A 57,671-nucleotide genomic window follows, 5' to 3' on the forward strand; every position below is an offset into this window, starting at 1 on the left:
CTCGCATAGCTCGGTATAATAGATTCCAGGTGGTTCAACATGAAGGAGGTCCTCAATTGGTTGCGACAGAAGTGCCCGCATTTTGCCTCATTGCAGACGTCATGTCATCCCGCAAAGACGGCAAAAAAAACGAATTGCGTTACATAACCAAGGAACTCAACGATAAACATCACACGGCATTATTAACTCCGTTCTCCGTGCGCAGCGGGGATGAACTGTTCGGAATCATAAGGGATTTTTCCAAGGCTTATTATGTTCTTAAAGACTTGCTTTTGCTATCCAATGAGTCGGATGTGCCCTTATATGTAGGAGTCGGGATCGGCTCCGTCACCAATGAAGATTTGAACAACCCTCACGAAGTGAACGGCGATGCCATTTGGAGTGCCGCTGACGCCCTTAATGCGCTCAAGAAAGGGAAAAGCGGCGTGACAAAATCAGCTTTTGTGCGGAATAAGTTCCATGTCTATGTGAAATCGCAATCCAGCCCAATGCCGTATGAATTCTTTAATGATGAAATCTTTTTCTTGTTTGAACGATTGCTTAAGCGGACAAAAAAACAACAGGAAATCGTTCGTGCCATTGAAACATTGGATGACAAAATTCAATACGAAGAGTTGGGCGAGCGGTTTGGCTATGATGACAACGTGAGCAGCAACATCAGCAAAATCCTGACACGTGCGGATTATTTTCTGGTATCGGGAGCTGAACAAAATTTGTGCAAGCTTCTTCAATATTTTCAAAAGCAATTCCAAACCGACGTACGAGGTGACAGATGACCCTTAATTACATCGTATTTATTTTGGCTTTCTGGTCGGCGAATGGGCTCATTAAGCTATCCTGGTTGCGGAGTGTCGTCTTTGTATCTATCTCTATCGTTTTATCATACATACTCGGGAGTGGAAGTTTTCAGATTTGTTTGGCCGCCTTGATTCTAGGAATCTTGCAGTATTTCATAAGTTGGGCATCCAATTATCTTAAGGATCATAATCAGCACTTTGCCGCATTTCCTCGTATTAACAAGCTTGTAGACATGCTTAGGACGGAAAATTTAAAACAGCACCTGCTCTGCCAATCGCTCCACCTTATCATTATCTATTCTTTTTTGTGGATTTTCGGACAAGTAGAGGGTTTGAGAGGATTCGGACAGCAGATTTATCTTTTTATGTTTGCCGATGATCTCGTCATTGAGAACCGCCTAGTCGTACCTTCTGTACTGCTGGTCGGCGTATTTCTCACACATACTTCTTCGGAAATGATACGCATGCTGCTCCTGAAATACGGCAATCCGCTTCCCATGCTCCACCAGGAAACGGCCGCAGCGGTCGAGCACTTCAGCGAGGAATTTTTGCGGAAGAGACAAAATATGAAGCATAGCATCGTTTCCGATATGACCGTGGAAGAGCAGGTGGAAGTATCCAATGCCGCTGCACCGATGACAACCAAAGAATCCATTAAGGTCCAATACCATTGGTCCAATGTAGTAGACGACACGTCCAAAGGAAAGTATATCGGTATCCTTGAAAGAATATTGATTTGCATATTTGTCATTTACGATATCTATCAAGGTCTAATGCTGCTGGGTGCCATGAAAACGCTGGCTCGTTTCAAGTTATTTGAGAACAAAGCATTTGCGGAATATTATTTGATCGGCACCCTGGCCAGTTTAATCGCGGCAATTGTGTGCGGTTTTATTCTTAAAAGGATGCTCTTGGACGCTCTCTTGGTATAAACATTACTGGAAAATCCGGTAATATCTCAAAACTACCGGATTTTCCGGAAAAAAAAGGCGATCGGCCCCCATAAGGGAACGATCGCCTTCTTTTACAGGAAGTCTATTGCAAATAATAATCCTCTACAAAAATCTCCGCCTTGCCTCCCGGAGGACCTTCGGCTGCGACTGTCAACAAGAAGGTGTGGTTCGCGAGGCTGGTGTAGTCCGACGGGTTCACATATCGGCTGATATCCACTTCCGTGTCGCGGGTGCCTTTAACGTCCAGCGTGAAGGTGTGACCTGGGTATAACGTTGGAGTGACGGTGATCGTAAGCTTGCCCAGTCCCTCATTTTTAACAAGCAATGACGTTTTACCGTTTCTCACAAAGAACCGGTGGCTGAAGCTTCTCGTCGTCTGATCGATTTCTCCGACTCTGACGGTTAGTGGGTCTCTCATCGAGTACTTTTCCTCGACATTAAATTGACTGTTGGGCAGCGCGGGAACCTTTACTTGTTTGGTCATCACGAGTTGTTTCAGTTGCTGCATGTAATCGTTGACGGTCGGCGCCATCGACTCGGTATCCTGTGCGAACAACACGAAACCGCGTACTTTTTCATTACGGAGAATGTTGATCTGCTGCGCCAATCCTTCCGGGTTGTTTTTGAAATACCATGCACCCAGGCCGACCACTACTTTTCCGGGTGGAGCTACCTGCAGGGCATCCGTTGTATCTTTCCATACCGTCGCGTTGCTCGGACTATAGGACATCGGCATCACGAAATCGAGTATGCCCGTCTCCATCCACTTTCTCCAATCCTGAAATACTCTTCCGAGCCCAAGGTCCCAAGCGGCCAGCACTGAGGCAGACACTTCAACGTCCGCTTTTCGCTCCTTCGTTCCCTTATAGATTCTGGATACGATACTCGTAATTTGATCAGCTCTCCATTGATCCCACGACTTGCTGTACTGCTTCGGTTCCAAACCGGTTTCCTGCCGGAATCTGCTTACCGCTTCCTCTCCGTACCCTACACCTGCCGTGTTCGGGCCCATTCTGGCCGGATATCTGATGAAGTCGAAATGAATGCCGTCCACATCGTATTTTTCTACCACTTCCATATAAACGTTATATAAATAGTCCTGGACCTCCAGGTTGCCCGGCTCCAGGAAGTACGGTCCTTCTACGACGCTGTTTTTCGGGTCGGTTTTGGGATCCGGATACGCTACCTTCCCTGTGCTGTCTTTTAACAGCCATTCTTCTTTGTAAAAAATATGGTTGGGATCTTTCGGCATTTCCGTTGAGCTTCCCCAGGCAATCATGGCATTGAGCCATGCATGGACTTCCAATCCGCGTTCATGGCCTTTTTGAATGGCGTACGCCAGCGGATCGAAGTCATCCGGCTGCCCTTCAAGCAATTCCGATCGTGACACAAAAGAGGAATGGTATAAGGCATCTCCTCTTTGTCTTACCTGCACAAATACGGTGTTAAAGTTCGCGTCCGCAGCTTCCTGAATAAATTGGTCGATCTTCTCGCGCGACGTCATTTGTCTCCAGGAAACGATATATGTACCTCTCATTTCTTGGCCGGGCTCCGGCACTTTGTCCACTTTGTCGACGCGGTTGGAGCTAAATCGTTCCGGCTCATTCGGGTAGTTGCTGCTGTCCGGAGCAGCCCACACTTGTGAAGTCATCATCAGAAAAGATAGAATAACGCAAATAGAGACACTAAACTTTTTCCTCATTATGTAACCCCTTTCAATTCAATGGATTTGGAAACTTTTTGCTAAGCTCTAACCATAATTAAACCGCTTTCATAATAAATAATACATCAATATTATGGGATTATCCTCTTTTTTACGAAAAATAAAGAATAAAAATTTCTAATTGGTTTGATTCGTTTATTCCCAAAAAAGACGCTGAAATAAAAATAAGCTAAGGTCAGGTTTATGGAGCATACCTGACTTAGCTTAATCAACGAACATCCCGTTATCATCACACTCAGGTTTCTGTTAAGAGTTGCCCTTGGGTGCTAATTCAATTGCCTGCCGCAGTGCTTCTTCCAAAGAGCCCGGATCGGCTTTGCCGGTTCCCGCAATATCAAATGCCGTTCCATGATCGACACTGGTGCGGATGATCGGCAAGCCTACCGTTATATTCACGCCCGCTTCGAGCCCCATGACTTTGATGGGACCGTGGCCCTGGTCGTGATACATCGCAACGACAATGTCGAAATCACCCCGGGTTGCTCGGAAAAACAGCGTGTCTGCGGGAAGCGGACCTTCTGCGATGATCCCTTCCGATTGGGCTCGCTCGACGGCAGGAATGATTTTCTCCTCTTCCTCACCATGGCCGAACAGGCCGTGTTCTCCGGCATGGGGATTGATGCCGCATACGCCGATTCTCGGTTTTGGGATACCTGCCCGCTTTAAGGTTTCATCAGCCAAAAGGATGACTGTATGCACTCGTTTAGGATTAATCTTCGCAATGGCATCCACCAATCCGATGTGGGTTGTCACATGGATAACACGCAGTTTAGGAGCGGTCAGCATCATCGCAAACTCAGAAGTACCGGTTAGTTCCGCTAAAATTTCCGTATGTCCGGGAAAAAGGTGTCCTCCTTTATGGAGGGCTTCTTTGTTAAGAGGCGCCGTGCATATGCCCTGAATCTTCCCTTCTTGCGCAAATTCCACAGCGCGTTTAATAAATTGGAAAGCAGCGTCTCCAGCTTTTGCGGAAATTTCGCCGAACGGCAAGTCGGCCGGCAGTAAATCAACATCGATGATATCCAGTTGCTTCGGGTCACCTTCTGTTTCCGAAGGATCCGTAAGCTTGCGAAGCCGCTGCGGGGAGCCAACCAACGACATTGCACGCTCCATAATTTTCGCATCGCCTATAACAACCGGATGGCATCGCTCGTAGAAAGATGCTTGCTGCAGGGTTTTCGCTATAATCTCCGGACCCACCCCGGCCGCATCGCCCATCGTAATCCCAATTGTCGGTTTGGTCAAAGTATTCACTCCTTCGTTAATTGCTCAGCAATGTTTTCGAATGAACGGGCGTTGCCGAAAGCTCCGGCCTTCGTTACCAGGTGAAAATTCTTGCCCGCCACCCTTCCGAGCGGGATTCCCGGTTCCAGTTCCTGCAATATATTCATTCCCGCAATATCCAAATGCTCGCAGATGCTGCGTGCTGTATCGCCGCCGCTTAAAAACAAACATTCGGGAGCCAGCTCCGACACCAATACCTTGGACATTTTCCCTAAGGCTTCCCGAAGCAATTCACTCATTGAAGCCTTCGGCAGCTTGCGTGCCTCCGCAAACGCAGCGGTGCTTTGACGTGCTTGCTCTGTGGAGTCCAGTGCAACAATGCAATGCTTTCCAGCCCTGTACGCGTCGAAAAGGGATGCGGGGAGAAGTTCGGATGCATCTTTTTCTAACAGGAGAACGGGATCCAACCGCAGCGTAAAAAAACGTTCAATGGAGCAGGCTTCCACTTGCATACGTGTAGATTCACTAAGACTCCCGATCAGGAAAAGCAACGGTTTGCGGAGTTTGGGAAGCACTTGATCCGATTCGTTCATCGGCAGCGGGGGATTCAAGTACTCGGCAATACCGGCCGAACCTACCCATACGGCGTCCGGAAATCGAGAATACAGGCGGCCGATCGTCTCTAAATGTTCATTCGATTCCGCGTCGAAAACAATACGCCGATTCCCCGCGCTTATCAACTCACGTATCCGGTTTTCCAAATATAGGAGTCCCTTTTCGGTGGATGCAGTATCGATAACAGCACAGGTATCATCAAATAAATCCGGAATAAAGGAAGAGAACACGGGTGTTTTCGGATCCTGGCCGATCTCCGTCTCATGTACGGGAACTCCTCGAAGCAATTGATTGCCATTCCGAGTCGTACGGCCGTTCTTGGGATAAGCGGGAACGATAAACGCCGTGCTTTGTGGAAGAGTATCCAAAACGGCCTTTACTTCCGCCTGAATATTACCTCTTAAAGTGGAATCCACCTTTTTAAACAACAGCTGAGCTGATGGGGGTCGAAGAACAGAAACAAGTCGCGCTACTCTTTCATAGGCGGCTTCCGGGGGAATCGCCCGGGAATCGGAATCAATCACAATCACCCGGGCATCAATCGACCATATGTAATTTTCCTTGTAATTGAACAAAAGACTGGTCTTGTACCCGCGTTTTGCGAACTGAACTCCTGAATCACTAGCCCCCGTTAAATCGTCCGCGATGATGTAAAATACGTTCATGTCGTATTCCCCACTCTTTTATATACCCAAGCGGTCACAATCGGAGTCAACACGGCTGTGACTATTACGGCCGCAGTGACCTGGAGAGTCGCCAGCGAAGCGATCTCCTGATAAGCGGGATATAAAGCCGCGACCGCAACCGGAACAGCCGCTGCGTTCCCTGCGGTGGAAGATGCCGCAACTCCCGCAACACCTTTTCCTCCCGTAAGACGGTCAAGGAAAAATAATACGACTCCAGTGACAATGACCACTAGTACGCCCAACACAATACCGGACAGTCCGGCCTGCAACACATTCGTGAGGTTGATGCCGGCTCCGATTGCGAGAGCAAAAAAAGGAATTAATACGTCTACTCCCCGACCCAAAAACTCACGCATATCTTCGTCCAAATTACCTAAGATCATGCCGATGATCAGGGGCAGAATCGAAAAAATGAACGCAAGTAACGGAAAACTCGCCAAACCGGCAACGCCAGAATCAGCATAGTAAAGAAGGGGCCGGATTCGACGGACATAATGGAATAAGCTGCAACGTCCTCTCGCCGTTTCGCCAGCTGTCCCATTAAAGCCATATATAAACCGCCATTCGTATCGGAGAAAGCCGCGACAATCGCCAATGCTGACAGCCCCAAAAACAAATCATTCGGGTTGGGAGCGAACCAGCCGATCATTAAGGCGATAATCAGTGCGGTCCCGATTTTGCCCGTCCACAATGCGACTCCTTTTTTCAAGATATAGCCGGTTGCCTTGAATTGAATTGTCGACCCGAGACACACATAGAAAGCCGCGAGAAGCGCGGACGTTCCGGTTAATAAACCTCCGGTGAAGGAGGTCCTGAACTCAGTTAAATTGAACAGGTCGGGTAAAAAGGTGCGGATTAAGGCACCGATGAGCAGGGGAAAAAGCATCATCCCGCCAGGAATTCGTTGCATATTTGCCCGGATTCGCATAACTTTGTGCACACTCCTTATTCATCTATGTCTTCCATTACTTCGACCATTCCTCTGTCTACGTCAGGAGGAGTGTCGACTTCTTCGACCAATTGCATGACCGTTTTACTTTCCGGCTGTTCGTCCTTTTTAGTGGTCATATCACGTTCCATTTGCACCATTACCATCCTTTCTTTCTCAAATACAATTCAGGTGTTACCTCGTAACAACGGCAATGTGCAGCAGCGAAAAGAGCCTCCGGACTTGATGATCTCTGACAAATCGACTTCGATTACGTCATAACCTCTACGGCGGAGTTCCGTGTTTACTTTTACATTACCAGGCAGGCTGAAAACTCTCTTATTCCCGACGGATAACACATTTGTGCCCAGTTTGAATTGTTCCGACCGATCGACCTCAATGAGGTCATAGCGTGAGGCTATTTTAACCAATCCCTGCCGCTCCAATGCAGGAGAGAACACCAGCGCCTCTTCGGGAGACAGCACATTAAACACGCAATCAAGATGCAGGTATGCACGGTCAATGGGAAGCAGCTCCACCTTGTATTCTGGGAGCAGACTTTTCAAATTATGTATCGCATTTTCGGAGGTTCGGCCGCTGACAGCAACGAAGACCGTCTCCCCATCGATCATGACATCTCCGCCTTCAATGCTGTTCCTCGTTAAATTGTGGTATGGGTAATCATGATCTTCAAGCCAATCAATTAATATATTATCTTCACCTTGCCTAATGCCCCTGCCCATGTGCGATACAAACAACCTGTGTCCGATCGTAAATCCGATATCGCGGGTAAACACTTGCTCGGGGTAATCTTCATTATGGGGGAGCAGAACCGCGTCTACACCTTGATTGCGTAAGCTTTGCACGAATGAGTCATGCTGCTCAGCCGCAAGCTCTTGATCGATATTTTCGTCTACATAGTGCCGCTGGGTTTCATTGATGATTTCGGTGATTCTCATATGCTGCGGTTCGCATAACAGAACCTTTTTCAGAGGATCATATTCGTTCGCGCAAAATAGTCGGTTGATTGTTCCCATACTTGTGCTGCGTTCTCCTCCCACCTGCTGTCTCAGTGATTATCAAGCAGCTCTGACACCGTGACCAGCTTGACTCCATCGTTCCGCAGCTGGTTTATAATTGAGGACAAAGCGTTAACGGTTCCGGATAGATCCTCGCCTTTCCCTCCAGCTGCGTGCTGCAATATAATTGAGCCGGGGTGAACATGCGCAAGCACATTTGTTTGTACTTGTTCCGCGCTTAACCCTTTCCAATCCAACGAGTCCACATCCCAGAACACATTGATTTTATGCCGGCTTGCCAGCCAGCGGAGTTGGTCTTCATTCACGTTCCCATAGGGAGCCCGAACATACGTCGGTATGTACCCGGTATATTGACTGATCAAGCTGTCTGTCTTCATAATTTCTCTGCGAAAAGCCTGATCGCTCAGCTTAAGAAGATTGGCGTGATTGTACGTATGATTACCGAGCTGATGCCCCTCGCGAACCATGCGCATTACAACATCAGGATGTGCTTGCACCCGATTGCCCACCACAAAAAAGGTTGCGCTAACTCCTTCTTTCTTTAAGACGTCCAAAATGCGCGGAGTAAAATTGTTGTCGGGGGCATCGTCAAACGTTAAAGCCACCTCGCGTTTTCTTCGCGGGCCTTGAAGCACAAAAGTGCTCGGGTATTTACTGTGCAAATCGGCCAGCGACATGGGGTGGGGTCTGCGTACTGCGCCTTCCGGTCCATCCGCTAAATCGGGGGTTTCATCCTGTCTGGATTTGTTGATTTGCCGGCTATGCTGCCTGTGGTCCTCATGTTTCGATTGATCACCGTCATTTTGGGCACACGCCGAATTTAGACATAAAGCCAGAACGAATACGATCCTGCACCAAGTTTTCATAGTTACCTCCCGCTATCACCTAGTCCAAGATTAGGATGAACTCAGCTACAAAAATTATCCATCACCATAACGAAAAAAAGGCCATCTTCTCCAACTTGGAGAGATGGCCTTTACGAGGCGGCTCTTTAGCGGTTCACTGCACGCTACACACTTTGCAAAACTTTCTGAAGCATCGTTCCGGACTGCGCAAAATTCGTATGCCAGGAGAGCGCCTTCTCCAAGACATGAGGGGTTTGTCCTCCCCTGGTCAGGGCTTCCTTGTAGTAATCCATTAATTGCTCCCGGTACATCGGATGAGCGCAGCGCTCAATAATAAGCTCCGCACGCTCTCTCGGCGCAAGCCCCCGCAAATCGGCGTATCCTTGCTCCGTAACGACCACATCCACATCGTGCTCCGTATGGTCCACGTGAGAAACAAACGGCACAATACTCGAAATATTCCCGTCTTTCGCGGTCGATTTCGTGACAAAAATGGAGATGCGCGAGTTTCGCGCAAAATCACCCGAGCCGCCAATGCCGTTCATCATTTGTGTTCCCAGTACATGCGTAGAGTTCACATTGCCATAGATATCGAATTCCAAAGCCGTATTGATCGCAATCAATCCCATGCGGCGTATGACCTCCGGGTGATTCGAAATTTCTTGAGGTCTTAGCACGAGTTTGTCGCGGTATTGATCCAAATTCGGGAAAACCCTTTCCATCTTCGAACCTGACAGCGTAATGGAGCAGCAGGAGGCAAAGCGCACTTTCCCCGCATCCATTAACTCGAACACGGCGTCTTGCAGCACTTCAGAATACACCTCGAGATCCGTGAATTCCGAATCTATGAGACCGTGCAGCACCGCATTGGAAACCGATCCGATGCCCGACTGCAGCGGTGCAAGACGGTTCGTCAAGCGTCCCTCTTGCACCTCCCCGCGCAGAAAGGCGATTAAATGCTGTGCAATCGTGTTCGTGTCGATGTCGGGAGCGGTGACTGTGGAAGGCGAATCCGTCTGGTTCGTGAACACAATGCCCCGGACTTTCGCCATATCCACCGGAATTCCCAAGGTTCCGATGCGATCATCCACCTTGGTTATCGGAATGGGAGAACGATCGCCCTGTTTTTCCGGCTCGTACAAATCATGAAGCCCTTCCAGCAATTGCGGTTGAGCCAAGTTAATTTCAACAATAATGGACTTGGCATGCGCGGCAAACACCATTGAGTTCCCTACTGAAGTCGACGGGATAATCATGTTGTCTTCCGTAATTGCAATCGCTTCCACGATGGCAAAATCAATAGGCTGTAGCACCTGACCACGCACCATTTCCGACGTCTTGGACAAATGTTGATCTACAAAATAAAAATCACCTTGGTTAATTTTCTTTCGCATCGTCGGATCCGCCTGAAAAGGCAGACGCTTATTCAGCAAGCCGACTTCGGCAAACAATCTGTCAATGTCAGATCCGAGAGAAGCCCCGGTATATACGTTAACTTTCATTTTTTCATTTCTCGCACGCTCAACGAGCGCCATGGGAACCGCTTTCGCATCGCCGGCGCGGGTAAACCCGCTAAGTCCCAGCGTCATTCCGTTGCTAATCCAGGAAGCTGCTTGTTCCGCAGAAACTATCCTATCATGGAGGTGATGGTTTCGAATTCGATTGAAAACGTTTTCCAAAGGGCTTTCCCCCAAACATTTGTCGTTTACACCAATTTAACAAACGACAATGCGGAGGAATGATTTTTCGGATGAAAATGGGGAAAATCGGGACGGAACCGATAAATTTCGGCCTCAACCAAGTAAAATTTTTCAGAAATCAAGTAATTTCCGAAAATAACTGGCGTAGGTTTGGCTCACGGTAATTTTCGCTTCATTTTTCATAATTAAAACCAATGTCGAATGTAAATCCGGGAAAATTTCCCTTATAAAGTTAACGTTAACGATATAAGAACGGTGGCAGCGCACAAAGTACTCTTTCGGCAAAAGAAAATCGAACTCATTTAAAGTATATTTATGCGTACCGGTCAGCTTTTGGGTGACTACATGCGTTTTGCGATCACTAGCTTCCAAATACATGACTTCAGAAAAAGGTACCGGTACCCATCCGTCATCGTGTTTTACGGTCACTACCGATTTCCCGGTCGCCAGTGTCGGGAAAATCGCGGAGACGCATCCCTTGATTTTCCCTTCCTGGATGAGCGGAACCGCCATGCCGTAATAAGGCACACCGAATAAATCACGATCGATAAATTCGGAAATCTTTTGTTTTCCGGTCAGCGCTTTATAAGTAATCGTGCCTTCCTTGACGGGATCGCCCTTTTTAATTCTCAAGTCGATTCTTTTACTTGGCCGGTAATAAATGTATTCCTCCGTATTGGAAACCGCGATCGAGGCCTCGTCTGAAAATAACTCTCCGATCGCATCAAACATAGACTTCGTTATAAATTGTGTCATTCTCCTCACCTCAGGCGTCAAACTAGTGTCCCCCCGCGGATGGGAGGTTTAATGAACAAAGCGATAATAATGGACAAGTTTTTACTGTGATTCTTTGCCATCGTCCCATGATTGAATGACCCCAGCAGCCGCCTCTGTCCGTTCATCCGCAAATAGCGGGCCGCCCAAAGTGTCGGCGTTCCCACATCGCAGGTAAAAATCGCGTCCTCGTGTGCCGCATCGCTCAACACTTTGGTCAAGTATTGGGGATGGATAGGCTTTCGACCGGGTTTGCCGATTGCATGGCTGTCGAGATCGCTGGCGAGTCTCCTACAATGCCGTAAATCCTGGTCACTCCTGCGTTCAACAAAGCTTCAACAACTGAATCCGCGATCGTCTTCTTCATGGTTGTCCTCCTGCATCCTGTCACTTATGCATAGCGTTTCCTGTGACAGACGGACTATGTAAATAGTGGCAGAAACAAAAAAATAAGCCAACCGCATGTGGGAATCCACAAGCAATCGGCTTTCATACAATATGAAAAACTGAAGAGCGCAAGATCACAGTATCAGAATACCTTGTTTCTTGGACTTCATGTCTTTATTCGTATTGACAATAAGAGGCAGCATCTGAGTGCTGCTGACCATCGGGGAATGACACAGATGGCAAACGGGCACGTGAGCGAATGCAAAATTATCCCTGATCCAGCCATTGCAGTCATCGCTATTGCAAGTCCAAATCACGGTTTCTTCATGCGGGAGATCCTCTACCGGTTTGTTTCGATAAGCCATGGTACATTCCTCCTCAGATTAAAAAACTGCCCTTAACTTGGCGTTAAGGGCAGTCTGCTTTACTCTTACAGTTTTACAACATTCTCAGCTTGCGGTCCGCGGTTGCTTGGCCCACATTGAACTGAACACGTTGACCTTCATCAAGCGATTTGAAACCGTCGCCTTCAATAGCAGAGAAGTGAACGAAAACGTCACTTCCACCTTCCACTTCGATAAAGCCGAAGCCTTTGTCCGCGTTAAACCATTTAACTGTTCCTGTTTGCATATTGTATATGCCTCCTAAAGTTTATTAACATGTTATTTCTGTATAAACAAAAAATCACACATTGAAAAAGGTACCATCGCACAATGTGAACCCTTTTCAATAAGTGAATTTAGGTTTTCTATGTGTTTAGATATTGATCATACCACAATGCTGTGCACGAAGCAAACGTTTATGGTACTATGAAGGATATATGTTTGTAGGAGTGATATGTTGAAAAAAAGAAACAAGCCGATTTCCTTTGACGAACTGCTCAAAGAATTGCAAGGTGCGAAGACCAATGAAGGCATGGATGATCATGTTTCCTTGGAGGCTTTATTTAATGAAGCTTTCATGAAACGCTGCTCTTCCTTCAAGAGCTTTGAGGAGTTTCTCCAAAAGGGAAATTTTCAGGCAACGACACAAGAAGACATCAGCAACATTCCCGAAGAACTTTTTGATCGGCATGTTGACCGAGAAACCCATTTTGACAATTGGAAATCCATGCTTGATCAAGCGAACGCAGAACATGCAGCCCGGAAATTGCCATAGAACCGCGGCCCTATGCAAAGAAAATAACCCGTTCCCTGGCGCTGTCCTGGGCGGGTTATTTTTTTATCAAAAAGTAAAAAGACGATCGATGCCTTTGTTAGGGCATGATCGTCTTTTGATTAAGTCTTCAATCCATTATTGATTATAACGTTTAACTAAAATGCGGTCGCTATAGATCTCTTCCAGAGCGATTCCGACTTCTTTTTTCGACTTCAGAGCCATCATGTTGGACTTCTTGCCGCTGCGTAAGTCACGCGCTCTTAAAAAATGTTGCCACGACCAGCGTATATTTACCGTCCACCTTAAGCGCCAATTCATCTATCGAAGGATACAACAAGGTCCTATTCCTCCTTTATTTCCTCGGTTACACGAGGGTTAACAACCTTAACCAGCAGCGTAGAGGAATCCGTCAGGATTTCAACGCCGTCATGCATAGCGAGATCGGAAACGAGCAATTGATCGCCGATCGCAAGCGCACCGATATCGACCGTGAAGCCTGCAAACAATTTGTCCGGCATACAGCGGATGTCCACTTCATGAACTTCCACCTGAAGGACGCCCCCTTGTATCGTACCAACCGGTTCGCCGGAATAGTGAATGATCGCCTTAGTATCGATCATCTCATTCATGTTTATTTGATGAAAATCAATATGAATCCATTTTCCCGTCAGCATGTCTTTTTGAACCGCATGAACCAGAACAGGAAGAGTTCCATGTCCGGCGATTGTTGCTTGCAGAATGGCACGCGGATTGTGCTTCAATACCGACAGCAGATTTTTCTCCTCAACCTCAACCGGGATATTGTCTGATCCGGCACCATATACAATTGCAGGTATATGACCTTTCTTACGGAGTTGGTTTAAATGTGACGTGGAAAGATCAGAACGGTTCGTAAATTGAATGGCCGTGTTCATTGGTGTTAACCCCCATAGACCGATTTGTTTCGCTATAAAAAAATAAAAGACTGATCGGAGCACCTTCCCAATCAGTCTTTCTAACGACGTTTATCACTTGATGTCATACCACCTTAACATGTTTTTTCAGGATTGTAAAATTGTTCAAAGGACCTTTTACGGATTAGCCACGTCCGTATTCTTCATATTCCACAAAAGGGTCTGGTATTAGAATTTGGTAAGCTTCTGCGTCACTGACTCCCACTGACAGTATCGCCCGATTGTCAGCCAGCCGGATCAAACCGCCGCTGAAAACGATGTCCTCTAAGCCCGGCCTCTTTCCTGGTCCCACGGGGAAATCGCTTCTTGCCGCTATAATTTTAAGCGGTGATTTTTCTAACGTCAGCGGATTTAACATAAAAACCATGGAGTAGTAGTGTTTGTTTCCAGACTCGTCCATACTGGCAATATGACCCAGGATGCCCACATTGCCGTTTTTCAACAAGTGCGCCTCGTTGGCTCCCCCCCACTCTTCTTTCACAAATTGATCCCGCAGAATATGGGCCTTTAAAAAAGTTTCATCGTTTAAATCTTCAATAGTCGGTATGGTCGTAAATCCGATTTGGCCTCTGCCCGCCTCATTTCCTTGGGGCCTCGTAAAGACACCGACCCGGCCGTCTTTCAATTCGACCAATCGAATATCTTTCATTGTGCCTGGGCCGGAAGCAAAATAGCGTAAAGAATCAATATACTTCCCCCGGTAAAACTGAGTGACCCAGGAAATGACTTTATCCGGATGATCCGGATCGGTAATGACTTCTATTCCACTGAAAACAAGCTGTTCATTAATGGTGCACATAGCCGGATCTTGCAAATTATAAGTTGGAGTATGTTTCCGTGGCGTCCAGCTTTCATTTTCTCTTGTGAAAAAAAAAGACTTGAGAGAACTCGCTGTGGCGTTCTTCCACTCTGCCTAAGATAACTTCCTCGCCGTCATATATAAAAGGCGCGGTAACATTGTATACATCACGATTGCCGACTCCGGAAAACAATAATTTTATCGTTACCCTCGTTTGGCTTAATGATGTAAATTCCTTCAACAAATCTTCGCAGGTTTTGGCAGACGGCTTCGTTTCATTAATGGTTTTCTCAACCCCTCAGTATGGTTCACTATAAAAATAAAAGACTGACTGGAAAGCTTTCCAATCAGTCTTTCTAACGGCATTATTCGCTTGTGGCCACGTCACCTTAACATGTAATTTCGGCTTTGTAAATGAAATCAGCTCTAATTGACATCCATGGAGGGTGCATGGTATCGTTGAATAACGATGTATTCATAAATTTTTTATAATATCATAATCACCAATACTAAATCAATTATAATTTTTCCCAACTAAAATAGGGGTTTTAAATTCAGAAATAAAGTCACTCTTTATTTCTTTTTTTATTCCTTCTTTATGGAATAATTTATGTAAATTGGAGGTTTTTAGATGAGTAAGGTGTTAGCTAAGAGTAACGTAGCTTTTTTAGGAACCAGCTTGCCACGGGAATGCGGATTAGCAACATTTACGCAGGACTTGTTCAATGAACTGGAACAATTCGATGACATGAATACTCCACGCGTCATTGCCATCGACAATAACAGTACATACACCTACGGCAAACAGGTCATGATGCACTTTAATCAAAATCTAAGGCCGGAATATATCAAGGCTGCATTGGAATTGAACCGTTCCGATACTGATGTCCTCATCATCCAGCATGAATTTGGAATCTATGGCGGGGAAAGCGGGGAGTACGTGCTGGATCTCGCCGAAAGGCTGCAGATTCCTTTTATCGTTATTTTTCATACCGTCTTATCCACTCCAAGTCCCAAGCAGCTATCAATAGTGAAGCGGTTGGCTGAATTGAGCTTCAAAGCGGTTACCATGTCTCAAAGCACGATCCCGGATCTTCTGGGCATCTATGGGGTGGCAGCGGAAAAGGTCTGTATGATCCATCACGGTGTACCTGCGCTTGTGACGGCGTCTAGAGAAGAACTGAAAAAGCAATACGGATGCACCGATCGTAAAATCATCTCCACTTTCGGTTTTTTAAGCCCCGGTAAAGGGATTGAATATGCGATTGAAGCGATGAGCGGGGTTACGGCCAAACATCCTGATGCCATTTATATGATCTGGGGAAAAACGCATCCGAATGTGAAACAGGAATCCGGCGAGGTTTACCGGGAGTCCTTGATTGATCTTGTCGGCAAGCTGAATTTGCAAAATAACGTACGGTTTATCAACAGACTGCTGACACAAGAGGAAATCGTCCAATCTCTCGTTTTATCGGACATCTATGTGACGCCTTATCTGGGCAAGGATCAAGCGGTAAGCGGCACGTTGGCCTACGGTGTCGGCTACGGCAGGGTCATTGTCTCCACCCCATACCGCTACGCCAAGGAAATGTTGGCCGAAGGAAGGGGCTTGATAGCCGATTTCCGTGATGCCGCGTCCCTGGAGACTTGCATATTGGAAATTCTGGATCATCCGGAACGGCAAATCGAAATGGAACAACGGACGCATCTTCTTGGACGAACGATAATGTGGAACCAAATAGCCAAACAGTACGCGGCTCTTATTCGCGAGTCGATCAGCTCCCCTACATGGGTTCATGGGAGTGTGATTTAATGGTGAAGTTGCTGGATAAACCGCTGCAATCGGAGTATCTCCGCCGTCTGACCGACGACACCGGGATATTCCAGCACACCAAGTTCGGCATTCCCGACCGTTCCAAAGGGTATACAACCGACGATAACGCGCGCGCGTTAATTGCCGCAGTCATGCTGTATAAACAAAGCGGTGATCCTGCTTGGCTCGACTGTGTAAGCACCTACTTGTCCTTTGTTCATCATGCACAAAACGGAGATGGAAGCTTTAGAAATTTTATGGATTACAACCGCAACTTCATAGAGGAAAAGGGTTCGGACGATTGTCTGGGCCGTTGCATATGGGCACTCGGTTTTACGCTGTCCGAGCCTTGTATTCCGGACAATATGCACAACGCATGCAGATATATGATCAACCAGGCTCTCCCTCATATTAAAAATCTGCGATCTCCCAGGGCTATGGCATATTCACTAGTGGGCTTATGTTTTCTTTTAGATACACCTTATTCCCTCACCTATCATTTTCCCTATCCTTATGTAGAAACCAGTGAAGCAGCAGCAAATTTCCTGCCGCAGGAAACCATTATTGGGCTGGTCGATGAAATGGCCGACATGCTTCAAGCTCAGTATAATCAATACCAAAAACCGGATTGGTATTGGTTTGAAGACAGCATCACATATGGCAACGCCATGCTTCCCTGGGCTTTATTCAAAACGGCACGGTTAACAAGCAGGGTTGATCTGCAGGCAACGGCGAAAGCGAGCTTGATTTTCTTGCATCACAGACCTTTGCAGGTGACAGATATTTCAAACCTGTCGGCAGCAACGGTTGGCTTGAGCACAAAGGCAAAGCGGCTTTGTATGACGAACAGCCGATCGAAGCCTGCGAAACTTTGTTGGCTTGTCATGAAGCTTATCAAATTGTTGGCGATCCTAACTATTTAAATAAAGCCATATTATGCTTTGAATGGTTTCATGGGCGAAACTCCGGCAATAAATCCTTGATCGATCCGCAAACAGGCGCTTGCTATGACGGCTTACATGCGGATGGGCTGAACCTGAATCAAGGTTCCGAAAATATCGTTTCGTACTGCATTGCGCACACGGTGATCCACCATGCATAAATTTGCGACCGTCCTGGCAGGCGGCGGCGGAACACGATTCTGGCCTTTATCCCGTCAAGAGCTGCCCAAGCAATTAATCAATATCAGCGGTAATGACATCATGCTCAACGATACGATCGGTCGTTTTGACGGGGTCATTCCATTGGAAAATACGATGGTTGTCACCAATGCCTCTCAAGCAGTGCTGATGGAAAGTATCATGCATATCAGCGTGCCGGCAAGTAATATTCTGGTCGAACCCGTTGCCCGCAATACGGCGGCCAGCATTCTCTATGCCGCTTTGTATATAGAGAAACAATACGGGGATTCCTTGATGGTTGTGTCCCCTTCCGACCATCATATTACCGACGAATTGAAGTTCAAGAAGACTCTGAGCGACGCTTGCTCAGTTGCGGAAGAAACCGGAAAGCTCGTAACAATCGGAATCAAGCCGACATTTGCTTCTACCGGTTATGGCTACATCTCTCATAGCAAACAATCGTTCACCGCCGAACCGTGCAATGTGTATGAAGTGACCGACTTTGTGGAAAAACCGAACTTTCCGACTGCGCAAGATTACCTTTCTTCGGGGAATTATTTATGGAACAGCGGGATTTTCATTTGGAAAACGTCCGTGATTATCGAAAATTATAAACGTTTTCTGCCTAGACTCTATCATTCCATGCTCCCTCTCTGCGACGATTTAAATCCCGAGCATCACAAGAAAATCATACAGGAGATTTATCCGACATTGCCGAGCATATCGATCGATTACGGTATTTTGGAACGCAGTGATGAAGTGGCGGTGATTCCCGGCGACTTTGGCTGGAATGACATCGGCAGCTGGGATGCGCTGGGTGCTATCATACCTCAGGATGAATTCGGGAATATTGTGAAGGCAAATCATGTGGGTATTCAAACCGCAAACTCCATCATATACAGCGAAGAAAGGCTCATCTCAACCATTGGCATTGACGGCCTCATCATAGCGGATACGAAAGATGCTCTTCTCATTTGCTCGAAGGAAAAAGCACAAGATGTGAAGGATATCGTCGTTCTTCTGAAGAAAAGAGGCATGAAAGAATTTTTATAAGGAATGAGGTGAAATTCAAATGAATTCTTCGACGACCAGAGCTGTCTGGTTGGAGGTAGATCCATCAAATAAAGAGTCGACCATTGCGGATGCGATTAACAATTGGTGTTCTTCGAATACAAGCGTTCAAATCGAAAGCATTGCGGTTTACCAAGAACACAGCACTAAGTACAAAGCCTTGCTTATTTATACTATGTAAGCACCTTCGGGTGCTTTTTTACTGGTATTTGATCTCGACAATATGTGATACAGAAATGATCAGTACCTTGCTGTCTTTTATTAATTGGAATCTTATATAGCCATCTCCTGTGTGATAATGCGAGACAATCGTTCCTTTCATCAGTCTTGATTGATTCCCGTATCGATAGGTGAGTTCGCAGTCTGTTTCTAGATTTATTATTAATTCGCTGATCCTTTTCACCTTCCCGTTCTATAAGGTGGCCAAACAAAACATTATATGCGCGTTAAAATAAATACATTCGTAAAAACGTTTCTTCCCCTCTGCTGAATTAATGAATCATTGTGATAATTAATGAACCAACAACTGCCACAATTAAGAGATGAACACCATTGGCCCGTAAGCCTGCCTCAAAACCCGAAATGCCAGAAAGCCGGCTTACCAGCAAATTTAACGGATTCATGGGGCTCAATACCGACGAAATAGACCAGGCGAGCAGAAGCAACATCGCAAGAACAGTGTTGGAAGTATCCAATTCCTGGGCATTCATTTGTGTTGCGAGTGCCGTCACTATAACCAATGGAGGAATTCCTGCGAATGTTACAGATACAACAAGGGCAACGACCACAATAGCGAAAAGAAAAAATGAGTAGGTTTCTAAGTTGTTTAGAACTGACTTGATCCCGTTTCCGATGCTTGTGTCCTGTATTGAATTGCCTAAAAGTCCTGCGCTTATAATTAGAACGATTTCATTGTTGAATATGGGTACAGAATGATCCCGATAATTGGCTAAATGCGGGATCATATGATGCCAACCTTTATTAAAGATTGCCCAAAATAAAGGAAACAAAATGGAAACGAGACTCACAATCACAAGCATAGACCAGTGCGTGAGGGCTTCCACCACAAAGGTTGAACACATAACACCTATGATTATCAGACCTAAACCGATAAGCTTTTTTTGATGTGTGCGTAATGGTTCTTCTGTACACAAGTGCTCCGAGGAACAAAGTACACTTAATGATTGATGGCGCAGCAAGCTGCAAAAAGCACATTCCCTATTAACAAAAAAAGAAGACCTATTCCAAAACCATATGCCAGGTATTCAGTCACCGGGACTTTTAAGTAGTAAAGAACGACGGCAACGGCTGCAGAATATGGTGACCACAGCATGGTGGTGGAGAATCCCAGCAAATAACTTTTGGCCAGCATGGCCGGAGGCAGTTTAAGGTCTTTTAGTAACTCATCAACAATACGTATTGAACCGATATTCAAAATCGGACTCAATACAAACAACACGCTCGTTATTCCCGCAAAAAGCTTTTGAGGATGATGTTTCAGACGTTGAAGCAAAGAATTTAGCCCGTCCAAAAAACCCCCAAGCTTTAGGGGAATAGAAAGGAGCGGTACTAAAATCACGAGAGAGAGTAACGGCAGATTCATCCGAATGCCTTGGTTAATACCTTCGATTCCCGTGCCTTTTTCCAACTCAAGAATAAATCCTAATATAAGCATGCCGCAGCCGAGCCATCGTGGAACAGAATTGGCTTTCGTTGCACTTGCAATAAAAGCGATTAGCGTTACTACAATGAGCAGATTTTCTACCATATGAATTTGAATAAAATATTGTAAAAGAAAAATTCCGCACATTGCCAAAACCAAATAACTACGCATCGGATGATCCTCCTCTCTGTGGGGGCATTATAAATAACAGCCAGGCATCGCCTGGCCGTCCATACATACTTAAGATATTAATTCCACGGCGATACTGTTACAAGAAGGGGAGATGGCGCACCTTGTCCGCCTGCGGTTTTCAACGCTTGGTCTGTTTCAAGCAAATTATAGTTATGTGAATTCATTATTTTTAACGGGAACTTACCGGCAGCTATGCATTCAACTGCCATTTCCACGGATTTGTAACTGTGACCACGTACACCCTGCAACCGAAGCGTCTTAGATATGACCATATCAATGTCAAATTGATCAGTCTTCTGATACTTGTAATCACTGAAGATAACTATTGCTCCTGTCGCCGCAACAGCCATGCATGAAAGGATTAGTTCGCCGCCTCCGGAACTGGTGTCAATTACGACATCCGCCATTTTACCCCCGGTAATTTCATTTACCCGTGTCACAAGGTTTTCCGTTTCAATATTGATTGTATAATCCGCGCCCAATTGTTTGGCCAATTCCAACCGTTTAGCGCTGCTGCTTAGCCCAGTTACAATAACAGTATCCGCCCCAGCCGCTTTAGCCGCCAGCGAACATGCAAGTCCCTGCTGGCCCGGGCCTTGGATAACAACTGTTTTTCCAGGACCGACGCCACCCTGAATGCACATCCATTCAAAACCGTTTGCCAAGGGCAGCGTCAATGCTGCTTCTACAGCAGGAACGTGATCGGGCATCCGGTGGAGTACCGTATTTGGGTGAAGATACATATGTTGACTAAACCCGCCCCATAGAGAAGGTTCGACCGAAATAGGAGTTACTCCATAACGAAGTCCGCCGATACGGGGATCGGTCAACGCACATAATCGGAATTCCCCCATCCGACACAGGTGACAGTGACCGCAAGGAATATACTCTTCCAATGCTACGCGATCCCCTTCTTGAACACCCCATCGTGCGGAAGCGACCTCTCCGATCTTTTCAATAAATCCAACAACATGATGACCCAGTACTCGCTGAACCGGCGATTTATTATAGTAGGTGACATCAGTTCCGCAAACGCCCACAATTTCTACCCGCAATAGGGCACTATCAAGGGTGATATTGGGAAACGGAAATTCCCGAATCTCAATTCTTCCCGGTTCTTTTGCCACTGCGCTCAATACACCAGTTGTCATAGATCATCCACTCCATCAACTGAACTAGTTAAAGTACCCGAGATCAGATCAACAAGGTGCAACATCAGCGACATCACTCATGTGCTCCCCCAACCAACCGTCCTACGCCGTGAAGCTTTTCCAAAATGAGAATTAACAAGACCGAAATAATGATGACAACACTTGAAACGGAAGCAACTATGGGACTGTATGCATCCTGCATATTTGAAAAAATTTCCAAAGGAAGTGTTCTCATACCTGACGAGACCATGAAAAGAGAGACGGTTACATTGTCAAAAGAAATCAAAAATGAGAACAACGCGCCGGACAGGATTGCAGGACGAATTAATGGCAATGTAATTCTCCAAAAAACTTTTAGTGGGTTTGCACCCAGAATCATCGCGGCCCTCTCCAGCGTATAATCAAAACCGCTTAATCCCGTAAGCACAAAACGGATTACATAGGGAACACAAATGATGATATGGGCAATCAATAAGCCCGTTTGGGTACCTGCTAACATTAATGGTGTAAAATATATAAGCAAAGCGACACCCAGCACCAGCTGCGGGACTGTCAACGGGGCGGTCAACACCGAAACGAGAAAACTTTTTCCGGGAATCTCGTATTTGGCGATTGCAATGGCACCCAGCGTTCCAAACAAGACGCCAAAGAAAGATGCGAGTAAAGCAAATTTCACACTATTGAAAAATGCCTCAATAAACTCGGGTCTATCTAAAAGCTTGGTATACCATTGAAAAGACAATCCCTCAGGAGGAAAGCTGGGATAACTCGCACTTGTAAAAGACGCTGGAATCGTGACCAGCATGGGAATGAGGATATAGAGCAAGCTTAAGCCCGTCACCAGCAATCGTATGTTCCTGCCTATTCTCATATTAACGGAACACCTCCTTGAACCGGCTTCTTTCCATGCTCCTTGTAAAGACTGTCACTAAGAACAATGTCACACCAAGCAATACATAAGACATCGCCGATCCATACGTCCACTGCATCAAATTAATCATTTGATCGTAAGCAACTACAGGAAGCACCGGTACATTGGCTCCTCCCATAAGCGCAGGTGTTACATAAGAGCTCATGGATAAACTAAAAACAAGTACGCTCCCGGAAACAACACCGGGAAGACTTAGGGGCAGTGTGATGGAAAAGAAAGAACGCAGCGGACTTGCTCCAAGAATGGCGCTTGCTTTCTCTAATGACGGATCAATATTATACAAACTAGTCGCGATAGCGAGAATCATAAACGGGAGAAAAGAATTCGAAAGTCCGATCACCACTCCCGTTTCCGAAAAGAGCAGCCTCAACGAAGAGCTGTCAATACCCAATGAACCGATAGTTCGGTGAATCATCCCGTTCGGCAACAGCAGCAAAAACCATCCGAAATTTCTGACGACAATACTGATCAGCAGCGGAGACGCCACCAGAAGCGCTATATATCCCCGCACCCGAGGCGTACACTTTGACATCGTCAACGCAACGGGATAAGCAAGCAATAACGATACGATGACACAGTATAAACTGATTTTTATAGTCAGCCATAACGAGCTTAAGTAATATGAATCCGTAAAAAACCGGGTATAGTTCATCAAGCTATACGAAGCGTTTGATGTATCCAGACCATCGGTCTGGATAAAGCTCAAATAAAGAATATAAAGCATCGGCACAATGAAGAATCCGATAATAAGCAGCAAAAGAGGCAGCAATAATAATAGTGCGGGAATATACTTATTGTACCTTCGATATTTCTTTTGTGATGTTATATGCGGCTCCATAGAACGGTTCACTTCAGGGCTGCCATTACGTCTGACGGCTTCCATCCGAGCGTCACCTCACTTCCAATCTTCCAGTGCGGTTTGATCACGGGATGAATGGCATGCATGAATTCCCCTAACAATGAAACCTCAATCTCCCAAGTCGATCCAAAATAATTCATTTGAGTGATCCTTGCGGTATGATGATTAAAATAAGGTTCCGTGCTCGAGCCAGGGTCAATAGTCACCTTTTCCGGCCTAATGTAAAGCTTAATCGGATCGCCCGCGGCACAAGATTTATCTGCGCCCATAATATTGTCTGGGTCAACAAACAATTGCTCGCCGTCCTCAAGTACAACAGTTATCATATGGCTGCTTACAGTTTGTATCCGCCCGCTTAATTGATTTGATTTGCCAATGAAATTAAATACAAATTCCGATTGGGGATTAGCATAAATTTCAGTTGGCGTACCGATCTGTTCGATTTGCCCTTGATTCATGACAACAATGCGGTCCGACATCGACAGAGCTTCTTCCTGATCGTGTGTTACAAAAATAGTAGTTACGCCAACCTCTTTTTGCATACGCTTAATTTCGGCCCGTAATTCGTGACGCAGCTTGGCGTCCAAATTGCTCAACGGCTCGTCGAGCAGGAGTAATTTCGGTTGCACAACAAGTGCCCGGGCGATTGCCACACGTTGGCGTTGTCCGCCTGACAGCTCACGAGGGTAACGTCCTTCAAGCCCTGTCATTCTCACCAATTCCAGTGCCTGCCCAATGCGTCGGTTTTTCTCTTCTTTTGCTATTTTGCGTATAGATAGTCCGAAACTAAGATTCTCGTATACTGTCATATGCGGAAACAACGAATAAGTCTGAAAAACCATGCCCAAGTCGCGTTTATAAGCAGGAACATCATTGACTCTTTTTCCTTTGATTAACACTTCGCCTTGTTCGACCTCAAGGAAACCTGCGATCAGATTTAAGGTGGTTGTCTTGCCGCATCCGGAGGGACCAAGCAAGGTGAGTAACTCACCTTGCTTGACTTCAAGATTTATGCCGTTAAGGATGATGTTGGAACCATATTTTTTGAAAGCTCCGCGGATTTCGACATCATTCACTAGTGCCTGCATTTATACTGCTCCCCTGCTATTTTTTAACTTTTTTACCCAGTTCAGGCGTAACCTCTTTTGCATATCTCTCTGTCCATGCTGCTCGGATTTCACCAAGCTTGACCACATCCGGCGAGAACACGGGATCGGTATCTTTCAGACCGATTGACGCTTCATATTTCGGAGCCACTTTCATACCTTTCAAAACCGGATAGAAAGCCTCCTCAGCAAATAGTTTCTGTGATTCTTCCGTAATGAGGAAGTTCAAGAAATCTTGCGCTGCCTTTTTATTAGGAGCGTTTTTGACGATCGTAAAATTCGCTGCTTGCAGAGGTACTCCCTCTTTGGGAAGAGCCATTTTGAGAGGTACTCCGGATTCAATCAATTCGGCAATCGAATAACTCGTCAGTACTGTGATATCTGCCGCACCTTGTTGCATTGCAGGGATCATCTGGGTTGAGTTTTTATAAAATGTATCAGAGTAACCTGCAAGTTCCTTGGCTTTCTCTAAACCTGGCTCCAAATTATCAAGGCTTCCGCCGTTGGCCTTTGCCAAACTGTAAAAGGTTGCGAATCCAAAGTCACTGGTAATATCGGCGTAAGCGGTTTTTCCTTTGTATTCGGCACGAACCAAATCATTCCACGAATTAACGGGTCCGATCCCGTTTTTTTCAAATGTCTCAGTATTGTAAGCCGGAGCGTATACATATCCGAATACCGGCAATCCGACTTTGTCAACGGCGACAAAACGCGGGTCGACCTTAGATAAGTTCGGAATACTCTTCTCATCCAATGGCTCCGTCAAGCCTTTGGTGTATGCCCGTTGTACATCCAGCGGCGCATACATCGCTATATCAATTTGCGGAGCATTCTTTTGCAGTTCCACTTTAGATAGATTTTCCGAGGACAACCCTGCAATATAATTGACCTTAATCCCGTACTTTTCCTTAAACTTCGGGGCTATGACGTCTCGTATCGCTCTCTCGACTTTTCCACCGTTTGAGGCAATCGTTATTTCCGTACTTACCTTCTCTGATTCATTGGTTTGCGCAGCTTCGTCAGACGCTTTCGGATTTGGAACGCCGCACGCGGCGACCGACACCATTCCTAATACAAGCCCGATCGTTAGCAATCGTTTCATATTTGTTTCCTCCCGGTATAGTTCGTGCTATTAGCCAAACTGAAATGATCAATAAGGAAAGCGTTTTCAATGATAGAAACTTGGTAGGGCTCGAATCATTTTTTAAGCGTTTATCTTAGGCTATAAGATGCCGCAAACCCTCCTTATGTTAATTAGTGGTGTTAACTGTTATAATTCTAGCACTGCAATAGCATAGCGGAACAATAGTCGTCCCGAAATACGGAACAAGTGTATTTATTAGTCATTTGCAGCATCACAAAAAAGACCACCAAGCGATTGCACATTTGTAACCGTCCGGTCGAATTGAGAATTCAACCTATAACGACGAGTTTACTTGTGCACGCTGTTGAGCGGTCCGTGGAAGATGATTTGTCACCGGATCAGATTCTCCATCGATTCGTGACTTTAGCGGCAAGGATTTGCCTTCTTTGAGAATTTGACAGCTTTATTCCAACCCGCTCTGTAATCAAGCGGCTGCAATATTTCATCTCTTTTAGAACATTGTCAATCTCTGCAGATGACAATAACTGCGTTGGTCTAGTGACATTAATAGCAGCGATTACCCGGTTCAAATCATCGTATACCGGAACTGCAACTGAAGATACACCGATTTTAAATTCTTCTCTTGATAACGCATATCCTGTTTGTTTAATTTTTTGTAATTCAATACTTAGCTGTTCGCCGGTAGTAATGGTTTTCTTTGTATAAGACTTCATTTTTTCCTTCAACACACGGTTTATTTCAAGCTCATCCTGAAACGCTAATAAGATTTTGCCCGAAGCAGTACAATGACAAGGCACTCTAACACCCATACTATTAAATATTTGCGCTTCATCGTCTTCCGGCAACTTTAAAAGAAATACAATACTGCCTCGATCATAAACAACCAATTGTATGACACCCGGTGTCGATTCCATCATTTTTTTTAGGACAGGAAGTCCTACTCTGCAAACTTCCAGTTCGTGATAAACCACCGATCCGAGTTCAAATGCAGTAAGCCAGAGACGATATTTCCTTGTGTCAATATTCTTCTGTAACACATGCTCTTTACATAATGTTTGAACAATGCGGGATACTGAGCTTTTGGACAAGCCGGTTCGCCTGCTTAGCTCAATGACGCCTAATTCCGGGTCGTCCTGCGAAAATTCTCGTAAGATTTTAAATGCATTGTGAATAGAGGACAACATTTCTCCGTTCATCTGTGATAAACCCTCCAATGATGTTCCCTATTCCGGGACAACGTCTTTCTCTATTGCTAGATACATTATATTCTCAGTATGAAGGCGTTTACAATAATCTTATAGTCAATCGGGAGGAAATCATGAGAAAAAGCTTTTATTTTAAATCATTGTGTTTCATGCTTATATCGTTTCTATTACTTCTGGGATGTTCTAATCAACAGTCATCTTCTGATTCATCCCATCAAAAAATCAACCTGCGTTTCGCTGCCGGATCGCAATCCGGGGATTGGTATCCATTAGCGGTCGGAATTACGGAAATGATGAAAAAGAATATGAACAATCTAGACCAAGTCAGCATTGAACAAGGCGGCGGTGTAGCAAACGTCATGTCTGTCAACAAGAAGCAGACGGAAATCGGGTTTTCTCACGGTATGTCGATCATTGACGGTATCAAGGGCAATCCCCCTTTTAAAGAAAAAAATGAAAATTTAACTTATGTTGTATCCCTGGACCCGTACTATATGCAAATCGCTGTTTTAAAGGGCTCCGGCATCAACAAGATTGAAGATTTAAAAGGGAAGCGAATTAACGTCGGCCCTAAAAGCGCTACCACAGAGGTTGCGGCACGGATGGTATTAGAAGCCTATGGAATGAGCTTTGAAGATATGAAGAGTGTAGAACATCTTTCACATGGTGATTCCGTAGAGCAAATGAAAGACAAAAGACTGGACGCTCTTTTCTGGGTTATGGGTGCGCCATTCGGTGCCATGACGGATTTGACTGAAACGAAGGATATTGAATTCCTGCCTATACCTGAAGATAAAATTCAACTGCTATCTGACAAAAATCCGGCTATTCTTAAAGGCACCATAAAAGCAGGAACCTATCGCGGGCAGGATACCGACGTAACTACTTTAAAAACACCCCTAGCCGTGGTGGCTAACAAAGATGCTCCTGACGATCTAGTCTATGAGGCCACTAAAACGATATTTAACGGCTTGAGCGAACTTGGCAAAATAAGTCCAGCTTTGAAAAATGTAAAACCCGAGGATCTCCCCATTGACATCGGATTATCAATGCATCCGGGAGCCAAAAAATTTTGGGAAGAACAAGGTCTAGTGAAATAATTCAAATAGGAACCTAACTGTTCCGTTAGGTTCCTATTTTTTTAAGGAGAGTGTTCCATTGAGTCCAAACGGAAAGCTGCTGCAACAATTCACTGCGATACTACTCTATGCGATGAGTGCCTTCCAATTGTATACCGGTTTCTTCGGATCGATGGAATCTTATTTGCAGAGAGTGCTCCATTTGTTTTTTGCTCTGCTGTTAATCTTTCTTTTAAATCCTTATTCCTCCAAGAAACGCGGATGGAATATCTTCTTGAGCGGTATATTTCTAATTACCGTAGTATTATCGCTAGGATATATTCTTTTAAACTATGAATATGTAATGACTGAAAGATTTGCTTTTATCACCCCGTTGACAACAACGGAAATGGTCTTAGGAGCAGGGCTAATTTTATTGATACTGGAATCCACAAGAAAAATGGCGGGTATTGCGCTGCCCCTGGTTGCCCTGATTTTTATCCTGTATGGGTTTGCAGGTCCGTATTTGCCGGGAATTTTGAAACATGCCGGATATACTGTCAGCAGTATCATTGATCTAAATTATTTCGGATCGGAAGGCGCCTTTGGTATTCCTTTGGGAGCCAGCGCCTCGTACATCGCACTTTTTATCATCTTTGGCGCTTTTCTAGCCAAATCCGGTTTGGGAGCTTTGTTAATGGACGTGGCCCTGGGACTGGCCGGGCATATGAAAGGCGGGCCGGCGAAAGTTGCCATCTTCGGCAGCGCGCTTCACGGCATGCTTTCAGGCAGCGCCGTTGCCAACGTGTTAACGGTAGGGACATCAACCATCCCATTGATGAAAAAAATAGGTTATAGAGCCCATTTCGCAGGAGGAGTGGAGGCGGCTGCATCTGCAGGAAGTCAGATCATGCCTCCCGTTATGGGAGTCATTGCTTTCGTAATGGCTCAATATACAGGCATTCCTTACATCCAGATTGCAGGATATGCATTATTCCCTGCTCTTCTTTATTACTGGGGGATCTGGGTTATGGTCCATTATGAAGCAGTCAAACTGGGATTGCATGGACTGCCAAAACATGACCTGCCCGATTGGAAAAAAAGTCTTAAACAAAGATGGCACCTTCTATTGCCTATTGCAATCATGGTTATCTTATTGATGCAGGATTTCAGTCCGGGTTATGCCGTATCCTACTCCATATTAAGCATCGTCATCGTATCTGCTTTCCGCAGGGAAACGCGGATGAGTATTGCTCAGATTCTAGATGCCCTGAAGGACGGAGTTAAAGGGATGCTGATGATTGCAGCGGCTACTGCTTGCGCCGGAATGATCAGCGGGATGTTCGGATTGACCGGCTTGGGCATTCGATTCACTTCTTTGATGGATGATATGTCCGGCGGAAGTCTCCTTTGGGCCCTGGTGTTGACAGCCATCGCTGCGTTTATTCTTGGAATGGGTCTTCCTCCATCTGCCTCTTACATTGTACAGGTGGCGATAACGATCCCGGGCATTGTCGGAATTCTTGAAGCGAGCAGCAATGAAATGATCGCCTCCAACGCCCTGTTATTGTCACACATGTTTGTCATGTATTTCGCATCCATAGCGGTCATCACTCCGCCTGACGCTCTCGCCGCTTTCGCCGCAGCGGGCATAGCACAATCCAGGCCGCTTCAGACGGCATTTACAGCAACCAAATTAGCCTTTGTCGCGTATATCGTTCCATTCTTATTTGTCTTAAATCCGGCCTATTTAATGATAGGAAACTTTACAGAAATTTTGCTAGCCGTTGCAACCGGGATTCTAGGAGTTGTTGCCTTCGGTATAGCATCTCAAGGCTACATTGATAGTAAAATCGGATGGACTCAACGCACGTTGGCGATTGTGTCAGTTGTAATGATTCTTATTCCGGCCGATATCACCCGCGTTCTGGGTATTGCGCTAATTATTTTTCTGTTACTTGCAAACCACTTATCAAAAAGAAAACATACCGCGTTAAAAGACATTGCATCCTGACGAGCGTGCATGAGAAGCTAAAGTTCAGAGCAGTTGGGGGAACATACTGAATGACATTTACGAACAAACCTATTATTGCCGTTACCATAGGAGATCCCGCCGGTATTGGGCCGGAAATATCCCTGAAAGCTCTATCAGAAAGCAATATCTATGAAGTTTGCAGACCAATTGTTATCGGGGATGCTAAAGTACTCGAATGGTATATTAATAATTTCGGTCTTTCACTTCGACTAAACATTATAAACGATGTCTGCGATGCTTCCTTTACGAATGGCACCGTTGACGTCATTCATGTGGACAATGTCGACATGAACCTTTTGCGCATTGGGGAGATCGATGCAATGAACGGCCTTGCCATGCTAGAGTATACGGACCGCGCCGTAGCCCTAGCGTTGGAGGACCAAGTCCATGCCGTCATAGGCGGACCACACACCAAAAAGGCGGTGGAGTTGGCTGGTACTCAGTTTGACGGCTATCCCGGATATGTTGCACAATTAACCGGTTTAAATGAGAATGAAACTTTCCTAATGCTAGTCTCCGAGAACTTACGTATTGTCAACGTGACGTTGCACGTATCGTTGCGACAAGCGTTGAATATGATCAATAAAGACCTGGTGCTTAAGGCCATACACGCTACCGACAAAGCACTGCGCAATCTTGGTATTTCCACTCCGAAAATCGCAGTGGCCGGATTGAATCCGCACGCCGGGGAACAAGGGATGTTCGGCACGGAGGAGATTAATGAGATCAATCCCGCGATCGCCGAAGCCCGCGACAAGGGTGTGAATGTACAGGGATCTTTCGGCAGCGACACAATGCTCATTGATTGGCAGCAAAACAACTATGATGCATATGTATGCATGTACCATGACCAAGCCCATCTGCCGGCGAAGCTGCTTGCTTTTGATAAAATCACCGCGTTCACCATTGGTACACCGGTATTCTTCTGTACCGTTGGTCATGGAAGCGCCCCGGACATCGCCGGTAAGGGCATTGCCTCCGCGGGCAGTATGATCGAATCAATACGCCTGATCAGCCATGCCACTGTTACCGTTTAATAGACATCAGTATTGCACTAAAAAGCGATCATTCCTATGAATGATCGGCTTTTAATCAGTTCATTTTTGAAAATTACTCTTTAAATGCGCGTTCTACGGCAGCATAGGCATTCACATAGCCCGCACCGACTTGCCAAGGCTCCATGCCAGGCATTGCGGTAGCCGTATCCTGCAGGATCTGTTTCACTTGTGCAGGAGTCAGAGCCGGATTGGCGTCCAGCATCAACGCTACGATGCCGGCCACGTGAGGAGTTGCCATCGAAGTTCCGCTCATCATCGTGTAATAAGGAAGCTGCAGCGGATCGATGTTTTGCGCATCATCGGCTATCGCTAATGAAGATACAGGCGCGACAACACGAGTGGATATGATATCTACCCCTGGCGCTGTAACGGTAGGGCGATCCTCCCAGGTCCATGATTCTCCGTCAACGGTAAAAGTGCCTCCCCCGTCTTTGACGCCGCGAGAGGAGAAGTCAGCCAATTTCATCTGTTTATCCCCCGCAGCCACCGAGATGACCCATGGTGCTTTGGCGTATGGATTAAGGGTGTTTTCGGCAGGCCCTTCGTTACCGGCCGCGAATGTCACCGTAATACCTCTGTCATAGGCCAGCTTGCTGGCGACGTTCACCGGGTCCTCCGGATCAAAGCCGCCTGAAGATCCCCACGAATTGGTAATCACTTTGATACCGAACCGATCTTGATTACTGAAGGCATAATCAAAGCCGCCCAGAGCATCGAGAATCAATAGTGCCGCGCCGGAACCATAACCTACAAGGTCGGCTCCAGGGGCCACGCCTTCGTATTTCCCTCCCGACATCACTCCGGATCCGCCTACTGTTCCGGCAACGTGCGTTCCATGACCCGAGTTGCTGTCAGTATTCGGCACACCTTCCAGATAGGTGACAGGCAGCATTTCATCTAAGGCATGAAGATTCGTCGCCGCTGTCACATTTTCCACCAAATGCTTTCTGTATTCGAGGTCGCCATGTGTGCCGTCTACCCCGCTGTCATTCACAAGAACGGTCACACCTTGACCTGTTACCGATAATCCGCCGTTCTTGTCCGTCATGCCGGAATCTTCACGAACCCGGTCCACACCGGTCAAAGCAGTGGAATCGCCGTTAAAGTATTCTAAACGTTTGTTCAGATAGATTGAACGTACTTCAGGATACTTCGACAACCGATCAACCTGGGCGGCCGTCACAAGTACACCGGCCATTGGCAGAGACTTTAATGTGACGCCTGAAGTAATTCCAACTTGCTTGAGTAGATCAAGCTCCGGCCGGCCAGGTGCGCCATTGCCCTTGAACGTTACGACCGCTTCAACAGGCAGCAGACTTTTGCCGAGAGCTTCAGTCAATTCGGCATCGATCTTGGCTGTTACATTCGCCGTTGATGCTCCGAATGCGGATAGTGATCCTGAAACGGTGAAAATCAGCAGAATAGCGGACAACAGCAGTGATTTGATCTTCATTCTTTGCCTCCCTATGCAGTATACAAATCTATAAACATGAACAGCAGGATTGCATCAATGCTAAAGTCCTGTTTTATATAGGTCGCTCGAACGTTTGTGCAAATGATTCGTTTTACTCTTGTGCTTTTTTTGTTTTGGCCAGCATACTGAGCACATTTTTCACCTGCTCCGTTCGAATCGGCTTGCTGATGTAGTCGTCAACACCTTCAGCCAGATATTTTTCCTTGTCGCTCTCGAACGCATTTGCAGTTACTGCAACAATGCTTGGACGCAGACCGGGAGGAATCAGACGATGTATTTCTTTTGTGGCAGTAATTCCATCCATTTCAGGCATTTGAATATCCATAAAAATGAGATCGTAGTTTTTCTGTTGCAGGCGTTCCAGAACCTCGATTCCCGTGTTCGCAACATCCGCTCGATGGCCAAAGTTTTCCAGAATTTTTAGAAGCACCTTTTGATTAATTTCATTGTCTTCCGCAATTAAAATATGAAGTTTAGCGGCTTGATCATTTTTGTACTCTTCAGAGGCAATTGTGTTCGTGATCGAGATGTGATCATTCGGCTGTAGCACAACGGTGAACGAGAACGCTGCTCCCGGCAGCGCATTTTCCTCAAGCCAAATATTCCCTCCCATTCGCTGAACCAGCCTTTTGCATATGGCAAGTCCTAGACCGCTGCCGCCGTATTTTCGGGTAATTGAAGAGTCTAATTGATAGAATGGCTCAAAAAGCTTTCCTGCCAGCTCTTTAGGAATTCCAATTCCAGTATCCCGCACTGTAATTTTTAAGTTCAAATGATCTCTATTTTGCTCCAAGAGTTCAGCATGAATATGAATGGCTCCGTCGCTAGTAAACTTTACAGCGTTGCCTACTAAATTGATGAGCACCTGCCTCAGCCGTCCGACGTCACCCATCACTGTTTCTGGAATCTGAGGATCGATTTCATAACTCATTTCCAACTGTTTTTCTCGGGCGGATAATGAAAAAAGCTCTAATGTGCCCTCGATACATGCCTTTAGTATGAAAGGTTCGTCAATAAAGTCGACATTCTCAGCTTCAATTTTGGAATAATCCAATACATCGGTAATAATCGAAAGCAAGGCATTTTCACTTTTTTCAAGATATTCTACAAATTGTTGTTGTTCCTTAGTCAACATCGTTTCTTTTAATAGATGTGTCATCCCTATAATTCCGTTCAACGGAGTTCGGATCTCATGACTCATCATGGCAAGAAATTCGCTTTTGGCCTTAGCCCCTGTCTCTGCCCTCTCTTTTGCTAATATCAGCTCTTTTTCCGCATTCTTTCGGTCCGTAATATTTCTTACAAAAGCACTAAACAGATATGTATTGCCCCAATTAATCGGTGAAACCGTTAATTCAATCGGAAATTCATGGCCGTCACGATGAAGCGCTGTTAACTCAAGTCGTTTATTCAGGATTCGCCCCTCACCGGTATTCAAAAAACGCATCAATCCGCATTTATGCTGTTCACGGTACATCTGCGGGATGATCAGTTCAGAGAGCTGCCGCCCAACTGCTTCAGACTCCCGCCAACCAAATTCAATTTCCGCGCGGGCGTTCCATTCCATTACAAAACCTTCTGAGTTCATGACAACGACCGCATCAAGCGCATTATCCGTCATCGCTCTGTATTTTTGCTCCAAATTTCTAAGCGTTAATCCGTCTATCCCGCTTCCTTCTGCTTCGTTCAGAAGAAGCCATATCCCAATTATGTTATCATTCTTATCTCGAATAGCCGAGGCAGAGACAGCCATTGGAATGACTTCACCGTGTCACCTGAGCAGCGTTGTATCTGTAAACGGCAGATAATGATTTTGCCCAGCGGTCAACGGCTCCAAGTCATATTCCGGCAGGAATCGGCTTCCCAATCAGCTGATCCTCTGTATATTGCAAAAAGTTGAATATTGATTTATTTACATTTTTAATCACCCCATCAGGCGACAGAAAAATGGTGATGTCACGTAAAAAGTTAAATGTGTGCCCCACTCCGCTCAACCTTCCTTATCAAAAACGAAACAATGTGCTTACATACTACCACTAAACGGAAAGCGATAATCCCGGCATTTAAAATGAAAACCGGAATCCCTTTACCTTCAAAGGATTCCGGTGTTCTCATTCAACCTGCAGCGTCTTCCGTCATCCGTTACAATTAATGCTGAACTTGAACGCTCGTATTTCCAACAACAAGAATGCCTTTGACATATGCACGGAATTCAAGTTTGAGCTCCGGACCCGCCAAGTCGAAGTCAGCCAGACTGAATCTGAATTGACCTTTGTCCGCTTGGTTCTGGGAACCGTTGCTGTCCACCGTAGGATGCACTCCGTTAAGGGTTACACTTGCGAGATCGATATCGTCCGTGTTGTAGCCCGAAGGCAGCCCGACGCGTACGGTAATCTCTTTCTTGTTGGCGTTAATAACAGTAGGTGTAACTTTGATGTCGGCTTCCATGAAGACACTGATTTGCTTCTCCTTCACCGTTGTGAGTCCTGCACCATTCCTGGCCGTTACCGTGAGGGTGTAATTTCCCGCTTTATTCAGTTGGACAACGGTACCGTTAGGCACGATCGAAGCGGCAGTATCCCCTGGTGCCTTTAGGGTCATTTGCTCAAAGACGATTCCAGACAGCGAATCAACCGCCTCATAGGAAGCTGTGAAAGCAGTCCCCAACTTGTTTTCTGCTTTAACGTCGATCGACACTTCCGGAGCGCTGCGATCAATCATGACCTGTACGGTGCGGACCGCTTCCTCATTCCCCGCTTTATCGACGGAGTAGTAGGAAACCGTATGCACTCCTTCATCGCTCAGGGTGAAGGATGTCCCGTTAACGAAAGGACCGTTATTAACGGAATAGAACGTATTCGCTACCCCACTGACAGCGTCCGTTGCCGAGAGAGTCACTTGAACAATATCGCTCACCCAACCGGCCGGTGCATTCACAGTCGTGACCGGAGGCTCCCGATCAAGCGGAGTTCCTTTCATATCGATAATCCGGCCTTCCACAGCGGATGTGTCCGCCGTTATCGTTCCTACACTGCGAATATAGTTGGTGAACACTTCGTAATCCGGAAGGAACAGCAGCTTGACGCGGCCTTCATTGTAAGCTTTGGCCATTGAGCCGTAGAAATCTCCGCCCTTCGCGGTGAATACATTCGTGGCGACTTCATACTGCGCATTGAGGTCAAGCGGTGTGTAGCCATTGGCTGTTTTCACTTCCACACGCAGAATACGCTGATTCTCCGGTTTGGTCGAATCGTAAATGAACCTCATGCCCGCTACATGCGGGAAGCGTCCTTCGAGGGCCGGAACCTTGGATACGCCGTTTTCCAGTGCTTCCAACAGTTCCTGTCCGGTCAGGGTCACCGTAACAAGATCGTTATTAAAAGGAAGAACCGTCAGCACTTCGCCTTGCGTGATCAGTCCCTGATTAATGGAGGCGCGAATGCCGCCGCCATTCTGCAGCGCGATCACGGCATTCGTGCCGGCCGCTTTGGCGGCTGCGAGCATGCCGTCGGCAATCAAGTTTCCAAGATTCGTTTCTTTCGCGCGAACATTCGCTCTTTCGCCGTCAAGTACGACATCGCTGTTGCCTACTACAGTTTGACTCAATTCTAGAACGCCCGGTTTGTACTTCGTATCCAAAATCACTTTGGCAGCAGCATCTTCTGCGATGACATAAGGAGCATTAGCTGCTGTGCCGGTTTTGGCATCAATCGAAATCAGATTATTATTCCATCCGGTTAGTACTCCGTTCGCATCGAACTTAACTTGAAGCTTACCGAGGAACAAGCCCTTTTCTCCCGTTTGCACGATGAGCTTCGGCGCGATGTCGCTATTGTCTACGGTAGGCTGATCCAGCTTCGTATGGGTATGCCCGCCTACAATGATGTCAATCCCTTCAACGGCTGCCGCCAGCTTTTTATCCTCGTCGTAGCCAAGATGAGAGAGCACAATAATTTTGTTGATACCTTGCGCTTCCAGTTTTGTTACAGTTGCCTCAGCTTTTGCGAACGGCTCGCTAAAGGTAACATCACCCGGCGAGGAAATGTTGGCCGTGTCCGGTGTCGTCAATCCGATCAGACCGACCTTCTGGCCGCCGATCCGTTTGATCAGCGCAGGATAAATTTTCGCATTGTCGCCCGGCTGCCCGATTGTATCCGAGAATTTCGCGTTCAGTGTCTCATCTGCCGTGAAATTCACGTTGGACGATACGAACGGAAACTGTGCGTTGCCGATGAAGTCGCCGAGCACCTGAGAGTTTTTATCGAACTCATGGTTACCGAACGTCATCGCGTCGTAGCCGGCCATATTCATAAATTCGAGATCCGCTTGACCCAGATACTTATTGAAGTACAACGTACCGGAGAATACGTCTCCCGCGTCGAGCAAGATCGGATTCGGCGAAGTTTGCTTCGCTTCCTTGATTGCCGTTATTCGGCGCAAGATGTTGTTAGGTGAACTTACCGTGTCAAGATTGGCGTGCGTATCATTGGTATGCAGCACGGTCAGCGGGAAGCCGGCAGTGCCCGCAATATCGATTTGCGCGAGTACCGCGTCGTGATCCGACACGCGCCCTTTGGCCGGCGAGAAGTCTGCATTCAAGTGCACCACATCGACGTCGGTGACGGCCGAGAGGTTTTTGCTGACGAGAATATGGTCAAGAACCTGCGAGTTGCCGTCGAATGTGTAAGTGTATTGCTCTTTCAGCGGCAGCTTCTCGATAAGGTCATCCATCTCGTTGCCCTTTAGTATGGAAACCGTCTTGGTAAATTGGAAGTCGTTCAAGTCGCCAAGGGCGACAATGTTGGCCTCCGGATTTGCCGACAGAACGTTTTTCACAAAGCCGTTGACGACCTCGGCTATTTTATGGCGTTGTACTTCACTGGAAAGCACCGGCGGCTGAGTTCCTCCGAATGGACCATTATCGCCGCCCTTCGAGTTGAAATGGTTAGCGATAACAATAACTTTCTCGCCGCCGAATTCAAACTGAGCGGCAAGCGGTTTGCGCGAACTCGTGAATGCCGTGTTCAGAGGATCGATTCGGCCCGGGTTAAAGGTCAGTCTGTCCCCGCCCGCATCGTAAGCAACCGCGGTGGCTGCCCCGCCTTTCGTGCCGTTTGCGCTGGCGCTTAAGGACACACGTGCGGGATTGTACAGGAAGCCCACCCTGATGTTGCCGCCGGGTGCGCCCCCGTCAGCATTGTTAGCAGGTGCGATATCGGTAAAGCTGTATGCCGGTCCGCCGGCTGCCTGGATGGCCTGGATCAAGGCAGCATAGCTCTGATTGGCCTCAACCGTTCCATCATTCGTTTCACCGTTGTTGTCCTGTACTTCCACAAGCCCAATGATATCAGGTGTTTTGAGGTTGGCAACGATTGATTCTGCCAGCTTGGCAATTTTGGCCGCTCCCACACCCGGATTAAAGTTTTCGATATTGTAGCTGGCAATCCTCAGCTGTTCGTTATCGACGGCAATCGTGGAAGTTTCCCGCGCAAAAGTACCGCCCGCGATCTGCGGCAAGCCGTTCAAAGGAGGAATGATCTTGTAATTACCGAAGTTGTACCCGACAACGCCGGTAATATTACCGCCAAACTTATCTCCGGTGTTGACTTCCTGTCCCGGATTGCCATATGCGATGATGAGCCGCTGTGGATTCAGATTGTTTAAGCCTTTCAGTACGAGCCCGCCCGCCGGAGTGATTACATCCGCGGCGTCATTATCGATCCGCGTCGGAATATTATGGATTTGCGAGTTGCCCGTTCCGCTGGTCCAATAAGGGCTCAGTATGGTCGGATTCGGCAGTTCGACCCGCATACCTTCCAGGGACTCATAGAAATCGATGGCATCCTCTGCAGGTTCAAAGCTCGTCATGCCGTCGTTATCTACAACGGAGGATGGGATGACTCTGCCTGCTTTGCCGAGAACGACCGGTGCCGGAAGCGGATTTCCGGAAGAGATGACTCTCTGGTTCGTCAAAGTAATTTGAGTCGACGTAAGATTGCTATTGCTTCCTTCGTTAAATTCCGAAACCGTGCCGTTAACGGAAACAAGGTCTCCAATGGCCGGCTTTAATGAAGTGCTTGTAGAAAATACGAATATTCCTTCAGAAGTATCGGCATTGGCATCGGGAGAGGGATCCTGCATAAAGAAGCCCCTGTAGGCGCCATTCGCGAAGGTATAGCCGTACTGCGTGACAATGCCTTCAACTCCTTGCACAGCTTGACCTGTGAAATCGGAGGTGTGCGTCTCGCCCTGCAGATCGCGTATGCGCGGGATTTGTGAAGCTGTGTACTCGAATGTGTAGACTTCGGATGTAACGCCGTCATTTACCGCAACCGCCTTAATGGTCATATTCTCGTTGACGGTAATCGGCTGCGTATATAACGGACTGTCCGCCGTAGGGGTCGTACCGTCCACCGTGTAGTGGATCGCTGCGCCTGCCGTCGGACTGGTCAGCGTTACTTGACTGCCGATGATAATTCTGCCTGCCGACGGTGTCGCAACAACCGAAAACAGCTTCTCGACGAGCGCGTTTTCATTAAGCGGAACAAATTGGTACACTCCGTCGAATTGCTTGATGACTCCTGTAATTTGTTCGAAGTGCGCACCGACTGCCAGCTTGGAGAGTGGGGAGAAAATCGTGAAATTTACGTTGTTCTGGTCGGCGGTCACCGCGTTGCCATTTTTCGCTGTAATCGTCACGTTCTCCATCGTCACAAGCTCGGCTTCAAGCTGCTCCCCATTCGGAGCGGACAATTGAGCGGCAGTAATGAGCTGAGGCGCGGGAACTCCTGCATTCTCCTCAACAACGCTGTAAGAAAGTCCCGTTACCGGCTTGATCTCCTGCAGGTTGCGGAAGATATCGAGTTCGCCGGAAACCCTGACGCGGTCTCCGATCTCGGCAAACAGCGGGAAATCAAATAAAACGATACCCCCGGTCTCATCCTGAATGTAAGCTTCACGTCCATCAATATGCGTCAAAATGCCTTCCGTCAGCACGTTCCTGCCATCCGGGGCCGTTCTCGCCGCGGCAACATCCGTCTTCTGGAGTACCGGGTAATCAAAGGTTGATACGTCGCTGTTCGCGTAATCCGGCGCGCGGCGTAAGCCCTGATTGTAGACGGAACTTGGATCGTTAAAGGCGAGGAATACTGCGCGTACTCAGCCCCGTTTACCGAAGCATACACGGTAGAGCCCGCAGTTGCAGACTCTAAGGACACAGAAAGTGTTCCTGCCGGCCATGCGTTCGGGGCAGGAGCTGCCGTAACCGCAGCCGCCCTCACGACATAGCTGCTGTTTCTAGGATCCGGTGTGTCCACTCTAAAATCACTATCGCTATTCGAATCAAATCCTCGGCTATCCGGGTGTGCACCGGGCGCTGCTTTACGAATTGCGGCTGTTGTGTTGCTGGTTGCATAGGCCACGAAATCCAGCACTTCCACTGAGCCGCCGGTGCCGCGTACCAGATCCACTTTGCCTCCGGTTCCGCCCATCGCAATCGTTCCGATCTTATCAGGAGCGGGCAAACTCGCCGTACCTCCTGTACCCGCAGCCTCTTGAATAAGATAATAGCCTTTTGCTTTAATCGTTCCAGTTAATGCGGTTGAGCCAGATGTTTCGGAAATTGTACCCGAGGAAGCGGCATACCGAACCCTCCAACCCGTTATGTCAATCGTCGTATCAGTTGGGTTATATAATTCGATAAAATCATTCTTTAAAACCGCATTGAGGTTTCCGCCGCCGCCATACACCTGACTGATGACGACCTGACTACCGTCTGTAGCGGCGTATGTACTATTTACACCATAAGGAAGGACCAGACCGATCATCATGCAAAGGCCAAAATCAGACTGATCCACTTTCTTTTTGCGTGCATTATAACAGTCAAGCTGCACCTCTCCTTTAAAATAGTTCGAAGTATAAGGCAAGTTTCATGCGGATTTGTGAAGCGGTATTGGACGACACACGACTAAACCGACGGCTCACCTCCCTCATCGAATCAAGTTTCATGGCTATCTAGAATATTTACCCAAGTGATGTCACTAAGTCCCACGTCTATACTTGTCTCCAAGCGTTAACTAGAATAACATTAAAGCCTCACAGATTCTGTCGGATGGCGCACCTTCGATGGGCAAGTTTTCTGCGATAAAATGTGAGATCCTCTTAAATTTCGACATTCTTCGTACACGAAACATCGTACAATGTAGAATGCCAAGCGAGTCATCCAGACATTTTGCAGATAAGGGGTATGTTTTGTGTTGGAAAAATTGATGAGAAGAGTTGTAATCCCATTTTTCATCGTATTTATATTCGCCGCGTCATTTTTCCTGGAGAAACAGCCGAGTGCGATATTGCTTCTCGTTTCGGGCTTCTTACTTACATTTGTTGTTAATCTGCATTACAAAATACCGTATGCCGTTTATCTTCAACCTCTGCTGCTTGCGTTGTTTCACTGGTCAAGCCATTTAAACTGGTGCTATATCTTGTATATCATCTTGCTTATTCTATCCGTGCAGAAAAAACTGCGAATAAGCCGGTTGATCCTGCTGGCAGCAGGCTATTCCAGCCTTTATACATTCATACGGCTGACCTATCTCCCTTTGACTAAGTACAACTTGCTGGTCTCGGTTCAGGATTTAATGAGCTTTATTCTGCTCGTGTTTCTGATGCGCTATCTATTAACAACCGAGTTGGAGAAAAGGCAGCTGCTCAAAAGGAACCGTTTCTTGATCACGCACGACCCGCTTACCGGCGTTCTAAACTATGAAGGCTACATACAGGCGATCGAAGGTTTAACACAGAAGAAAAATGCGAATTTTGTTCTGGTGCTGCTGGACTTTCAAGATTTTAAAAGCGTAAACAATCAAAGCATTGCCAGCGGAAATGAAATTCTGATCAATATTTCCCGTCTGCTGCAAACGTATTTTCCCGACGCACTCGCGATATCCAGATACGCCGGCGATCGCTTCGCCTTGATACTGCCCGATCACGATAATGCGATTGATGATTTCCTTTCCTTGCTCGACTCCAAATTACTAGGCTATGAGGTAACGTACTGCCTCACTTTGTTCCCGGCAGAAGTCCGCACCGTTCAAGAGATCATTGCGTTGGCGGAAGACAGGTTATTTCAAAATAAAAGACTGCTGTGGATGAAACGCGAGGAGCAGATGGTTCAATCCGAAAAGATGAAAATCGTCGGTGAACTGGCTGCCGGCATGGCTCATGAAATTCGTAATCCGTTGACCGCCATGCAGGGATTCATGCAGCTTTCGAAGAGCCAATCTTACAACATTCAGCCCTGGTTTGATCTCATCATGAATGAAATCAAGAGGATGAATGAATTGACGGCGGAGTTTTTGCAATTCTCGAAACCGCACATCAGCAATATGAGACCGGAATCCATGGCAAAGTGTATCGACAGGGTTGTATTCCTCACGGAATCTCAAGCGACCTCTCGCGGTCACTATCTGACTGTAAGCAATGTTGAGGAATCTGTACTGGTGAAAATGGATCGCGATAAAGTGGTGCAGGTATTGTTAAATCTGATCCGAAACGCGATGGAAGCGATGATTGAACCGGGTCATATTTACGTGCGGGCAAGGCAAGTGAATAAAGAGGTGGTCGTAGACATACAGGATACGGGCACCGGCATGCCCGACGACATCCTGCAAAATATCTTTAACCCGTTCTATACGACGAAAGAAAACGGAACGGGACTGGGTTTATCGATCTGCTACAAAATCGTTCAAGACCATGGCGGAAGCTTGTCCGTGCAAAGCACGGTCGACGAAGGTTCGGTTTTTACCGTTAAATTACCTGTCATGACAGCATAAGACCGGCTTTATCGCACGGACCTGTATCTTTGGCAGCTTAGTATAAAACTAATGGCTGCGCCCCGCAGCATACAAAAGGAAGCGCCCGGTATCCCCAATGGGTGATGACAAAACCGCCAAGCATGGAGCCCAGCGTTATCCCGATATAAAGAGCGGTATTGTTCCATGCCATGACAGACCCGCGTCCGTTCGGATTTTCCATGGCCAAACGGGCTTGATAGGAGGTAAATCCCGCGTAACCTGCGAATGCCCACATGAACTGGAAGAAGTAAACCCAATCACCGGACGAGAAAAATATTCCGAGCCCCAAAAGCGCTAATGTCAACAAAATGAGCGTGAGCTTTGAAATTCTCCCTTCCCCGAATTTATCCGTCATTTGGCCGCTCGCAATACTTCCTAAAACCGCCCCGATCCCATAGAACGTAACCGCCAAAGCCACTTCAGAGGAAGAGAATCCATTCTCGTAATGAAGAGCAGCGCCCAGATAAACATAAAGTGCATACATAGAGATCCCCCACACTGTAGTCACACTTACTGAGCGAAGGATCCTAAGGAGATTCCCCTTTTGCATTTTCCCTCTTGCAGTGAATGCGACCGTCACCTTCCCCCATGTTCTGAAATTCACGATGGCCAATACGGCGCCTAAGCTTGCCAATACGGCAAAAACCGAACGCCAGCCCCACATGCTTTCTATTAATATGCCGATAGGAGCCCCTGCCCACAGCGCCGTTAAATGCCCGGACACGACAACCGAGAGCCATGAGCCCCGCCGGTTATGGGGTGCGATATCCCCGATAATGGCGTAGATCAGCGGGGTGACGGAAGCTACCGACATACCCGCCAGAATGCGGCTGACTAAGAGCCAAGCAAACGATGGCGCGCCTGCCGTTAACAAATTGGATAATGCGAACATAAGCAGGCCCGAAGCAATAAGATTTCTCCTTCCTTCTTTGTCGGAAATCCAGCCGAAGAACGGGGCGCAATTGCGTAAGTCAAAGCGAAAACACTGACCATCCAGCCGGTCTGGGCTGAGGTCACCTTATATTCCTCTGAAATGAAAGGCAGCAAAGGCGATATGACAAATAATTCGGTCCCCATCAGAAACAAGGTTATCCATCCCACCGTTAAACCCGCCTTTCCGCTTAACAGCATACGATCCCTCATTCGGAATTTTTCATATGTATATTCTTCAGGGGGATCAATCGCACTTGAATGAGGGTAGGCGCATATCATGCAATTATTAAGGGTGGTGAACCACTTGGAGAATGAAAAGAGCGGACTAAGCCCGATAGAACTTGAAAAAAACGAATGGAGGAAACAAGAGAGGAACAGAAAGCAGCAACGCTGGCTCACCCTCGCGTCGCCGTTATTCCTCCTCGGGCTGTGGGAGATTCTGGCGCGCAGCGGGATGATCGATTCACGCTTTTTCCCTCCGCCAACGACCATTGTTCAGACCTTCTGGGATCTGGCGTTAAGCGGCGAGCTGCTTCCGCATGTAGGGATAAGCTTGACACGGATCTTTATGGGCTTTGCGGCGGGAACGATACCGGGTGTTCTCCTTGGACTGCTTATGGGAATGTACCGGCCGTTAAAATCATTTTTTTCTCCCCTGCTGATGGCCTTAATGCCGATCCCGACACTTGCGTTGATGCCGCTGATCCTCATCTTGTTCGGCATCGGCGAGGTATCCAAGGTGGTTACGATCGCGGGCAGCGTTTTTTTTCCTGTTGTGATCAACACCGCTGTCGGCGTGGCAAATATCGACCGTTCTTATGTAGATGTAGCGAAAAACTACGGTGCCGGCCCTGGGCAGTTCTTTTTTCGAATCGCCTTGCCCGGTGCGCTGCCTGTCATGATGGAAGGAATTCAGATGGGTCAGGCCATTGCGCTCTTGACCATCGTGGCGGCGGAAATGATCGGAGCGGATTCGGGAATCGGATATCTCATATGGAGCTCGTACAAAGTATTTAATTTCAAGCCGATGTATGTCGGGTTGATCCTGATCTCCTTTTTCGGCTATTTATTCTCCATTCTGCTTCGCTGGCTTCAGCAGAAACTGGTTCCTTGGCAATAACTGCGCATCGCGCCGACGTCTGGCTTAGGGGGGGACAATGTGACTAGAGAGATCAAGATTTCCATCAACCGTCTCACTAAGGCGTTTTATGCGAAAAATCGTCATGTGACGGCGCTGAAGGATGTTACTCTGCAAGTCGAGGAAGGTGAATTCGTTTGTCTCGTCGGCCCAAGCGGATGCGGCAAAACAACGCTTCTTCGTATTCTCGCCGGCTTGGAACAGCCCAGTGCGGAAGCTTCACCATTGTCAGGAGCGGCGACGATAAACCGCTTCAGTCGATGATCTTCCAACAAAACGGCGTGATTCCCTGGATGACGGTAAAAGACAATGTCGCGTTCGGCTTGAAGATGCGCCGATTGCCGTCGGCCTTAGTGAAGGAACGAGTGGATTATTACCTGCACAAGGTCGGGCTGTCTCAATTCGCCAACCTGTATCCGAAGGAGCTCTCCGGCGGCATGAAGCAAAGAGTGAGCATCGCCCGGGCGTTCGCCAACGATCCGGAAATATTGCTGATGGATGAACCGTTCGCAGCATTGGATGAGCAGAATAAATTCATTTTGCAAGAAGAGCTTCTTAACATATGGGGCGAAACCAAGAAAACCGTTCTGTTTATTACACACAGCATTGATGAAGCGATGATGCTGGGCGACCGCACGATCCTATTTTCAGCGCACCCGGGAACAATCGTCGGCGATAAAAGAATGGAGCTTCCAAGACCGCGCACAACCGCAGGAATACGTTCCGACCGCAGAATGACCGATATGTTCGTCGAAATTTGGAATCACCTGCAAAAAGAAGTACAGCGCTCGAGAGAACTTTCATAAAAGGGATGATTGCGTTGAAAAAGTGGAGCATGTCCTTATTGTCAATTGTTGTTATGACGGCTTTGGTGCTGGCGGGATGCAATCGAGGAGACTCTGCCGAACCGTCCGCTTCCGCCTCCGGTTCCACAGGGCAAGAACAGGCTGCGGGCGAAGATCTTGCTCCGCTCAAGGAGAAGACTAAGGTCATTATCGCCGAGGACGGCGCCGCATCCGGTGCGGGCTTTTATATCGCCGACAAAAAAGGTTACTTCAAAAACTATAATATCGATGTCGAGTTCGCCACATTCTCCAACAGCGATGATATGCTTCCCGCTTTAGCGGCCGGCCAGATTGATATCGCAGGTGGCATATCCACCGCATCGTTCTTCAACTCCATCGCCCAAGGCATCAATGTCAAAATGATCGCGGACAAAGGGCATAACAGGAAAGGCGAATCGTATTTCACCTTTGTCATCGATAAGGATCAGGAAGGTGTCATTAAGGACTACAAGGATTTGAAGGGCAAGCGAATCGCGGTGTCGGGCGAAAATTCCGTAGACGATTATATATTCCAGGAGATGCTGAATCACGCAGGATTTACCCGCGATGACGTGCAGTTTGTTCTCATTCCTGACTTCCCTAACATGCTTGCAGGAATGGAAACCAATTCGCTGGATGCTGCTCTGCAGATAGAACCGCTCATTACGAAAGGCGCGGCAGACGGGATTCACGTCAAGTTCCTGGATGCTACCGATTTCGCCCCTGAAGCCCAGATTGCGATGGTGCTGGCTTCACCGAAATTTGTAGATGAGAAGCGCGATGTCGCCATCCGGTTTATGCTTGCCTACCTGAAGGGACTGCGTGATTATAACGATGTATTCGTAAAAGGAACCGGAGATAAAGAGGGCGTAATTAACATCATGACGGAGTATACGGCTCTCAAGGAACCGAAGTTATGGGAGCAGGTGAACGTCACCGGACTTGACCCTAACGGCAAAATGTTCGTAGATGACATTAAGAAACAGTATGAGTGGTATAAGGAAAGAGGAGCTTTGATCAAAGATATCGATCTGAACCAGGCGATCGATACGTCCCTCGCTGAAGAGGCGGTAAAGATTCTCGGTCAATATTGAGACAGAAGGCCATCCCTCTCTTCGGAAGGGATGGCCTCTTTATCGCTGCAGCTAATCTTTCTGTTGTGACAACCGTTCACGCACCATTGACAGATTTGACTTGAAATCGGATGTAAAATACCAAGCTTGGTAACTCTCAGGAACAGGGATGTCATCAATATTCAGGTCGTTGCGCAGAATGTCAGCGGCCAGCGCAAAAATATGATGGATGTAGCTTCGAACTTGATGGATGGAGTTCCGGGAACAAACATTTCCATGGCCCGGCACGATAATTTCCGGATTCAACGCTTCCACTTTGTCGAGAATTTGCAGCCATTGTTGCGGGTTGCCATGGCTCATGACAGGATGATGATCGGACAGGACGAGGTCCCCCATAATGGCGGCTTTGTCCTCCGGCAAATAGAGAAACGCATCGCTTTCCGTATGTCCTCCGCCGTATGTAATAAGCTCCACAGTGCGCCGGCTGCCGTGTATGGTCAACTGTTGATCGAAAGTCAGATTCGGCAGCGTATTGACCAGGTTAGGGAGCATTTTCATATATTCCCGATCGCTCGCGATCTCCCATTGCATCTCTTGTTTTATTTTCTCATTCTTCTCTTGCTTCATTTTCTCTTCATATTCGTCGATTGCACGGTAAAGAAGTTCCGGTTCGGCACGATGTCTGCTAAGCCTCTGCTCAACAGCAGTAGCCATGACCTCACGTGTTTTACCGGTGGAAATGATCCGTGCGTCAGGTGCAAACACCTGATTGCCGCAAGTGTGATCCCCGTGCCAATGAGTATTAAATACATAAGAGACCGGCCGTCCGGTAAGATGCTCTGCAGCGTCCTTCAAATCCTGCGCTGCCTGAAGAGTCAGCAATGAATCCACGACCAGCGTCTCGTCTCCCAGATCGACAATAGCGGCATTCCCCAAAGAACCTGTGCCCGGGTAAGAGATCGCGGCAAATACGCCCTCTGCAACCTTTTGCAGCCGAAAATGTTTCGATACGGGAATTGTCTCGGAAATAGATGCCATAAACAAACCTCCTCATTTCTCAAGAAAAGAGCTTGAATATTTTGTTCCTCAGCTTCTTGCCCATTAACTCTGCGCGCTGCTGCTTCGTGTCTTCATCGTCGGGGTACAATTCCAGAATTCTGTCCGAAACGATAAGAGCCTCTTTAACGGCATCTCTGTCTTTTAATAGAACCATTTTCAAAAACAACAAACTCAAGTTCTCACCGTCAATTTTTAGTGCGTTTAAGCATTGCTCTTCGGCGACGGCGTTATTATCGAGATAATAGAGTGCCCATGCCCGATTTTGATGTGCGACCATATAAGACGGATCTAGATCCAAAGCCGCTCTGCTTTGCATGACGCACTTTTCATATTCTTGCAGACGCAGATGAGATGTACCTTTTTCTACGTATGCGTGCACCAAGGCGGGATCTAAATCAATAGCGCGGTCCAAATAACCCAATGCTTCCCTGTTGTTGGCCAGTTGATTATAAGCGCATCCGATCGAGTAGAAAGCATAAGCGTGCAATGGATTAAGTTCTATGGTTTTTTCGTATTCGACGGCAGCCTCCTGGAAATTCCCCTGCTCGTATTGAATATCCCCTCTCGTGTAATAGAACTTATCCCGGTTCTCAACCGGCAGAGCGATTGCATGCTCGGCTGTTCTCAGTGCTTCATCAAAATTAGACAGCTGCTTAAAAGCAAGGACTTTATAAAAATAAGCATCGGCATACCCATTATTGTGTTCGATCGCTTGATTAAAGCAGCGGATGGCTTCTTCATAATTGTTCGCCTCATAGTGGCAGAGCCCTTTGCAGAAATAGGCGTCCGCATTGCGCTCATCCAATTCCAGAGCCAAGTCGCAATATTCGATAGCTTCAGCATTCCGGTCCATTAAATAAAGAGCATTCGCTTTCTGATAATACAGCCTGCTGTCCTTAAGCCCGTATTCCGCCGCTTTGTTAAACTTGTTAAGAACATCCTCATATTGCCTTACCTTGGTCAGAAGCTTCATCTGAACCACGATCGCTTCCGTGAAAGCGGGAGACAGACTCAGCGCCTCCTCACAAGCTTCATTGCACTCCCCGTACAATTCCAGGCCCAATAAAGCCTCGGCTTTATTCTTGAAAGCATGCGACATGCCAGGCTCCAGACTGATCGCTTTAGACGCGGCTGCCAGCGCCTCGTTATGCTTCTTCATTTTATTAAGAACGTAGGCTTTATTGTTGTAGATGAAAGCAGCATCCGGCTTAAGCTCCGCCGCTTCATCGTAACAATGGACGGATTCCTCATAATGCCCGAACTCATCGAGAACATGAGCTTTGAACACAATCAGATCGTAATCGTGAGGATAAGCTTCCAGTGCTTCGTTCACCTTGGCGTAAGCCAATTCTTGTTTTCCCTGTTGGTATAACGAGATACAGAGCAATTCATAGATTTTGCCGCTCAGCCGGTTCTGCGCTTCCATCTCAGTGAGAAGATTATAGCTTTCTTCCGATTGGTTCAGTTCAATGTAAGCCTTGGCAAGCTTGAATTTGGTGTCTATATCATCCGGATCCGCAGCTGCTCGTTCAATCAGTGTCGCCAGCTGAAAATGATGCGCCGAATTCAGCAGATTTTGGACTTCATGATCTTGCGGCAGCAATCCTCTCAGCTTGTTCAAATGCTCGATTGCGGCTTCATAATTTCCTAAGCTTACGCCGCATTTTCCTAATGAGAACAGCACATCCACATGGTCATGCTGCACCACTACAGCTTTGCCGAAATCGCGATTCGCCTGATCGAGGTTACCTAGCCTAAAATGCAAATGCCCTCTGTAATAATGGGCAAAAGTATCATTCTCGTCCTGTTCGATCAGCGCTGTGTAAATACGATTCGCTTCTGTTATGTCTCCGTTTGCCGCCGCATATCTCGCCGTTAAGATCAATAAGTCCGGGTGGTCCGGGCAGATCGCCTTGGCAGCGTTAATGGATTGGTGCGCGAGGTAATAATCAAAGCCGTCCAATGCCCTGCTTCCATTATGATACTCCGTAATGAAATCGTCCTGCCGTCCGTTCTCACAGCGAAGCAGCCATTCATAACGAAACAGATCATTCTTGCTCACTCTGCGTACGACAAAATCAACGAAATTCTTATCAAATTGCGAGTATAACCTTGCCGAATCGCGCTCCAGGCGAAGTAGCTGTCGAACAGCACCCAGATTTGATGGGGAAGGTAAAACCGGTCGGTCAGAAAGCCGAGAATCCGACTGCTCACTTCTGTGCTGCTGTCGATCTGGTAGCAAACGTCCTGCTCCAAAATTTCCTTCCAGGCGCCCATGTTCAACCTTTTCCCGTAATCGTTATAAATGGCTTCAAAGCTGTTCATAAATTCGTCTACGGTCGATAGTGACTTGGACGTTGAATTGTTATCGCTATGTATGGATGAGACGGCTTGTTCATAAGCTTCCCTTAACTTTTGAAAGCCTTCAGGGTCTGTTTCCGGAGAGTAAATCTGCAGCATCCGCGAGTACGCCCTCTTAATCAACTTGATATCTGTCGTAGGATCTATGCCAAGTATTTGGAAACTGTCCATTAGAAGCCTCCCTTAGTATCGATAGAATCAAAAATATCTTTCAATTGATTGCGCATCTCTTTAATCTGTCTTGTATCTTGCTTCTCCAGCACCTCTTCAAACGCCCTCAATAACTGTCCGATTTCCAGTCTGACATCCCCGATTTTTTCCTCGAACAATCTTTCGCCGCGTGCCATGATCAATCGGTTCTCCTGATGTTCGCGAGGATGTATTTTCAATTGAGATAAGCTTTCTATGCTTCTGACAATTTCTTCTTTGCTCATATGGCCGGGATCTTTCTCGATGACCATCTCTTTTTTCATACCGGTGGATACGACGGTCACTTCAACTTGCAGTATGCCGTTCACATCATAGGTGAACCTGACGTCGATCGCCTCTTCACCCGCAGGTTTGGCAGGGACGGGTACGTTCAATTCACCCAGATAAATATTGTCTTTGGATAGCCGGGATTCGCCTTGTAAAATGTCTATGTTTATCACTTTCTGATTGTCATGTAACGTATAGAGCCGCTCCACTCTGCTGATCGGGATCGTCGTGTTTCGCTCGATGATCGGCAAGAAATGTCCGGATTCATGATATCCCGCCTTTCTCACGGATACCGTCGTGCCCAGCGTATAGGGGCACACATCCGTCAGAATCACTTCCTTGAGCATAGCATCCTTACCCTTTAATGCAGCTTGAATCCCTGCACCCATAGCAACGACCTCGTCCGGATTGATATTCGCGTAAGCGAGCTGGCCGAACAGCTTGCTCACAAACGAACGAATGATGGGCAGCTTGGTTGCTCCGCCCACCAGCAGAATGGCGTCCAGATCTTTTATTTTCAGTGTGGCGTCATTCAGTGCCCGTTCGATCGGATCCCGAAGTCTATGGAACAGATGTTTCGAAGCCGCTTCGAATTCATCCAATGTAATATCCTGCGAATACACCTCATCCTGAATGGAACAGGTGATGGTCGTTGTCTTGCTCTCGTTAAAAGCCCGCTTGGCGATCTCTGCCTGTTTTCGTAACAGCGTCAGCGTTTTTCTGTCCAGCTGCCCGGCGTTCAGGGAATGCTGCTTCAAGAACAGAGAAGTCAGTACATCGGTAAAATCTTCGCCGCCCAAGTAGTTGTCGCCTGTCACCGCTCTAACTTCCATCACGTTCTCGAACAATTCCAGTATCGAAACGTCGAACGTTCCGCCCCCTAAGTCAAACACAAGAAACTTCGTATCCGCATTCCTCAAATGAAGACCGTAGGAGATGGCGGCAGCGGTGGGCTCCGTAATCAATCGCTCTACTTTTAAGCCTGCCAGTTCACCGGCTCTTTTGGTCGCCCTCTTCTGCGCATCGCTAAAATAGGCAGGAACACTGATAACCGCTTCATGAACGGAATGTCCCAGAAAATGTTCCGCGTCCTGACGCAGGCTTCCGATGATCAATGCCGATAGCTCTTCCGGCAAAAACTCCTTGGTTCCGAGCCGATACTTCTTCTTGGTGCCCATATGGCGCTTGAATACGGATGCGCTCATGTCCGGGTGGGTGATCTGCCTCTCCTTGGCGATCTCTCCGATCAGTACTTCACCATGGTCGTCGATACTGACTACCGAAGGCGTCAGATTATGGCCCAAGGCGTTCGGGATCATCACGGACCCCTGCTCCTTCCAAAATGAAACAGCACTATTCGTCGTCCCCAAATCAATTCCAATGATCGTCATAAATCCCTCCGCGGTGAGTTGCAGTTAAGCCTAATATTCGTCAAATTTTTACATAATCCTTCCTTTTGTTATGGGTACTTCTGCTTGAATCCAAAACAAATAACCCCGAATATATAACCTGAAGGTTACATATTCGGGGTTATAGGAATGTCAGACGAAAATTTCAGCCTACAATAAGCGCATACACGACTCCGGGACCATGAACACCGATCGTTAAGTCGTTCTCTATATCCGCAGATCGGCTGGGACCTGAAATGAAATGAATTCCTGCCGGCAAGTGCGCGCCGCCGGCATCATCGAAGTCCGCCAGGATTTCTCCCAGACGCGTCTTGATTCTCTCCACCGGTAAGATAGCGATTAACACAGTCGGCAGCAGGCTGACCGTTCTTCCTTTGTCTTTCGAGGATAATACCGTTATCGAACCTGTGTATGCGGCCGCATAATCCGCAACCACTACGCCAAAATCCGCCTCTGCCGCGCATGCTTTCCAGTGCTGCTCCGAATTGCTGTTCCAAACCAAAATCTTAACCTCAGGCAAAGCGCTTTCGAGATTCAAAGCGTCCAGCTCCGGTTCATTTTGACGAATTACATATTTAACGCTCATCTCGGCCGATTTATCGGTAATGAACTGTCGTACCTCTGCCATGTCGGCCAGCCGTAATACGTGTCCGCCGGCACTTCTGAAATTGTCCGTAAATTTCTCAATTCTCTCCTGTTCCGTCCACTGAAATGTTTGCCAGAAGTCCGGGGCGCCGCGGAAAGGATGGCTAGGCGGCTCTGTTACACGCGGCCTATTCAGTTTGCGGGCAATGCCGTTCATGAACAGCATTTGTTTATCACGGGACTGTGCATCCATATACGCCAGCCAATCCTTATGCTCATCGTTCATGACTATGACTCGCTCCCTCCGCCCGTTTCTTGATGGCTGCTTCCATCCGGCTCTTAACAGCAGGATCCATATCCTTAAGGCCGTGGCGAATCTCTTCTTCCAGCGTACGCCAGCCGTCGCGGAAAGATTTCTTAGGCAAGCTAGGTGCAATCCGGTAGCTGTTCCAGCCTTTCAGCGGTCCGAGCTTTACCTTGATGCCGCCGTCACGGACAACAAGCTTCTGACCCCACTTCCCGAGCTTTAACATCCCGTTGAATCTGCCGGACTTGGCCATCACCGCAGCGAAACCTTTCATACCCAGCGATTCCAGCTTACTGCCGTGACCGTTCTCCACCTTGCGCCTGCGTAAATAAATGAGCATTTCATGGAGCGGAATCTTCACCGGACAGGCCTCATAGCAAGCTCCACAAAGGCTTGAGGCATTGGCGATATCATCCCATTCCGCAACGTTCTTGTTGAGCGCCGGCGTCAAGACGGCTCCAATCGGCCCGCTGTAGGTACCGCCGTATGCATGACCGCCGATATGACGGTAGACAGGGCAAGCGTTTAAACAAGCGCCGCAGCGGATGCAGTTGAGCAGCTCCTGAAACTCGGGGTCTCCAAGCTGTAAAGATCGTCCGTTATCTACAATAATGATATGCATTTCCTCAGGACCGTCGGCATCTTCTTCACGTCTCGGCCCCGTAATGCCCGACATATATACCGTCAATTTCTGGCCGGTTGCGGAACGGGGCAGCAATGTCGCCATCACTTCGAGATCCGCCCACGTAGGAACAATGCGTTCCATGCCCATCAATGTAATTTGGGTTTTCGGTACGGTCGTAACCATCCGAGCGTTGCCTTCGTTCTCGAAAAGCACCATTGAACCGGTTTCAGCAACAGCGAAATTGCATCCCGTCATGCCGATATCCGCTTCCAGAAATTTTTGGCGCAGCTTCCTGCGGACAAAGCCTGCCAGAATGGCTGTATCCGCAGGCAGTGTTTCACCCGCTTCCACAGAGAGCAGCTCTGCGATCTGATAGCGATTCTTATGAATGGCAGGAATAATAATGTGGGATGGCGTTTCCCCGGCTAACTGAATAATGTACTCACCCAAATCCGTCTCCACCGCTTCAACTCCGATGGATTCCAACGCATGATTCAAGTGCAGCTCTTCCGTGACCATAGATTTGGATTTCACTACGGTGTGCGCTTTTTTGCGTTCAGCGATCTGCAATGAGATATTAACCGCTTCCTGAGCGGTGTCTGCAAAATGGACATGAACGCCATTGGCACGGGCATTGTCTGCGAACAGGTTCAGGTAATAATCGAGATGGGCGATCGTATGCAGGCGAATTTGCCGCCCTCTCTCCCGCCATTCCTCCCAGTTCCCGTGTTGTTCCGCGGCTGTCATTTTACCGCTTCGCAGCCTTTCCGTTGTAAAACGAACGGCTTGGCGTAGAAATTCATTGTTAAGAGCAAGATCCGCCCGTTCCTTTACCGTTGACGATGCCGAAATATCCGTTCCGCTCACGCTTGCTTCACTCCTTCATACAGAAGCTCGGCCAAATGCATGACCCTGACCGGCTCGTTCCGATAACGCAGGTTGCCGGCGATATTCATCAGGCAAGCCATATCAAGCCCGACTAACACTTCCGCTTCCGTTTCTTTCACATGATCGGATTTTTCGCTGACCATCGCCCCGGAGATATCCGCCATTTTTACGGCAAAAGTGCCTCCGAACCCGCAGCAGTCTTCCGCAAACGGAAGCGGCACAAATTCCATACCCTTCACGTTGCGCATGAGCTCCATCGGTTCATCCTTAATGCCAAGCAGGCGGCTGCCGTGACAAGAAGGATGATAAGTCACTCTATGCGGAAAAGCAGCGCCTACGTCGGTAACGCCGAGCACATGGACGAGAAATTGTGAAAATTCGTATGTTTTCTTTTGGAGTTCAATCGCCTTAGAATGCAGCACAGGGTCATGCTCGAACAGCTTCGGATAATGATGGATCATGCCCACGCAAGAACCGGATGGGGAAATAACGAAGTCGCTGCCATCAAAAGCTTCCAAAATGGTCTTGGCCGTTGTCCGGGCTTCCTCCCAATAACCGCTGTTAAAAGCAGGTTGACCGCAGCAGGTTTGCACTTTCGGGAAGTCAAGCTGGACGCCGTACCGTGCAAGCAGGCGCACCATGGCCTCGCCCACACGCGGATAGATCGCGTCGCTCATACAGGTGATGAATAAAGAAACTCTCATAATGCACCTCACCTTCGGCTTAAACGGTTATAACGGTCAACAAAAATGGCAGTAAGACAAAAATGAAAGTCTAAAAATAGCTATTGTCAGAATATTATATATTATATATAATCCATAATACATTATAATTTCAATACTTTCATTAAGTGTAATCTGTTTAAACTAAAGGGGATTTAACATGATAGATAAGCAGTATTTCATTGACAAACAGAGCATCAGCCATGATATCGCCACATATATCAAGCAACAGATTCTAAATGGCGAACTGAACCCCGGCGACCGCATCGTAGAAACCAAAATGGCACGGGACCTTGGGTTGAGCCAAACGCCCGTCAGGGAAGCAATACGTCAGCTGTCAGGGGAAGGCATTATCACAATCGTGCCGAACAAAGGGCCGATTGTTCGAGCGATGGAGAAAGAAGACGTATTAGAAATTTACTCGCTGCGCGCTGTTACTGAAGGTTTCGCTATTCGCCTCGCTACGCAGAAGGCATCTGACGATGACATTGCTGCTCTCGAAGATTTTTACGAGAATATGAAAGCCAAGCTTCATGACGACACCGTTGACTCCTTGCTCGCTGATTCTCTATATATTCATCAGACCATTATGAGGTTGGCCGATCATTCCCGGCTCACCGGCACGTATGAGTCCATCTCCTTTCAAATTTCAATGGTGAACCGCATTCTAGGCAAGGAATCTACGAAAGAAAAAGAAGTAGAGCAGCACATGGAGCTAATTGAAGCATTGAAGGTACGCAATCCGGACGATGCCGAAAAAACGATGCGCAAACACATTTACCGCTCCTACCTGGAATTCATTGAATTAGAAGAGGATGTCCATTCTGAGCACGGTGAGCATCTGTGGTTCTAACCCTACGAGGAGGTTACGACATGACGGATTTCATTCTAGAGATGAAGGATATTTCGAAGTCGTATCATGGTGTAAAAGCGCTGGATCGGGTTACTTTACAGGTTCGGAAAGGTGAAGTTCACGCGTTAATGGGCGAGAATGGTGCTGGAAAATCAACGTTAATGAAGGTACTAACGGGTCTGGTGAAGCCGGATGAAGGAGAGATTCGCTTTTGCGGCTTCCCCGTACGCATCGATACACCGCAAGCGGCCCTCCAGCTCGGTATCGCAATGATTCATCAGGAGCTTAATCCGGTGCCTGAGATGACCGTCGCAGGTAACATTTTCTTAGGGAGAGAGCCGACATATCGGATCACCGGATTCGTCAACACGAAGCTGATGAATCTCCAGGCTGAAGAGCTGCTCCAGCAGTATAAACTGAACGTTCACCCCAATACCAAGGTCTCCCGGCTGAGCTTGGCCCAAAAGCAAATGCTGGAGCTGATTAAAGCTGCTTCTTATCAAGCCAAGCTTCTGATTATGGACGAACCTACCTCAGCTCTATCTGCCGAAGAAGTCGGAACTCTCTTCGAAACGATCGAAAGGCTGCGTAACGATGGGATCCCAATCATCTATATCTCTCACCGTCTGGAAGAGATTTTCAAGATGGCTGACAGGGTCACCATTTTACGCGACGGCCGTTACATAGACAGCCTGCCTATCAAAGACCTGAATAAAGATACATTGATAACCAAAATGGTCGGACGTCCGCTTACCGCCATTTTCCCCAAAGAAGAAGCCGTCATCGGCCCTCCTGTTCTTGAAGTGAAAAACCTTACACGACACGGCTTTTTCGAAGGAATCGACTTTCTTGTGCGCCGCGGTGAGATACTCGGAATCTCCGGCTTGATGGGAGCCGGCCGAACTGAAGTGATGCGCGCGATCTTCGGCTTAGACGGGTTCGACTCAGGCGAGATCCTCCTTGACGGCAAGCCTATTCGTATCCGGAATCCATCCGATGCGATTCGTTCCGGCATCACCATGGTCACCGAAGACCGCAAAGAGCTTGGACTTATTCTCTGTCGTCCAATCCGGGAAAATATGACGCTCCCCAGCATGGACCTCGTTGGCAAAGGATTATTCGTGCGAAGAGGCAGTGAAAGCAGATTGTGCGAGGCTATGACCAGCCAAATTGTAATAAAAATGAGCGATTTCCAACAGCCCGTTCAATCGCTTAGCGGCGGTAACCAACAAAAAGTAGTACTGGCTAAATGGCTCATTCGCAAGCCTAAGGTTCTCATTCTTGATGAACCGACACGGGGTATCGACGTCGGCGCAAAAGCGGAAATTTACCGGCTGATCTCCTCTTTAGCAAAGGAAGGTATGGCAATTATCATGGTGTCATCCGAACTGCCGGAGATCATTGGCATGAGCGACCGCATATTGGTCATGGGTGATGGAAAAATCAAAGGGGAATTTACAGGCAGCGAGGCGACGCAAGAAGACATTTTGGCATGTGCCATCGGAGGTGCGGGAGTTGCTTAAAGAATCCACAATTGTATCCAAATCCGGCGCAATTGCAATCAAGGGACGTTATTCTACGCAGATACTCCACAAGTATGGTCTCATCCTTATCCTGCTTCTTACGGTTCTTATACTCAGCTTCATATCGGAAACTTTCCTTACTTGGACAAACTTGATGAACGTTCTGCGGCAAGTTTCTATTAATGGAATCCTTGCCGTGGGCATGACCTTAGTTATTCTAACCGCTGGGATTGATCTGTCCATCGGCTCACTGATGGCGGTATCCGGTGTCATTGCGGCCAGCATGGTCCAAGGTGATTCTGGCTTTGGCTTGATTTTACTTGCCGTACTTGCAGGCATGGCTGCAGGAGGAGCACTGTCCGGAATCAGCGGTACCATGAGCGCCAAGCTGAATGTCGCCCCTTTCATCGCGACTTTGGCGATGATGACAGTGGCAAGGGGTCTTGCCCTCATCTACACCAACGGCCGCCCAATGGTGGTCGAGTCGAAAACGTTCCTCGCTCTCGGACAAGGGTATATTGGACCCATCCCCACCCCTGTAGTTATTTTTGCCGTCGTCTGCGTTGTCATCGGTGTTTTGCTTAATATGACGAAGTTCGGACGTTATATCTATGCCATT

46 protein-coding genes and 6 pseudogenes (1 of these 52 running past the window's edge) are annotated in these 57,671 nt (G+C 47.4%); 16 read left to right on the plus strand and 36 right to left on the minus strand.

The annotated features are described in order from the left end of the window. Window positions 1–56 precede the first annotated feature (56 nt). Window positions 57–776 (plus strand): SatD family protein, encoded by a 720-nt coding sequence (locus tag SD71_RS22290; protein ID WP_052476230.1) that lies wholly within the window; start codon window positions 57–59, stop codon window positions 774–776. Between the two features lie 353 nt (window positions 777–1,129). Continuing rightward, window positions 1,130–1,729 carry a hypothetical protein gene (locus tag SD71_RS23635; protein WP_161793388.1) on the plus strand — a complete coding sequence of 200 codons (600 nt, stop codon included), beginning with the start codon at window positions 1,130–1,132 and terminating at the stop codon, window positions 1,727–1,729. A 103-nt stretch (window positions 1,730–1,832) separates the two neighbouring features. Here SD71_RS23635 and SD71_RS13085 read toward each other — a convergent pair whose 3' ends face one another. The 13 genes and pseudogenes from SD71_RS13085 to SD71_RS13130 form a co-directional block, all read right to left on the minus strand. Continuing rightward, window positions 1,833–3,452 (minus strand): glycoside hydrolase family 10 protein, encoded by a 1,620-nt coding sequence (locus SD71_RS13085; RefSeq protein WP_041063916.1) that lies wholly within the window; start codon window positions 3,450–3,452, stop codon window positions 1,833–1,835. A gap of 267 nt (window positions 3,453–3,719) precedes the next feature. Then, the gene (pdxA, locus tag SD71_RS13090; RefSeq protein WP_200889602.1) at window positions 3,720–4,691 is read right to left on the minus strand and encodes a 4-hydroxythreonine-4-phosphate dehydrogenase PdxA; all 972 of its coding nucleotides are present in this window, start codon (window positions 4,689–4,691) and stop codon (window positions 3,720–3,722) included. Between the two features lie 32 nt (window positions 4,692–4,723). After that, window positions 4,724–5,977: a four-carbon acid sugar kinase family protein gene (locus tag SD71_RS13095; protein WP_041063920.1), complete on the minus strand. Its 1,254-nt coding sequence runs from the start codon at window positions 5,975–5,977 to the stop codon at window positions 4,724–4,726. Continuing rightward, window positions 5,974–6,926: pseudogene (locus SD71_RS26245) on the minus strand (2-keto-3-deoxygluconate permease). Before SD71_RS26245 ends, SD71_RS13095 begins: the two are co-directional and overlap by 4 nt. Before the next feature lie 17 nt (window positions 6,927–6,943). Next, window positions 6,944–7,078, minus strand: coding sequence for a hypothetical protein (locus SD71_RS25605; RefSeq protein WP_268747741.1), 135 nt, complete (start codon window positions 7,076–7,078; stop codon window positions 6,944–6,946). Window positions 7,079–7,114: 36 nt separating this feature from the next. Then, window positions 7,115–7,963, minus strand: a complete 849-nt coding sequence (locus SD71_RS13105; RefSeq protein WP_041063922.1) for a dimethylarginine dimethylaminohydrolase family protein — start codon at window positions 7,961–7,963, stop codon at window positions 7,115–7,117. Between the two features lie 32 nt (window positions 7,964–7,995). Continuing rightward, window positions 7,996–8,832, minus strand: coding sequence for a polysaccharide deacetylase family protein (locus tag SD71_RS13110; RefSeq protein ID WP_041063924.1), 837 nt, complete (start codon window positions 8,830–8,832; stop codon window positions 7,996–7,998). Window positions 8,833–8,975: 143 nt separating this feature from the next. After that, window positions 8,976–10,490 (minus strand): acetyl-CoA hydrolase/transferase family protein, encoded by a 1,515-nt coding sequence (locus tag SD71_RS13115; RefSeq protein ID WP_041063925.1) that lies wholly within the window; start codon window positions 10,488–10,490, stop codon window positions 8,976–8,978. A 132-nt stretch (window positions 10,491–10,622) separates the two neighbouring features. Continuing rightward, window positions 10,623–11,267 carry a LytTR family DNA-binding domain-containing protein gene (locus SD71_RS13120; protein ID WP_041063926.1) on the minus strand — a complete coding sequence of 215 codons (645 nt, stop codon included), beginning with the start codon at window positions 11,265–11,267 and terminating at the stop codon, window positions 10,623–10,625. 95 nt (window positions 11,268–11,362) lie between these two features. After that, window positions 11,363–11,560: pseudogene (locus SD71_RS24980) on the minus strand (ubiquinone-dependent pyruvate dehydrogenase); the annotation flags it as partial. Beyond that, window positions 11,503–11,652: a hypothetical protein gene (locus SD71_RS26250; RefSeq protein WP_161793389.1), complete on the minus strand. Its 150-nt coding sequence runs from the start codon at window positions 11,650–11,652 to the stop codon at window positions 11,503–11,505. The gene SD71_RS26250 and the pseudogene SD71_RS24980, both read right to left, overlap by 58 nt. Before the next feature lie 154 nt (window positions 11,653–11,806). Continuing rightward, window positions 11,807–12,037 (minus strand): cold-shock protein, encoded by a 231-nt coding sequence (locus SD71_RS13125; RefSeq protein ID WP_041063927.1) that lies wholly within the window; start codon window positions 12,035–12,037, stop codon window positions 11,807–11,809. 65 nt (window positions 12,038–12,102) lie between these two features. After that, window positions 12,103–12,302 (minus strand): annotated as a pseudogene (locus tag SD71_RS13130) (cold-shock protein). 231 nt (window positions 12,303–12,533) lie between these two features. Between SD71_RS13130 and SD71_RS13135 the strand changes: the two are divergent. Continuing rightward, on the plus strand, window positions 12,534–12,830 hold the full coding sequence (locus SD71_RS13135) for a hypothetical protein (RefSeq protein ID WP_041064036.1): 297 nt from the start codon (window positions 12,534–12,536) through the stop codon (window positions 12,828–12,830). A gap of 135 nt (window positions 12,831–12,965) precedes the next feature. On the opposite strand, the pseudogene rpoZ reads toward SD71_RS13135, so the two are convergent. The 3 genes and pseudogenes from rpoZ to SD71_RS13145 form a co-directional block, all read right to left on the minus strand. Continuing rightward, window positions 12,966–13,167, minus strand: a pseudogene (gene rpoZ, locus SD71_RS23100) (DNA-directed RNA polymerase subunit omega). Window positions 13,168–13,171: 4 nt separating this feature from the next. Further along, entirely contained in the window at window positions 13,172–13,744 is a 573-nt protein-coding gene (locus tag SD71_RS13140) for a 50S ribosomal protein L25 (protein ID WP_052476232.1), read from the minus strand. A gap of 163 nt (window positions 13,745–13,907) precedes the next feature. Beyond that, a pseudogene (locus SD71_RS13145) lies at window positions 13,908–14,865 on the minus strand (DUF1861 family protein). 348 nt (window positions 14,866–15,213) lie between these two features. Here SD71_RS13145 and SD71_RS13150 point away from each other — a divergent pair. The 3 genes from SD71_RS13150 (at window position 15,214) to SD71_RS13160 (ending at window position 18,569) form a co-directional block, all read left to right on the plus strand. Next, complete coding sequence (locus SD71_RS13150) at window positions 15,214–16,395, plus strand: glycosyltransferase family 4 protein (protein WP_041063928.1); 1,182 nt, start codon at window positions 15,214–15,216, stop codon at window positions 16,393–16,395. After that, window positions 16,395–17,318, plus strand: a complete 924-nt coding sequence (locus tag SD71_RS13155) for a hypothetical protein (protein ID WP_235427108.1) — start codon at window positions 16,395–16,397, stop codon at window positions 17,316–17,318. Before SD71_RS13150 ends, SD71_RS13155 begins: the two co-directional genes overlap by 1 nt. A 171-nt stretch (window positions 17,319–17,489) precedes the next feature. After that, on the plus strand, window positions 17,490–18,569 hold the full coding sequence (locus SD71_RS13160) for a mannose-1-phosphate guanylyltransferase (RefSeq protein ID WP_041063929.1): 1,080 nt from the start codon (window positions 17,490–17,492) through the stop codon (window positions 18,567–18,569). Window positions 18,570–19,078: 509 nt separating this feature from the next. Here the strand turns inward: SD71_RS13160 and SD71_RS13170 are convergent. The 8 genes from SD71_RS13170 to SD71_RS13205 all read right to left on the minus strand — a co-directional run bounded on the left by SD71_RS13170 (window position 19,079) and on the right by SD71_RS13205 (window position 26,790). Further along, complete coding sequence (locus tag SD71_RS13170; RefSeq protein WP_152619454.1) at window positions 19,079–19,786, minus strand: hypothetical protein; 708 nt, start codon at window positions 19,784–19,786, stop codon at window positions 19,079–19,081. Next, window positions 19,765–20,421: a hypothetical protein gene (locus tag SD71_RS13175; protein WP_041063935.1), complete on the minus strand. Its 657-nt coding sequence runs from the start codon at window positions 20,419–20,421 to the stop codon at window positions 19,765–19,767. Before SD71_RS13175 ends, SD71_RS13170 begins: the two co-directional genes overlap by 22 nt. A gap of 77 nt (window positions 20,422–20,498) precedes the next feature. Next, window positions 20,499–21,593 carry a zinc-dependent alcohol dehydrogenase gene (locus SD71_RS13180; RefSeq protein WP_041063937.1) on the minus strand — a complete coding sequence of 365 codons (1,095 nt, stop codon included), beginning with the start codon at window positions 21,591–21,593 and terminating at the stop codon, window positions 20,499–20,501. Between the two features lie 73 nt (window positions 21,594–21,666). Next, window positions 21,667–22,464: an ABC transporter permease gene (locus tag SD71_RS13185; protein WP_041063939.1), complete on the minus strand. Its 798-nt coding sequence runs from the start codon at window positions 22,462–22,464 to the stop codon at window positions 21,667–21,669. Window position 22,465: 1 nt separating this feature from the next. After that, window positions 22,466–23,407: an ABC transporter permease gene (locus SD71_RS13190; protein ID WP_041063941.1), complete on the minus strand. Its 942-nt coding sequence runs from the start codon at window positions 23,405–23,407 to the stop codon at window positions 22,466–22,468. After that, the gene (locus SD71_RS13195; protein WP_041063943.1) at window positions 23,371–24,471 is read right to left on the minus strand and encodes an ABC transporter ATP-binding protein; all 1,101 of its coding nucleotides are present in this window, start codon (window positions 24,469–24,471) and stop codon (window positions 23,371–23,373) included. The genes SD71_RS13190 and SD71_RS13195 overlap by 37 nt, the downstream gene beginning before the upstream one ends. Window positions 24,472–24,487: 16 nt before the next feature. Continuing rightward, window positions 24,488–25,591, minus strand: a complete 1,104-nt coding sequence (locus tag SD71_RS13200) for an ABC transporter substrate-binding protein (RefSeq protein WP_041063945.1) — start codon at window positions 25,589–25,591, stop codon at window positions 24,488–24,490. Between the two features lie 380 nt (window positions 25,592–25,971). Then, window positions 25,972–26,790 carry an IclR family transcriptional regulator gene (locus SD71_RS13205; protein ID WP_041063947.1) on the minus strand — a complete coding sequence of 273 codons (819 nt, stop codon included), beginning with the start codon at window positions 26,788–26,790 and terminating at the stop codon, window positions 25,972–25,974. A 122-nt stretch (window positions 26,791–26,912) separates the two neighbouring features. Between SD71_RS13205 and SD71_RS13210 the strand changes: the two genes are divergently transcribed. The 3 genes from SD71_RS13210 to SD71_RS13220 are packed head-to-tail and all read left to right on the plus strand — an operon-like array spanning window position 26,913 to window position 30,929. After that, window positions 26,913–27,899 (plus strand): TAXI family TRAP transporter solute-binding subunit, encoded by a 987-nt coding sequence (locus SD71_RS13210; protein WP_041063949.1) that lies wholly within the window; start codon window positions 26,913–26,915, stop codon window positions 27,897–27,899. Window positions 27,900–27,957: 58 nt separating this feature from the next. Continuing rightward, entirely contained in the window at window positions 27,958–29,871 is a 1,914-nt protein-coding gene (locus SD71_RS13215) for a TRAP transporter permease (protein WP_052476233.1), read from the plus strand. A 50-nt stretch (window positions 29,872–29,921) separates the two neighbouring features. Continuing rightward, the gene (locus tag SD71_RS13220) at window positions 29,922–30,929 is read left to right on the plus strand and encodes a PdxA family dehydrogenase (RefSeq protein WP_041063951.1); all 1,008 of its coding nucleotides are present in this window, start codon (window positions 29,922–29,924) and stop codon (window positions 30,927–30,929) included. A gap of 73 nt (window positions 30,930–31,002) precedes the next feature. Here SD71_RS13220 and SD71_RS13225 read toward each other — a convergent pair whose 3' ends face one another. The 4 genes from SD71_RS13225 to SD71_RS24985 all read right to left on the minus strand — a co-directional run bounded on the left by SD71_RS13225 (window position 31,003) and on the right by SD71_RS24985 (window position 40,316). Next, entirely contained in the window at window positions 31,003–32,403 is a 1,401-nt protein-coding gene (locus tag SD71_RS13225) for a S8 family serine peptidase (RefSeq protein WP_041063953.1), read from the minus strand. A gap of 112 nt (window positions 32,404–32,515) precedes the next feature. Continuing rightward, a complete protein-coding gene (locus SD71_RS13230) occupies window positions 32,516–34,177 on the minus strand; it encodes an ATP-binding protein (protein WP_052476234.1) in 1,662 nt (553 codons plus the stop codon). A gap of 395 nt (window positions 34,178–34,572) precedes the next feature. Further along, entirely contained in the window at window positions 34,573–39,420 is a 4,848-nt protein-coding gene (locus SD71_RS13235) for a 5'-nucleotidase C-terminal domain-containing protein (RefSeq protein ID WP_052476235.1), read from the minus strand. Further along, window positions 39,414–40,316, minus strand: coding sequence for a lamin tail domain-containing protein (locus SD71_RS24985; RefSeq protein ID WP_052476236.1), 903 nt, complete (start codon window positions 40,314–40,316; stop codon window positions 39,414–39,416). Before SD71_RS24985 ends, SD71_RS13235 begins: the two co-directional genes overlap by 7 nt. A gap of 360 nt (window positions 40,317–40,676) precedes the next feature. On the opposite strand from SD71_RS24985, the gene SD71_RS13240 reads away from it, so the two are divergent. Continuing rightward, window positions 40,677–42,254 (plus strand): ATP-binding protein, encoded by a 1,578-nt coding sequence (locus SD71_RS13240; protein WP_052476237.1) that lies wholly within the window; start codon window positions 40,677–40,679, stop codon window positions 42,252–42,254. Window positions 42,255–42,291: 37 nt separating this feature from the next. On the opposite strand, the gene SD71_RS13245 is transcribed toward SD71_RS13240, so the two are convergent. Next, on the minus strand, window positions 42,292–43,272 hold the full coding sequence (locus SD71_RS13245) for an MFS transporter (protein WP_326998750.1): 981 nt from the start codon (window positions 43,270–43,272) through the stop codon (window positions 42,292–42,294). A gap of 240 nt (window positions 43,273–43,512) precedes the next feature. Here SD71_RS13245 and SD71_RS13250 point away from each other — a divergent pair, with 240 nt between their 5' ends. The 3 genes and pseudogenes from SD71_RS13250 to SD71_RS13260 all read left to right on the plus strand — a co-directional run bounded on the left by SD71_RS13250 (window position 43,513) and on the right by SD71_RS13260 (window position 46,264). Then, window positions 43,513–44,328 (plus strand): ABC transporter permease, encoded by an 816-nt coding sequence (locus SD71_RS13250; RefSeq protein ID WP_041064050.1) that lies wholly within the window; start codon window positions 43,513–43,515, stop codon window positions 44,326–44,328. Between the two features lie 39 nt (window positions 44,329–44,367). Continuing rightward, window positions 44,368–45,152 (plus strand): annotated as a pseudogene (locus tag SD71_RS13255) (ABC transporter ATP-binding protein). A gap of 14 nt (window positions 45,153–45,166) precedes the next feature. Further along, window positions 45,167–46,264, plus strand: coding sequence for an ABC transporter substrate-binding protein (locus SD71_RS13260; RefSeq protein ID WP_041064052.1), 1,098 nt, complete (start codon window positions 45,167–45,169; stop codon window positions 46,262–46,264). Window positions 46,265–46,315: 51 nt separating this feature from the next. Here SD71_RS13260 and SD71_RS13265 read toward each other — a convergent pair whose 3' ends face one another. The 7 genes from SD71_RS13265 to SD71_RS13295 all read right to left on the minus strand — a co-directional run bounded on the left by SD71_RS13265 (window position 46,316) and on the right by SD71_RS13295 (window position 54,658). Beyond that, window positions 46,316–47,281 carry an MBL fold metallo-hydrolase gene (locus SD71_RS13265; protein ID WP_041063955.1) on the minus strand — a complete coding sequence of 322 codons (966 nt, stop codon included), beginning with the start codon at window positions 47,279–47,281 and terminating at the stop codon, window positions 46,316–46,318. A 19-nt stretch (window positions 47,282–47,300) separates the two neighbouring features. Then, window positions 47,301–49,364, minus strand: coding sequence for a tetratricopeptide repeat protein (locus tag SD71_RS13270; RefSeq protein ID WP_041063957.1), 2,064 nt, complete (start codon window positions 49,362–49,364; stop codon window positions 47,301–47,303). Continuing rightward, on the minus strand, window positions 49,361–49,834 hold the full coding sequence (locus SD71_RS23640; RefSeq protein ID WP_041063959.1) for a J domain-containing protein: 474 nt from the start codon (window positions 49,832–49,834) through the stop codon (window positions 49,361–49,363). The genes SD71_RS13270 and SD71_RS23640 overlap by 4 nt, the downstream gene beginning before the upstream one ends. Further along, a complete protein-coding gene (locus tag SD71_RS13280) occupies window positions 49,834–51,531 on the minus strand; it encodes a molecular chaperone HscC (RefSeq protein ID WP_041063961.1) in 1,698 nt (565 codons plus the stop codon). The genes SD71_RS23640 and SD71_RS13280 overlap by 1 nt, the downstream gene beginning before the upstream one ends. 163 nt (window positions 51,532–51,694) lie before the next feature. Next, on the minus strand, window positions 51,695–52,420 hold the full coding sequence (locus SD71_RS13285; protein WP_041063963.1) for a LutC/YkgG family protein: 726 nt from the start codon (window positions 52,418–52,420) through the stop codon (window positions 51,695–51,697). Further along, a complete protein-coding gene (locus SD71_RS13290) occupies window positions 52,410–53,933 on the minus strand; it encodes a LutB/LldF family L-lactate oxidation iron-sulfur protein (RefSeq protein WP_235427109.1) in 1,524 nt (507 codons plus the stop codon). The genes SD71_RS13285 and SD71_RS13290 overlap by 11 nt, the downstream gene beginning before the upstream one ends. Further along, window positions 53,930–54,658, minus strand: coding sequence for a (Fe-S)-binding protein (locus tag SD71_RS13295; protein WP_041063965.1), 729 nt, complete (start codon window positions 54,656–54,658; stop codon window positions 53,930–53,932). The genes SD71_RS13290 and SD71_RS13295 overlap by 4 nt, the downstream gene beginning before the upstream one ends. A 178-nt stretch (window positions 54,659–54,836) precedes the next feature. On the opposite strand from SD71_RS13295, the gene SD71_RS13300 reads away from it, so the two are divergent. The 3 genes in view from SD71_RS13300 to SD71_RS13310 are tightly spaced (at most 20 nt apart) and all read left to right on the plus strand, a layout consistent with a single transcriptional unit that may run on beyond the window. After that, window positions 54,837–55,529: a GntR family transcriptional regulator gene (locus SD71_RS13300; RefSeq protein ID WP_041063967.1), complete on the plus strand. Its 693-nt coding sequence runs from the start codon at window positions 54,837–54,839 to the stop codon at window positions 55,527–55,529. 20 nt (window positions 55,530–55,549) lie between these two features. Then, window positions 55,550–57,052 (plus strand): sugar ABC transporter ATP-binding protein, encoded by a 1,503-nt coding sequence (locus SD71_RS13305; protein ID WP_041063969.1) that lies wholly within the window; start codon window positions 55,550–55,552, stop codon window positions 57,050–57,052. Then, window positions 57,036–57,671 carry the 5' portion of an ABC transporter permease gene (locus tag SD71_RS13310; protein ID WP_407637548.1) on the plus strand. 363 nt of this gene lie beyond the right edge of the window, so only the first 636 of its 999 coding nucleotides appear in the window; its start codon is at window positions 57,036–57,038; the stop codon falls past the right edge of the window. Before SD71_RS13305 ends, SD71_RS13310 begins: the two co-directional genes overlap by 17 nt.

The organism is Cohnella kolymensis, from assembly GCF_000829465.1.
GTDB lineage: Bacteria > Bacillota > Bacilli > Paenibacillales > Paenibacillaceae > Cohnella > Cohnella kolymensis.

Coding starts and splice junctions, on each gene's coding strand:
- SD71_RS13205 (WP_041063947.1), bottom strand. CDS start 26,790: ATGAACGGAGAAATGTTGTCCTCTATTCACAATGCATTTAAAATCTTA.
- SD71_RS13185 (WP_041063939.1), bottom strand. CDS start 22,464: ATGAGAATAGGCAGGAACATACGATTGCTGGTGACGGGCTTAAGCTTG.
- SD71_RS13305 (WP_041063969.1), top strand. CDS start 55,550: ATGACGGATTTCATTCTAGAGATGAAGGATATTTCGAAGTCGTATCAT.
- SD71_RS25605 (WP_268747741.1), bottom strand. CDS start 7,078: ATGGAACGTGATATGACCACTAAAAAGGACGAACAGCCGGAAAGTAAA.
- SD71_RS26250 (WP_161793389.1), bottom strand. CDS start 11,652: ATGAAGAAGACGATCGCGGATTCAGTTGTTGAAGCTTTGTTGAACGCA.
- SD71_RS13150 (WP_041063928.1), top strand. CDS start 15,214: ATGAGTAAGGTGTTAGCTAAGAGTAACGTAGCTTTTTTAGGAACCAGC.
- SD71_RS13180 (WP_041063937.1), bottom strand. CDS start 21,593: ATGACAACTGGTGTATTGAGCGCAGTGGCAAAAGAACCGGGAAGAATT.
- SD71_RS13095 (WP_041063920.1), bottom strand. CDS start 5,977: ATGAACGTATTTTACATCATCGCGGACGATTTAACGGGGGCTAGTGAT.
- SD71_RS13110 (WP_041063924.1), bottom strand. CDS start 8,832: ATGAAAACTTGGTGCAGGATCGTATTCGTTCTGGCTTTATGTCTAAAT.
- SD71_RS13120 (WP_041063926.1), bottom strand. CDS start 11,267: ATGACACAATTTATAACGAAGTCTATGTTTGATGCGATCGGAGAGTTA.
- SD71_RS13125 (WP_041063927.1), bottom strand. CDS start 12,037: ATGGCTTATCGAAACAAACCGGTAGAGGATCTCCCGCATGAAGAAACC.
- SD71_RS13230 (WP_052476234.1), bottom strand. CDS start 34,177: ATGGCTGTCTCTGCCTCGGCTATTCGAGATAAGAATGATAACATAATT.
- pdxA (WP_200889602.1), bottom strand. CDS start 4,691: ATGGGCGATGCGGCCGGGGTGGGTCCGGAGATTATAGCGAAAACCCTG.
- SD71_RS13280 (WP_041063961.1), bottom strand. CDS start 51,531: ATGACGATCATTGGAATTGATTTGGGGACGACGAATAGTGCTGTTTCA.
- SD71_RS13200 (WP_041063945.1), bottom strand. CDS start 25,591: ATGAAACGATTGCTAACGATCGGGCTTGTATTAGGAATGGTGTCGGTC.
- SD71_RS13220 (WP_041063951.1), top strand. CDS start 29,922: ATGACATTTACGAACAAACCTATTATTGCCGTTACCATAGGAGATCCC.
- SD71_RS13085 (WP_041063916.1), bottom strand. CDS start 3,452: ATGAGGAAAAAGTTTAGTGTCTCTATTTGCGTTATTCTATCTTTTCTG.
- SD71_RS13140 (WP_052476232.1), bottom strand. CDS start 13,744: ATGAACACGGCCATTCAATTTACGAACCGTTCTGATCTTTCCACGTCA.
- SD71_RS13160 (WP_041063929.1), top strand. CDS start 17,490: ATGCATAAATTTGCGACCGTCCTGGCAGGCGGCGGCGGAACACGATTC.
- SD71_RS13285 (WP_041063963.1), bottom strand. CDS start 52,420: ATGAACGATGAGCATAAGGATTGGCTGGCGTATATGGATGCACAGTCC.
- SD71_RS13155 (WP_235427108.1), top strand. CDS start 16,395: ATGGTGAAGTTGCTGGATAAACCGCTGCAATCGGAGTATCTCCGCCGT.
- SD71_RS13105 (WP_041063922.1), bottom strand. CDS start 7,963: ATGGGAACAATCAACCGACTATTTTGCGCGAACGAATATGATCCTCTG.
- SD71_RS13195 (WP_041063943.1), bottom strand. CDS start 24,471: ATGCAGGCACTAGTGAATGATGTCGAAATCCGCGGAGCTTTCAAAAAA.
- SD71_RS13190 (WP_041063941.1), bottom strand. CDS start 23,407: ATGGAAGCCGTCAGACGTAATGGCAGCCCTGAAGTGAACCGTTCTATG.
- SD71_RS23640 (WP_041063959.1), bottom strand. CDS start 49,834: ATGGACAGTTTCCAAATACTTGGCATAGATCCTACGACAGATATCAAG.
- SD71_RS13295 (WP_041063965.1), bottom strand. CDS start 54,658: ATGAGAGTTTCTTTATTCATCACCTGTATGAGCGACGCGATCTATCCG.
- SD71_RS13225 (WP_041063953.1), bottom strand. CDS start 32,403: ATGAAGATCAAATCACTGCTGTTGTCCGCTATTCTGCTGATTTTCACC.
- SD71_RS13265 (WP_041063955.1), bottom strand. CDS start 47,281: ATGGCATCTATTTCCGAGACAATTCCCGTATCGAAACATTTTCGGCTG.
- SD71_RS13210 (WP_041063949.1), top strand. CDS start 26,913: ATGAGAAAAAGCTTTTATTTTAAATCATTGTGTTTCATGCTTATATCG.
- SD71_RS13300 (WP_041063967.1), top strand. CDS start 54,837: ATGATAGATAAGCAGTATTTCATTGACAAACAGAGCATCAGCCATGAT.
- SD71_RS13175 (WP_041063935.1), bottom strand. CDS start 20,421: ATGCGTAGTTATTTGGTTTTGGCAATGTGCGGAATTTTTCTTTTACAA.